Source organism: Streptomyces sp. NPDC057253 (assembly GCF_042669125.1).
GTDB lineage: Bacteria > Actinomycetota > Actinomycetes > Streptomycetales > Streptomycetaceae > Streptomyces.
In genome coordinates this window covers 1-56,454 of record NZ_JBHUXV010000011.1, presented here as the reverse complement: position 1 = coordinate 56,454, position 56,454 = coordinate 1, and the positions used below count along the sequence as shown (strand labels likewise).

Genomic DNA, 56,454 nt, shown 5'->3' with positions numbered 1-56,454 from the left:
GCCGGAGGGCTCGTCGCCGTGCTGGCTGCACACGAGGAGCACCTTGTTGGGGTCGTGGCGGGCGCCGACCTGGACGAGGTGGAGGGGGCGGCCCTGTTCGGTCGTACCGATGCGGGTGAGCACGGCCCGGTCGCTCCGGTCGACCCGGGCGAGGAAGTCCCCCTCCTCGGCCTCGCTCGTCCAGCGGGCGCCCTGCGTGGTCTCGAAGCCGGTGCGGGGCGGGGCCGCCCCGGCCGCGTGGGCCGGGGCGGCGAGCAGGGAGGCGAGCAGGGCCGCCGCGCCCGCGGTGGTGACGGTCCGGATCGCCGTCATCCGCCCTCCGGGACTCGGTGGACGGTGCGCGGAGCCCGGACCCCGTCGAGCGCTCCGGCCTCTTCCGCTACGGCGGTCCCGGCGCCCTTCGTCGCGTGCGCGAAGGCGGCGGCGCCGCCGACCAGCGGGACGCGGGCCGAGGTGCGGGCCAGGTCGATCGTCAGGGTGGGCTTGGTGGACGGCGGGTCGATGAGGTCTTTGTCGGTGCCCGCGACGATCAGGGCGAGCCGGTGGCCCGCGGGGACGACGTGGTCCGTGGCGCCGAGGTCGAGGGTGATGGTGTAGGCCTTGCCCGGGGTGAGCGGAACGCCCTGCTTGTCCGAGGCGTGGTTGCCGAGGTCGGCCCAGCCGCGGCTGACCACCGTGTAGTCGACGGCGGTGGTCCTGGCCTGCGTCTGCTTGAAGCAGGCGCTGTCACCGGTGGTGCTCAGGCCCCAGCAGGTGCGGTCGGTGAGGGTGGTGATGCCTTCCCCGCTCGCCGCGTAGTCGCGGATGGTGTCGGGGCCGAGGTCCACCAGTACGGCGGAGAGGTGAGCCGTCGAGGTCGTCGGGGTCGCGGTGACGGTCACCTTCGAGGCGCCGGACAGGCGGAGGTCCCCGGTGAGGGTGCCGGTGGTGAAGCCCGCCTTGTCGGGGGTCGGGGTGTCGATCCGCGCGGCCCAGTCGGTCTCGCTCAGCGCCGGGTCGTCGGTGAAGGTCTCGGTGCCCTTGGCCCTGGTCAGGCCGAGGCTGCCCACGCCCGGCTGAGTGCCCCGGGCGGGGCGCAGGGTGGCCGTGGACGTGCCGCGCGGGGGCCAGGACGTGGAGGTGACCCACTGGTCGGGGTGGCGCTCGATGTCGGCCATGGGCTCGCGGTCGATGCCGTTGTCGTAGCCGAGGAGTTCGTGGTCGAACCAGCGGTGCAGGGTGTCGACCCACTGCGCGCGGCGGAAGTCGAAGGGGTCGACGTGGCCGGTCTGGGAGAGCCAGATCTTGCGCTCCACGCCGTTCTTCGCGAGGGCGTCCCACCACGGACCGACGTGCTGGAGGCGGACGTTGAGGTCCTGCATGCCGTGCACGAGGAAGACGCTGGCCTTGACCTTCCGCGCGTCCTTCACGTAGTCGCGCTCGGTCCACAGCGGGGTCCAGTCGCCGGTGCGGGGCGCCTGGTCGACGAGCTTCTGCTGCACGGCGGCGCACTTGGCGCGGGCGTCGGGGCTGTCCACGTAGTTCGAGAGCCAGTCGGGGCCGGAGTCGTAGAGCGGGGCGCCTTGGGAGAAGTAGTAGTCGTACCAGGTGGAGATGGCGCTGATCGGGACGATGGTCTTCAGGCCCTCGACCCCAGTGGCGGCAACGCCGTTGGCGATGGTGCCGTCCCAGCTCTTGCCGATCATGCCGGTCCTGCCGTTGGTCCAGCCGGCCTTGGTCTTCTGGGTGCCCGTGCGGCTCGTGTAGGCGGTGGCCCGTCCGTTCAGCCAGTCGACCACCGCCTTCGCGGACTGGATGTCGGAGCGGCCGCCGACGTCCACACAGCCGTCGGAGCGGTTGGTTCCGGCCAGGTCGACACCGACGAAGGCGTAGCCGCGGGGCACGAAGTAGTTGTCGTAGAACAGCGGCATCCGGACGACGTCGCCGTTCGCGTCGTACGTCTTCAGCTGGCTCTCGTTGCCGCGCCCGCAGCAGGAGTAGTACGGGCTGGCGTCCATGATGACCGGGACCTTGCGGCCCTTCTGGGCGGGTTCGCGGGGCCGCACGATGTCGACGGCGACGCGGTCGGACTTCCCGTCCCCGTCGCCGTCGAGCCGGGTGTCCACCCAGACGGCCTCGCGGACCGCGTTCTCATACGAGTAGACGGGTTGGCTCTCGCGGGGCGCCGGCTGTGCCTGGGCGGTCGCGGGAGCGAGGAAGGTCGCCAGCAGGGCGGCGGTGGCCGCGGCGGCGGTCGCGAGCGGTCTCCAGATCGTGAAGCGCGTGCTTATCGACATGCGCGGACGGTACTGCGGTCAACTCCCGTGCAAAAGAGGGCCCCTTGAGACCATGTCGGCCGAATGGCGATCGTGTGACAGGGGTGGTCGTGGACACATCCAGCTCACAGGTGGTGAATAGGCTGCGAACCGACTTGGTCCCCCCACGACTTGGAGTTCTCGTGCACCGCAGACTCATCGCACCGGGCGCCCTCGCGGCGGCCTCCCTGATGCTGGCGATCCCGGCGTCGGCGGCGAGCTCGTCCCCCGGAGCACCGGGCATCGGCGACCCCTACTACCCGGACTACGGCAACGGCGGATACGACGTCTCCCACTACGACCTGCGGCTCAAGTACCAGCCCGCCACGGACGAGTTGGAGGGCACGGCGACCCTCCTCGCGCGCACGACACAGGATCTGTCCCGCTTCGACCTGGACTTCCTGCTCGACGTGAGCGAGGTGCGGGTCAACGGCACCAAGGCGTCCTTCACCACTTCGGGCGAGCACGAACTCGAGATCACGCCGAAGACGCCGCTGGCCAAGGGCACTTCGGTCACGGTCGTGGTGCGGTACAGCGGAGTGCCCTCGTCGAAGCAGGCGTACGGCTTCACCAGCTGGCACCGCACTGCGGACGGCGGGGTCGGGGCGAACGAGCCCGAGGCGGCCTGGTGGTGGTTCCCGAGCAACGACCACCCGCTCGACAAGGCCACCTACGACGTGTCGGTCCTGGTGCCGGACGGCAGCCAGGCCATCTCCAACGGCACCCTCCAGTCGACGAGTTCACGCCTCGGCTGGACCCGCTGGAACTGGCGCTCCGACAAGCCGCAGGCCACGTATCTCGCGACGCTGGCCGTCGGCCGCTTCGACCTCACGACCGGCACGACCGACGGCGGGATCCCGATCGTCAACGCCTACAGCAAGGACCTCGGCGCCAACTCAGGTGCCGCGCGGGCCAGCGTCGAGCGGACCGGGGAGATCGCCGACTGGCTGAGCGGTTACTTCGGGCCGTATCCCTTCGACGCGCTCGGCGGGTACGTCCCGAACACGAACACCGGGTACGCGCTGGAGACCCAGACCCGGCCCTTCTACAGCCCGCGCCAGTTCGCGAACGGCTCCAACACCTCCGTGGTCGTGCACGAGCTGGCCCACCAGTGGTACGGCGACCTGGTGTCGGTGCGCGGCTGGAAGGACATCTGGATCAACGAGGGCTTCGCGCGGTACGCGCAGTGGCTGTGGTCCGAGCACGAGGACGAGGGCACGGCACAGGAACTCGCCGACTACGTCTACGCCTCGCACCCGGCCGACGACGCGTTCTGGACCGTGCGGCCGGGTGACCCCGGGCCGGAGAACCAGTTCGACATCGCGGTCTACGACCGGGGTGCGCTGGCCCTTCAGGCGCTGCGGAACGAGATCGGCGACGAGGCGTTCTTCGCGGTGCTGAAGGGGTGGCCGCAGAGGCACGCGTACGGCAACGCGTCGGTGGACGACTTCCGGGCGTACGCCGAGGAGGTGTCGGGGCAGCCGCTGGCCGCGCTGTTCGACACCTGGCTGTTCCAGCCGTCGAAGCCGGGGGCGCCGGCGGCTCGGGGGGCGTCGATCGCGGGGGCGGCGCAGGCTCCCGTGGCACCGAAGTCGTGGGCGAAGATCGCCGCGACGAACGAGGTGCACAGCGACTGAGCGGGGGTCGTGAGGTCGGGGCGGTCTAGCCTTCGACGCCTGTCGAGGTGTGGGGCGCTCCGACCGGTTTGGACTCCGGTGAGCCGCGCTGGCGGAGGTAGACGGAGAGGATGGCCATCGAGGCCACGGCGAGGAGTTCGGACTGCCAGTTCTGCAGGGTGCGGCTCCAGAAGTCGGCGGAGCCGATGTAGCCGCCCCAGCTGATGGGGGCCTGGAGCTGCCGGAGTTGTTCCTCGTTGTACGCGGCGACCCCGCTGATCGACTGGGCCAGCCAGGACAGGGCGAAGATGGTGCCCATGACCAGGCCGAGGGAGCGGGAGTAGAAGGCCTGCCGGAGTCCGCCCACGCGGGCCCAGCGCGGGGAGTCCGGGTGGGCGTACTGGCCGACCCGCTGATCCCGGTCGGACTCCGGCCCGGCCTTGTGCATCTCCTTCGACTCGGGCGAGCCCCGCTGGAGGAGCCAGACGGTCGCGGTGATGTAGAGGAAGAACTGGAGGTACTCCGACTGCCAGTTCTCCGTCACGTCGACGGCGAAGTCGGAGGACATGAGGTACTCGCCGAATCCGACGTGGGCGAGTCCTTCGGTGGTGAGCTGGTTGTTGAACTCCGCGTAGCCCGCGACGGCCTGGCCGGCGAGGGCCAGCAGGAATCCGATGCCGAAGGCCAGGCCGAGGCCGTTGTCGCGCAGGAAGGCGCGGGTGCGGGGGGTCATCGGTGCATCAGCCCCAGGACGGTGAAGTAGACGAGGCCGCTGAGGACGACGACCAGGCAGAGCGTGAACATGGTCCGCATGTGCCGTCAGCCTCCCTTGATCGTGCACTGGTACGGCCGGCCCTGCTGCGGGGTGCAACCGGCGGCGACGACCTTCCAGCCGCCGGGGAACAGGGAGAGGAAGAGGGTGTCCGTGTCGAGGACGACCCGGGCCTGTCGGCCGTGGACGTCCACCCGGTGGGGGGTTCCGCCGAGGGGGAGGTCCTGGGAGGTGATCGCCTTGGCGCAGCTCTCCTTCTCGGAGGCCTCCAGTTCGCCACGGGTTTCGGGAGCGAGCGCGCCGCAGATCCCTGCCGGGTCGTCGGCGCGCAGGAGCCGTTCGAATCCGGTGGCGGCGCTCTCGGCGTCCGACCGACGCTCGCCGACGCTGCCGCAGCCGGAGAGGACCGGTCCGAGCAGGACCAGGAATACCGGCACGCTGATCCACCGCGTCTTCGTCACCTGGCTCGGGTACCCGATTCCTCCTGATTCAGAGGTGACTCGTGTGGACCTGGGAGCGTGTCCCGGAAGGCGGCGAAGGCGTCACCGGCGCCGTGGGAGTCAGTCCTCCCCGTAGTCGTAGACGGTGACCGCGATGCCTCGCTTCACCAGCCGCTCGATGATCAGGGGCTCGACGCGGGACCATTTGCCTCCGGCCAAGCCGCACCCTGTCCGTGGCACGCCGCTCCGCTGAGTGGGACCGCCTCCGCCGTGGGCCCTCACGTCAGTGGGCGGCCGCGGGCCGGCTGTGGCTGGTCGCGCAGTTCCCCGCGCCCCTTCAGAGCGCGTCCCCCTTGCCGCAGGTCGAGATGTCCTCTCCGGCTCGGGCCACCGGCGTCTCCTCGGGTGTACTCGATCTCCCCCATGACGCCACCGTAGAGGGCGGCACTGACAACGCGCCCGTCAGAGCGCGGGGTCGGTCGGTTCGGGGGCCGGTGGGTTCGTCACCCTGTGGCGTACTCCGAACCAGCCCGCGCTCAGGAGGGCGCCGATCAGGGGGATGAGGAGGAGGGTCCTGCGGCCTACCTCGGGGTCGTTCCACATCATCGCCAGGCAGGCCAGGAGGAAGGTGATCGTGGTGATCTCGGTGACCGGGCTGAAGGGGAGGCGGAAGGTGGGGCGGGTGAGGAGGCCCGCGCGGGCGCGCCGGACGAAGACCAGGTGACAGACCATGATGATCACCCAGGTGCTGATGACGCCGAGGGAGGCGATGTTCAGCACGATCTCGAAGGCCTGGCTCGGCACCAGGTAGTTCAGGCCGACGCCCAGCACGCACACCGCGCAGGTGAGCAGGATGCCGCCGTAGGGCACCTGGCTGCGGTTCATCCTCGCCGTGAACCTCGGTGCCGAGCCCGCCGTCGCCATGGAGCGCAGGATGCGGCCCGTGGAGTAGAGCCCGGAGTTCAGGGACGACATCGCCGCCGTCAGGACGACCAGGTTCATCACGTCGCCCGCCGCCGGGACACCGACCTTGGACAGGACGGTGACGAAGGGGCTCTCGTCGGCCGAGTACAGCGACCCCGGGAGCAGCAGGGCCAGGAGGACGACCGAGCCGACGTAGAACAGGCCCACCCGCCACATGATCGAGTTCACCGCGCGCGGGACGACCTTCTCCGGGTGCGCCGTCTCGCCCGCCGCGACACCGACCAGCTCCAGCGCGGCGTACGCGAAGATCACCCCCTGCATGACGAGGACGACCGGCATCAGGCCGTGCGGCAGGACACCGCCGCTCTCGGTGATCACGCTCGCGCCGGGCGTCCGCCCGCCCACCTCGTGCCGGGTGGCGAGCAGGAAGACGCCGATCAGCATGAAGCCCACGAGCGTGGCCACCTTGATGATCGAGAACCAGAACTCCATCTCGCCGAAGATCCTCACCGAGATCAGGTTCACGGCCAGCACCACCGCGAGGGCGACGAGCGCGAGCGTCCACTGCGGGATGTCGGTGAACAGGCTCCAGTAGTGCGTGTAGAGCGCGATCGCGGTGATGTCGGCGATGCCGGTGGTCGACCAGTTCAGGAAGTACATCCAGCCGGCGATGTAGGCGCCCTTCTCGCCGAGGAACTCACGCGCGTACGACACGAAGGACCCCGAGGAGGGGCGGTACAGGACGAGTTCGCCGAGGGCCCGCACGACGAAGAAGGCGAAGACGCCGCAGACCAGGTAGGCGAGCGCGAGGCCCGGTCCCGCGGTGTGCAGGCGTCCTCCGGCGCCCAGGAAGAGGCCGGTGCCGATCGCGCCGCCGATGGCGATCATGTTGACGTGGCGGGACTTGAGGTCCTTGCTGTACCCGGCGTCCCCCGCGTCCGCGGGCACCCGCGCCTCACGGGTGCGGGAAAGGTCGGCGGTGGCCTGCGCCGATTGCGCGGCGTCCTTGCTCACAGTGGGTCCACTCTCTGGTGCGCCCCGGCGGGTCTCGCTCGGGTCCTGGGACGTGCGTCGGCCCGTGCCTCCTGGTGCAGGCACAGGCCGACGGGTCGCCTGCCCGGGAAACCCCTGCGCAAGCGGTGGCGGATGTCACAGCATTGGTGAGACAGCGATACTGCTGCACATGACGACCGACACCACCCCTGCCGCCGAGGACGACGCCGAGGAGCCGGCCCGCACCGCCGAGGAGCCCGCCCTCACCGTCGACGAGCTCGCCGCACGGGCGGGGGTCACGGTCCGCACGGTCCGCTTCTACGGCACGCGAGGGCTGCTGCCCCCGCCGGTGATCGGTCCGCGCCGGGTCGGTCACTACGGCCGGGAGCACCTCGCCCGCCTGGCGCTGATCGAGGAGCTCCAGCATCAGGGGATGACGCTGGCGGCGATCGAGCGGTACACGCAGCAGTTGCCGGCCGATCTGAGCGCCCACGACCTCGCGATCCACCGGGCCGTGGTCGCCTCCTGGGCCCCCGACCTCGTGGAGCCGGTGACCCGCGAGGAGCTCCAGCGGCGGGCCGGCCGGGCGCTCGATGACGACGACGTGGAACGGCTCGCCGCGATGGGTGTCGTACGGCGGGACGGCGAGACCTGTCTGGTCGATCTGGGCCTGCTCCGGCTGGGCGTCGCGCTGCTGGACGTCCCGCTGTCCCAGGAGGCGATCCTGGCCTCGCGGAAGGTGCTCATCGAGCACTCCCGGGCCGCGGCGCACGAGTTGTCCGAGCTGTTCCGCGGCGAGGTGGCCCGGCGCGACGCACGGGACGTGAAGTCGCTGTCCGCGCACATGGAACCCCTGGTCGTGCAGGCCCTGTTGACGACGTTTCAGCGGTCCCTGAAGGAGGAGCTGCGGGAGTGGACGCCGCCCGAGGCGGATCGCGGTGAGTCCGCCCGGTCCTGAGGGGCACGTCGACGAGCAGCGGGCCCGTGAGGTCGCTCGCGCCGGCCACCAGGTCCCTCAGGTGGTCCGCGCCCTCGTCGCGGAGGATGTCCAGGACGGCGAGGGCGGGACGGTGACCCATGGGCTCCTCATGGAGACGGCTGGGTCGTCAGCGTCGGGGAGGCGGGGTGAGGGGGCAAGGGGAGCGTCCCGGCTCAGCAAAGAGCCAGGTCACCCACCAAGGGGCGCGGGGAACTGCGCGGCCGGCCCCCACGCACCCGCACTCACCCACCCACCTCAGGCGTCCCCGAATCGCTCCCCCTTCTCCGCCTTCTCGACCAGCAGCGCCGGCGGCGTGAAACGGTCCCCGTACCGGTCCGCCAGCTCACGCGCGCGTGCCACGAAGCCCGGCAGCCCGACCCCTCCCCCGGTGCCACCGTCGTAGCCGTTGATGTACTGGAGGACGCCGCCGGTCCAGCCCGGGAAGCCGATGCCGAAGATCGAGCCGATGTTGGCGTCGGCGACCGAGGTCAGGACGCCCTCCTCCAGGAGCCTGACCGTGTCCAGGGCTTCGGAGAAGAGCATGCGTTCCTGCATGTCCCGGAAGGGGATCTCCGCGTCCGGGCGGGTGAAGTGCTCGCGCAGGCCCGGCCAGAGGGCGACGCGCTTGCCGTCGTCGCCGTAGTCGTAGAAGCCGCCGCCCCCGCTGCGACCCGTGCGGCCGAACTCGTCGACCATGCGGTCGATGACCGCCTCCGCGGGGTGGGGCGTCCAGGTGCCGCCCGCCTCCTCCACCGCCTGCCGGGTCTCCTTGCGGATCTTGCGCGGGAGCGTCAGCGTCAGCTCGTCCATCAGGGAGAGGACCTTCGCCGGGTAGCCCGCCTGCGCCGCCGCCTGTTCGACCGACGCGGGCTCGATGCCCTCACCGACCATCGCGACGCCCTCGTTGAGGAAGTGGCCGATCACGCGGGAGGTGAAGAAGCCCCGCGAGTCGTTCACGACGATCGGCGTCTTCTTGATCTGCCGGACCAGGTCGAAGGCGCGGGCCAGCGCCTCCTCCCCCGTGCGCTCGCCCTTGATGATCTCGACCAGCGGCATCTTGTCGACCGGCGAGAAGAAGTGCAGGCCGATGAAGTCGCTCTGGCGCTCCACCCCTTCGGCGAGGGCGGTGATGGGAAGCGTCGAGGTGTTGGAGCACAGCAGCGCGTCCGGCTCGACGATGTGCTGGATCTCCTGGAAGACCTTGTGCTTGAGCGCCGAGTCCTCGAACACCGCCTCGATGACCGCGTCGCAGCCGGCCAGGTCCTGGGGGTCGGCCGTCGGTGTGATGCGGGACAGGAGCGCCTGCGCCTTCTCCTGGGTCGTACGGCCGCGGGAGACCGCCTTCGCGCAGAGCTGCTCCGAGTAGGCCTTGCCCTTGGCCGCCGCCTGCGGTGTCACGTCCTTGAGGACGACCTGCATCCCCGCGCGGGCGCACGAGTAGGCGATGCCCGCCCCCATCATGCCCGCGCCGAGCACGGCCACCTTGCGCACCTGGCGGGGCTCGACGCCCTTGGGGCGGTTCGCGCCGGAGTTCACCGCCTGGAGGTCGAAGAAGAACGCCTGGATCATGTTCTTGGAGGTCTGCCCTGCCGCCAGCTCGACGAAGTAGCGTGCCTCGATGACCTGCGCGGTCTCGAAGTCGACCTGGGCGCCCTCCACGGCGGCCGCGAGGATGTTGCGCGGGGCCGGGTAGGGCGCGCCGTTGGTCTGCTTGCGGAGGTTGGCCGGGAAGGCGGGCAGGTTCGCGGCGAACTTCGGGTTCGCGGGGGTGCCGCCGGGGATGCGGTAGCCCGGCTTGTCCCAGGGCTGCTGGGACTCGGGGTTGGCCTCGATGAACGCGCGGGCCTTGGCGAGGAGTTCGTCCTGGGTGGTGGCCACGTCGTCGACCAGGCCGTTCTGCAGGGCGCGCTGCGGGGCGTACTGGGTGCCCTGGAGAAGGACCTTGAGCAGGGCGTCGGCGATGCCGAGCAGGCGGACCGTGCGGACCACTCCGCCGCCGCCGGGGAGCAGGCCGAGGGTGACCTCGGGGCAGCCGATCTTGGAGCCGGGCGCGTCGAGGGCGATGCGGTGGTGGCAGGCGAGCGCGATCTCGTAACCGCCGCCCAGGGCAGCGCCGTTGATGGCGGCGACGACCGGCTTGCCGAGGGTCTCGATGCGGCGCAGGTTGCGCTTGATCGCGAGGCCGCCGTCGAACAGCTCCTGCGCGGTCTCGGGCGTGACCCGGATCAGGTCGCGCAGGTCGCCGCCCGCGAAGAAGGTCTTCTTGGCGGAGGTGATGATGACACCGCGGATGGTGTCCTTCTCGGCCTCCAGGCGGTCGGTGATCACCGCGAGGGAGTCGCGGAACGCCTGGTTCATGGTGTTGGCGGACTGGTTGGGGTCGTCGATGACGAGGGTGACGACGCCGGTGCGGTCCTGTTCCCAGCGGATGGTCGTGGACTGAGTGCTCATGTGGAAGTGCTCCGTGTGATCCGTCGTATCCGTGGGAGGGGGTCAGATGCGCTCGACGATGGTGGCGATGCCCATGCCGCCGCCGACACAGAGCGTCGCGAGGCCGTATCGCTTGTCCTGGCGCTCCAGTTCGTCGATCAGGCTGCCCAGGATCATGGCACCGGTGGCGCCGAGCGGGTGGCCCAGCGCGATCGCGCCGCCGTTGACGTTGACCTTGTCCAGCGACAGGCCCATGTCCTTGACGAAGCGCAGGACGACCGCCGCGAAGGCCTCGTTGATCTCGACCAGGTCGATGTCGTCGATGGTCAGGCCGGCCTTGGCGAGGGCCTTGCGGGTGGCGGGCGCGGGACCGGTCAGCATGATGGTGGGCTCGGAGCCGGAGACGGCCGCGGAGACGATCCGCGCGCGGGGCCGCAGGCCGTAGCGCTCGCCGACCTCCTGGGAGCCGATCGCGACGAGCGAGGCGCCGTCCACGATGCCGGAGGAGTTGCCCGCGTGGTGGACGTGGTCGATCTTCTCGACCCAGTGGTACTTCTGGAGCGCCACGGCGTCGAAGCCGCCGAGGTCGCCGATGTCCGCGAAGGACGGCTTGAGGCCCGCCAGGGAGTCGGCGGTGGTGCCGGGGCGCAGGTGCTCGTCGTGGTCGAGGACGGTCAGCCCCGCGCGGTCCTTCACCGGGACGACGGAGCGGTCGAAGCGGCCCTCCTTCCAGGCCGTGGCGGCACGCTCCTGGCTCAGGGCGGCGTATTCGTCGACGTCACGCCGCGAGAATCCCTCGATCGTGGCGATGAGGTCGGCGCCGATGCCCTGCGGCACGAAGTTGACGGCCAGGTTGGTCATCGGGTCGTTGAACCAGGCTCCGCCGTCGGAGGCCATCGGTACCCGGGACATCGACTCGACGCCGCCCGCGAGGACCAGGTCCTCCCAGCCCGAACGCACCTTGGCGGCGGCCATGTTGACGGCTTCGAGGCCGGAGGCACAGAAGCGGTTCTCCTGGACGCCCGCGACGGTGTCCGGCAGGCCGGCCGCGATCGCGGCGATCCGGGCGATGTCGGAGCCCTGGTCGCCGACCGGTCCGACGACGCCGAGGACGACGTCGTCGACGGCCGCCGGGTCCAGGCCGGGGAAGCGGGCGCGGATCTCGTGGATGAGTCCGACGACCAGGTCGATGGGCTTGGTGCCGTGCAGGGCGCCGTTCGCCTTGCCGCGGCCGCGCGGGGTGCGGATCGCGTCGTACACGTACGCTTCGGTGCTCACGAGGAAGCCTTTCAAGGGTGAGGGTCAGCCGGGCAGAAGGTCTTCATGCCAGCAGGGAACGGCCGATGATCTCCTTCATGATCTCGGTCGTGCCGCCGTAGATGGTCTGGACACGGCCGTCCGTGAAGGCTTTGGCGACCGGGTACTCGCTCATGTAGCCGTAGCCCCCGTGCAGTTGGAGGCAGCGGTCGGCGACCCGCTTCTGGAGCTCGGTCGCCCACCACTTGGCCATGGAGGCGTGGACGGCGTCCAGTCCCCCGTCCCCTCCGTTTGCGTGGTCCTCGACGCAGCGGTCGACGAACGTCCGGGTGACGGCGCACTCGGTGGCCATCTCGGCTATCTCGAACCGGACGTGCTGCTTGGTGGCGAGCGGCCGGCCGAAGGCCTCGCGCTCCTTGACGTACTCGGTGGTGATCTCCAGGAGGTGCTCGGCGGCGGCGATCGCGGCGACGGCGATGCTCAGGCGCTCCTGGGCGAGATTGGTCATCAGGTGGCCGAAGGCGCCGTGGAGCTCGCCGAGGAGGTTCTCCCTGGGCACGCGGACGTCGTGGAAGAACAGTTCGGCGGTGTCCTGGGCCTTCTGGCCGATCTTGTCGAGGTTGCGGCCGCGCTCGAAGCCCGCCGTGCCGCGCTCGACGACCAGCAGCGAGAGCCCGCGGGCGCCGCCCTCCGGGGTGGTCTTCGCGACGACGATCACCAGGTCGGCCAGGATGCCGTTGGAGATGAACGTCTTGGAGCCGTTGAGCACCCAGTGGTCGCCCCGGTCCTCGGCGTGGGTGCGGATGCCCTGGAGGTCGGAGCCCGCGCCCGGCTCGGTCATGGCGATGGCAGTGATCAGGGACCCGTCGCAGAAGCCGGGCAGCCAGCGGCGCTTCTGCTCGTCGGTGGCGAGGCCGGTGAGGTACGGCCCGATGACGTCGTTGTGCAGCCCGAGAGCGAGTCCGGGTGCGCCCGCGCGGGTGAACTCCTCGGCCAGGACGGTGGCGTAGCGGAAGTCGCGGGTGCCGCCGCCCCCGAACTCCTCGGGCACGGCGAGCCCGAGCAGGCCCTGCTTGCCGGCCGCGCGCCAGGCCTCGCGGGAGACGATGCCGTCCTTCTCCCACTGCGCGTAGTACGGCAGGACCTCCCTGGCCAGGAAGGCGCGCACGGTCTCGCGGAACGCGTCGTGCTCGGGGGCGAAGAGCTGCCGCTTCATGCAGGGCCTTTCATCGGGGGTCTTTCACGAGGTCCGGTACGTCCCAGTCGCGTGCCACCTCCGCGGTGTCGGCGCCGGGCCGGGCGGGTCCGGTGCGTACGGCCGTCGGGGTGACGGAGAAGCGGGGCGCGGGGGCGGGCTGGGTGATGCCGCCGTGGTCGGTGAAGGTGCCGCGGGCGGCGAGGTGGGGGTGGTGCGGGGCCTCGCGCAGGGACAGGACGGGCGCCACGCACGCGTCGGTGCCCTCGAAGACGGCCGCCCACTCGTCTCGCGTACGGCCGCGGAAGCGGGCGGCGACCGCGTCGCGCAGTTCGCCCCAGCGGGTCCAGTCCTTGCGGGCGTCCGCGAAGTCCGCAAGGCCCAGCAGGTCGAGGAAGAGGTCGTAGAACTGCGGCTCCAGGGCGCCCACCGCCATGTATCCGCCGTCGGCGGTCTCGTAGGTGCCGTAGTACGGGCAGCCGCCGTCCAGGAGGTTGGCGCCGCGCCGGTCCTGCCAGCCGCCTGCGGCGGTCATGCCGTGGAGCATCGCGGCGAGGTGGGAGGTGCCGTCGACGATGGCGGCGTCCACGACCTGGCCGGTACCGGTCGCACGCGCGTGGTGGAGGGCGGCGAGGACGCCGACGACGAGGTACAGGGCGCCGCCCGCGTAGTCGCCGAGGAGGTTGGCGGGGACGGCCGGCGGACGGCCCGGTTCGCCGATCATGCCGAGGGTGCCGGTGAGGGCGATGTACGCGATGTCGTGCCCGGCCCGCTGGGCCAGCGGCCCGTCCTGGCCCCAGCCGGTCATCCGGCCGTAGACGAGGGCGGGGTTGCGCGCGTGGCAGTCCTCGGGGCCGACGCCGAGCCGCTCGGCGACTCCGGGGCGGTTGCCCTCGATGAGGACGTCCGCGCGGGCGGCGAGGTCGAGCACGCGCGCGGGGCCGTCGGGCGCCTTGAGGTCGACGACCACCGAGCGCTTGTTGCGGTTGGTGATGTCGTAGGCGGGGTCGATGGACAGGGCGGTGCCGCCGGGGCGGGAGACATGGACGACGTCGGCGCCCAGGTCGGCGAGGAGCATGGCGGCGAAGGGGCCGGGGCCGATACCGGCCAGCTCGATCACGCGCACGCCGGTGAGCGGGCCGTGCCCGGGCGTCGGTGCCGTCGTCATCCAGCCCCCTCGGCGTGACACAACTGATGTAACACCAGTGATGCTATGAACGCGTCCCAGCGGACACAAGACCTGAACGAGCAAGCGCTTAGCCAATTATCGGCCGGTCATCGGCCGCCGAACCCGCACCGTCGCACGTGTCGGCGCGCCGGAGCGGTGGCTCTCCTCGACCCAGCCGCCGAGCAGAACCACCCCTCACGCTAGCCTCGGCCACCGACAACGGCGCGTGCGGCGGGATCAGGAGTGTCATGAGCAGGCTGAAAAGGTCGGACCGTCCCTACGACATCGTGCTCTTCGGGGCGACGAGCTTCGCGGGAGCGCTCACCGCGGAGCACCTCGCCGCGCACGGCCCCGACGACCTGCGCTGGGCGATCGCCGGCCGCAGCGCGGACAAGCTCAGGGCACTGCGCGAACGGCTGCCGCCGGGCACGGACGTCGGGGTGCTCACGGCCGACGTGACGGACCCGGACTCGCTGCGCGCGCTCGCCGGGCACACGCGCGTGCTGGCCACTACGGTCGGCCCCTATCTGACGTACGGCGAGGAACTCGTCGCCGCCTGCGCGGACGCCGGGACGGACTATCTCGACCTGTGCGGCGAGCCGGAGTTCGTGGACCTGATGTACGTCCGGCACGACGCACGCGCGCGGGAGACGGGCGCCCGGCTGGTGCACGCGGCCGGGTTCGACTCGATCCCCTACGACCTGGGGGCGTACTTCACCGTGCGGCAGCTGCCGGAGAACGTGCCGTTGACCGTCGACGGGTTCGTGAGCGTGGACGCCACCTTCTCGGGCGGGACGTTCGCCTCGGCGCTGAACCAGTTCGCGCGCGGCCGGCAGATGATCGCCGCCGCCCGGGACCGCGGACGGCACGAACCGCGCCTGGTGGGCCGGCGGGCCACCGCGCCGACCGGCACCCCGCGGTACGCCCAGGAGGTCGGCGCCTGGGCCCTGCCGCTGCCGACCATCGACGCGCAGATCGTCCGGCGCTCCGCGAAGGCCCTCGCGCGCTACGGGCCCGACTTCCGCTACCGCCAGTACGCGGCCGTACGGCGGCTGCCGGTGGCGGTGGGCGGGGTCGCCGCCGTGGGTGCGCTGTTCGCGGCGGCCCAGGTGCCGCCCGCACGGCGGTGGCTGTCCGGACGGCTCAAGCCGGGTGACGGGCCGAGCGCCGAGAAGCGGGCGAAGAGCTGGTTCTCGGTGCGGTTCGTCGGCGAGGGCGGCGGACGGCGGGTGTTCACCGAGGTCGCGGGCGGCGATCCCGGATACGGCGAGACGGCGAAGATGTTCGCCGAGTCGGCGCTGTCCCTGGCCTTCGACGACCTGCCGGAGACCTCCGGTCAGGTCACGACGGCGGTCGCGATGGGGGACGCGCTGATCGAGCGGCTGCAAGGGGCCGGGATCACCTTCCGGGTGGCGTCGGCCAGGTGAGCGGGCCTCAGAAGGACCAGCCCGCCACCGTGTAGATCATCCCCGCGATCCAGCCGAGCCCGGCGAGCACGCCCAGGACCAGCGCGGCGGTCACGGCGCGTTCCACGGGCCGGTTCGGGTCGGCGAGGGGCTTGGGGGAACGGGTGGTCATGCGGTGCGTCGTCATGCGGGACAGCCTGCCGAGCGCACCGGGGCCCGCACATCCGTACAGATACTCAGACGACGTACTCAGTACGCCCTCAGGCCCCCTGACGCGACGTCGCCTCCCGCAGCGCCCGCCGGCACAGCGCGTCCGCCGCGCGCGTGGTCTCGGGCAGCCGGTAGGCCGGGGTGAGCGCGAGGGTGTGGGCGCAGGCGTTGTCGAGGCTCACGCGGTGGCCGACCGAGACGAAGACCGGTTTCACCGCCTCGCGGGTGCGCAGGGCCCGGCCGACCTCCTCCGCGCCCGCGAGCAGCGGCGTCCAGGCGCCGCGCCGGGCGCCGGGATCGTCGTAGGAGAAGGTGAACGGGTTCTTGGCGACGCCGATCGTCGGCAGGCCGGTGAGGACCCCGAGGTGGCTCGCGAGGCCGAAGCGGCGGGGGTGGGCGCGGCCGTAGCCGTCGCAGACGACGAGGCCGGGCGGGCACGGCAGGGCGTCGAGGGCGGCGAGGACGGTGGGGATCTCGCGGAAGGCGAGCAGGCCGGGGACGTACGGGAAGGAGATCCGGCCCACGGCCGTCGCCTCCGCCACGACCTCCAGGGTCGCCGCGTCCAGCGCCACGGCCGCCGCCGCGACCACGTCCCGCTCGTCGTCGTAGGCCACGTCGACCCCGGTGACCAGCCCGGTGCCGGGCGGCGGGCCGGGCTCGCCGAGGACCGTCCTCGCCCTCAACTCGTCCTGGACCGCGCGGGCCTGCTCCTCGGTCGCGGGCCAGCCCGCGGGGATGTCCACTGTCTCCATGGTGGGGACGAGCGTACGGCGTGGCGGCGCGGGCCCGCGATCATGAGACGGCCGGCCGAACGGTCAGCTCTTGTTGCCGAGGGCGCGCTGGAGCTGGCTCTTGTTCATGTCCGAACGGCCCTTGACGCCCTTGCGCTTGGCCTCCTCGTAGAGCTGGTCGTAGGTCGGGCCCTGGGAGCCCTTGCCGGACCGCTGGCCGCCCCGCTTGCCGGACGACATGTCCTGGGTCGAGGTGCGGCTCGCGGTCCTGGACTCACCGGAGCGGGCGCGTTCCTTGTTGACCGTGCGGGCCGCGATCTCCTTGGCCCGTCCGGTGCTCTCGCCCCGGTCCTCGGCGCTCTTCTTGATGTGCTCGTACTGCCGCTCGCGCTTGGAGTTCGAACCAGCTGGCATGGGGGATCACTCCTTTCGCCGTCGGCGACCGGGTACCCACTTTCCGCCGGTCAGTGCTCCAGCCGGGCCACCCGCCCCTTCTCGCCAGCGGCCCAGCAGCCGCCGTCGACCGTGCAGTCCACGGTGTCGAAGGAGCCGGTGTCCACGGTCCGCCAGGTCCTGCCGCCGTCCGTGGTGAGGTCGGTGCCGGTGGGGCCGACCGCGAGGGCGGCGGTGCGGCTGTGCGGGAGCCAGGCGACTCCGGAGCGGTAGGCGGGCGGCGGGGTGGCCGCGGGCTGCCAGGAGCGGCCGGCGTCACTCGTGCGGGCACCCGCGCGCGGGGACGGCTGGTCCGCGTTGTAGTCGCCGCCGACCGCGAGGCCGTGCGCCCGGTCGCGGAAGGCGAGGGCGAAGACGCCCTTGGCGGAGGCACCTCCCGGGATCGGTGTGTCCGAGGCCGTCCAGGTCAGGCCCCGGTCGCCGGAGTGCAGGACACGCGCGCGTGCGCCGCCTCCGGTGGCCAGCCAGACATCGCGCGGGCCCGAGCTCACCAGGCACTGCCCGCTCGCCGCGAAGCCCGCCTCGCCGTCGAGCGCGGCGGGCATGCCCTTGTTCGGCAGCACCTTCCAGGAGCGGCCGCCGTCGGCGGTCGACAGGATCCGGAACCTGCCGTCCACCGGGTCGCTCATGGCGAGTCCGTGGCGGTGGTCGAAGAAGGTGAGGCAGTCGTAGAAGGCCTTGGCGTCGGTGTTGCGGAAGGACTCGGTCCAGGTCGCTCCGCCGTCCTCGGTCCGGTACACCCGGGACGCCTCGCCCTCGCCGATGGCCAGCACCACGGCCCGGCGCGCGTCGAAGGCCTCGACGTCCCGGAACTGGAGGTCGGCGGCCCCGGCGGGCGAGACGTTTCGCCAGCTGGCCCCGTCGTCGGTGGTGCGCAGCACGGTGCCCTGGGTGCCGGCCACCCAGGCGGTGTCCCGGCTGACGGCCGCGAGGCCCCGGAAGCGCGCCCCGGGGACGCCGCTGTCCTTGAGCTCCCAGTGCGGTGTACGGCCGTCCGGGCCGTGCGCCGCCGCCGGTACGGCGGTCAGCGCGGCCAGCGCCGCCGCACAGGCCGTGCCCGCGGCGACCGTCCGGATCGTGGATCCCGTACGTCTCTTGCCTCGCGTGTTCCCCAAGAGCCTCATGGCGGGCGAAGCTAGTCCACGCTCCGGGCGCCGTCCAGATGCCCTCGGCGGCGCGGGGAGTGGGGCGCGGGGTGTCACAAGTGACTCCGGGGGCACGCGAGAAGGACTGGATCCCACCGGTGTGTGAGGACGGTGACAGAGGTCACTCGATTCTCGTGTACACGGATTGGCCGATTCCGACGTCTCTTCCATTGTCCGTACCCACCCTCCGAGAGCCCGATCAGCCGTCACAAGGGAGCAAGGCGTTGTCCACCGTCATCGAGCAGCCCGTTGAGGCCCGTCTCGTCGCCGCGGCACCGCGGATGCCGAGCATTCCCGCCACACTGCACTACGACCGCTGCGATCCGTTCGCCGTCCGCATGACCTTCCCCGCCCCGGCCACCCTGGAGGGCGTCGAGGTCTGCTGGACCTTCAGCCGCGAACTGCTCACCACCGGTCTGCACGAGCCCGAGGGCCACGGCGACGTCCGGGTGCGGCCCTACGGCTACGACCGCACCGTTCTCGAGTTCCACGCCCCCGAGGGCACCGCCGTCGTGCATGTGCGCACGGGTGAGCTGCGCCGGTTCCTGGAGGCGACCAACGACCTCGTGCCGAGCGGTCTCGAGCACCTCCAGCTCGACCTCGACCACGACCTCGCGGAACTGATGCGCGACGCCTGCTGAGGCCGACCGCGCGGGAGGGTGTCGAGCCCGCCCGCCGACAGGCCCCCAGGGGGTGATCCACCGAAGGACGTCCTGGCCCCGCTCCCGGCCCAGCCGCCCGTCGGCTGTCGTGTGCGCCGTGTACGCCTTGTAGGCCGTTTCCAGGGTCGGGAACAGCTCCCTGTGGTCACACAGCGGCAGCGTCACGCGCGCGTGGCGACCGCCGCCGCCGTCACCGCTCCGCGCACCTCGTGGACGACCTTCCGCAGCACCGGTGCCACCGGACCGCTGCGCTCGATCAGCTCCTCGACGTGAGCGTCGTCGCGGTCCTTGCGGGGACCCAGGGTGTGCAGCTCGGCGGCGGCCGCGAGGGCCCCGAGGGCCGCCTCACCCTCGGAGCATGCATCGGCCGGCCCGCGCAGGATCCGCCGTGCCTCCTCCTGGAGCGCCTCCACCGCGGCCGGTCGCGCCAGTTCGTGGTCCACCGTGGGGAAGAGCCCGAGCGCCCGCTTCTTCCGGGCCCGCAGATATCCCCCCGCGGTCAGCTGCTCCCGTACGGCGTCCAGGGTGACCCGGGCGTGCAGCGTCACCCAGCTGCGCCACCGGTGCGGCCGGGATTCGCGGACCAGTTCGAGGAGCCCGTCCAGGACCGGGTCCCCGGTGGACGCGTCCAGGTCGACCGGGGTCGCGATGTCGTCGTCGTCGAGGAGCAGACCGCGCTGGGCGAGTTCGGTGAGGGCACCGGCCCGGACCAGCTGGGGGACCTGGGCTGCACCGGTGACCTCGGACTTCGAGGTGTCCCAGGCCAGCAGGTAGAGACGGGCCGGCAGGGAGAGCGAGCCGTCGGACACGGGGCCTCCTTCGGTCAGCTGACCGTTAATTCGTTGACAGCCCTCGGGCCGCCTCGTACGTTGTAGAACGCTTCTGTTGCCGTCGATCGGAGAAGGACGTTGCTCGTCTGAGGTCCTGAGACACCGTGTCACACACCTGAGGTGTGTGCGCTGCGTGCGACCTCGGCACACGAGCCGTTCCCGACGAACAGGGCCCCTTCCACGCCCCCGGATCCCTCGTCGCCCGCCGGTCGCAGGTGTCTCGATACGCGATTGCCCCTTCTCGCTTCGAGCAACCGCGGAGACTCACATGTCTGCTTCCATCACCTGCACCTCGCTCGCCTTCGCCTGGCCCGACGGCAGCCCCGTCTTCGAGGGCCTGGACATCGCCTTCGGCCCCGGCCGCACCGGTCTCGTCGGCGTCAACGGATCAGGGAAATCCACCCTGTTGAAGCTGATCGCCGGTGAACTCGCCCCGGCCGACGGCGCCGTACGGGTCGCCGGCGAGGTCGGATACCTCCCGCAGAACGTCACACTGGACACCGCCCTCAAGGTCGACGAGGCGCTCGGCATCGCCGCGCGGCGCGCCGCCCTGCACGCCATCGAGGCCGGTGACGTGGCCGAGGAGCACTTCGAGACGGTCGGCGACGACTGGGACGTCGAGGAGCGCGCCCTGGCCACCCTCGGCGAACTGGGCCTCGGCCACATCACGTTGGACCGCACGATCGGCGAGGTCTCGGGCGGCGAGTCGGTGCTGCTGCGCCTTGCCGCGCTGCTGCTGCGCCGGCCGGACGTCCTGCTCCTCGACGAGCCGACCAACAACCTGGACCTGTACGCCCGCAGGCGGCTGTACTCGGCCGTCGCCTCCTGGCCGGGGGTCATGATCGTGGTCAGCCACGACCGTGAACTCCTCGACCTGGTCGACCAGATCGCCGATCTGCGCGCCGGGGAGGTCACCTGGTACGGCGGGAACTTCTCCGCCTACGAGGAGGCTCTCGCCGTCGAACAGGAGGCGGCGGAACGGATGGTGCGCGTCGCCGAGTCCGACTTCCGCAAGCAGAAGCGCGAACTGGCCGACGCACAGGTCAAGTTGGCCCGCCGCAAGCGGTACGGACAGAAGATGTTCGAGCAGAAGCGCGAGCCGAAGATCGTCATGGGGGCGCGCAAGCGGGCGGCGCAGGAGTCCGCCGGCAAGCACCGCATCATGCACGAGGAGCGGCTCTCGGAGGCGAAGGACCGGCTCGACGAGGCGGTGGAGGCCGTACGGGACGACGACGAGATCCGCGTCGACCTGCCGTACACCGCCGTGCCGCCCGGCCGTACGGTCCTCACCCTCCTGGATCTCGAACTCGCCTACGGCGCACAAGTGAAGGGCGGCTTCGACCTGCGGGGGCCCGAGCGGGTGGCGCTGATCGGGCGCAACGGCGCGGGCAAGACGACGCTGCTGCGCACGATCGCCGGGGAGTTGGAGGCGGTGTCGGGCGAGGCCACGGCCCATGTGCCGCTGCGGTTCCTGCCTCAGCGCCTGGACGTCCTCGACGGCGAGCTGTCGGTCGCCGAGAACGTGGCCCGGTTCGCCCCGGGCGCCACCAACAACCGGGTGCGGGCCCGTCTCGCCCGCTTCCTGTTCCGGGGCGCCCGGGCCGACCAGCGGGCCTCGACGCTGTCCGGCGGCGAACGCTTCCGGGCGGCGCTGGCCGCGCTGATGCTGGCCGAGCCGGCACCCCAGCTGCTCATGCTGGACGAGCCGACGAACAACCTCGACATGGCGAGCGTGCGACAGCTGACCACGGCCCTGGAGTCGTACGAGGGAGCACTGATCGTGGCCAGCCACGACCTGCCGTTCCTGGAGTCACTCGGCATCACACGGTGGCTCCTGCTGGACGGGGAGCTGCGCGAGATCACCCCGGACGAGCTGGAGTCCCCGGAGTAGCGACCGGGAGGGCATGGGGTGGGGCACCTGCGGGGGCCTCGGGTACAGCGGCTGCCGGCGGCTCAGGTGCGGCGCCCACCGGGGCCTCGGGCGCGGCGCACGCGGTCGTATCCGGCGCAGTGTCCACCGGGGCCTCTGGTGTGGCACTCACCGGGGCCTCCGGTGCGGCGCCCGGTGTCGGCGCCGGTGGGGTGTCCGTGGTGGCCTGGACGGTGTCCAGTGCGGTGATCGCTGCCGCCAGGTCCGTGCCCGCTCGGAGCAGGGCCACGCTCCGTGTGGCGATCTGGTCCAGTCGGGTCCGCAGGACGCGTCGGGCGTCCGCCTGGCCGTCGAGGTCGCTCAGCGCGCCCATGACCTCGCGCACGGCCGGGATGCCGTACCCGCCGGCGCGCAGGGCGACGACGACGCGGGCCGCGCCGATCGCCTCGGGGCCGTAGCGGCGCGCCCGCAGGGTGGTCACCCGCTCCGGGCGGATCAGCCCCTCCTCCTCCCAGAACCGCAGCGTCGAGGACCGTACGCCGAGGGCTTCCGCGAGCTGCGTGATCGTCATGTAATCGCCGTCCTGAGCGGCCTGAGCGGCCTGAGCGTCCTGTTCGCCCTGGACGGTCCGCAGGGCCCGCTGTGCGCGCAGCACCTCGTCCCGTTCCCGTGCGAGCCGCGCGTGGACCTCGTTCACCGCCGCAGCCGCCTCCGTGAGCGTCCCCGTCCACAGCTCGGCCAGCAGGCGCCGCGCCTCGACGGGCCCCACGGCACCCGCGAGCCCGCGGTACGCGCGCAGGGCGTGCACATGGGTCGCCGTGCAGGAGCGGTGGCCGCACCTGCTGCACCGAGTACCCGGTCTCCCCGGCGACGTCGACGGTCCGCATCAGCCAACCCCACACCAGCATTGAAGGTCACGCTTGAACCATGCCTATGGAGCAGATCCAGGTGGGGACTCCCCCGAGATCGCGTGGGGCGACGCGTTCATCTACTACGCCCCCGACGGCCGGATGCCCCGGAACACCCAGCCCTACGGGACGATCGTCACCAAGGACCACCCCGGCGACACCGCCTCGGACCTCGACCCGCCGGGCCGCTGGCGGGTCAACGTCCAGGTCGGCCGTAGGGCGATCCCGGATCTCCTCGGACCGGCGCGCGACCTCGCGGCCGCCGACGTGCTGCTGCCGCATCCGGTCTACGGCGACCTCGGCTGGATCTGCGTCGTGAACCCGGGCGAACGGACGACGGGGACGGTCGTACGGCTGCTGCGGGATGCGCATGAGGCGGCACGCGCGCGTGCGGCGCGACGGCGTTCGTGAGCCGTGGCGCGTCTCAGGAGGGCCACAGCCTGACAAGGGGGGTTTTGTCGACACGGATCGGCGCTGCATGATGGCTGACCGGCGCCCGTCACGGGCGCCGCCCCTGCCCCGCCGATACGGAGTTCCCTCGTGCCCAGCAAGAAGGCCCTCGTCCGCCGCCCCGGTCCGCGTCTCGCCGAAGGCCTCGTGACGCACATCGAGCGGGAGAAGGTCGACGCCGACCTCGCGCTCGAACAGTGGGAGGCGTACGTCGAGGCCCTGCGCGCGCACGGCTGGGAGACCGTCGAGGTGGACCCGGAGGAGGACTGCCCGGACTCGGTGTTCGTCGAGGACACCGTGGTGATGTACAAGAACGTCGCCCTGATCGCCCGCTCCGGCGCCGAGTCCCGGCGCGAGGAGACCGTCGGCGTCGAGGAGGCCGTGGCGCGGCTCGGCTGCTCGGTGAACTGGATCTGGGAGCCGGGCACCCTGGACGGCGGTGACGTCCTGAAGGTCGGCGACACGATCTACGTGGGCCGGGGCGGGCGCACCAACGCGGCCGGCGTCCAGCAGCTGCGGGCCGCGTTCGAGCCGCTGGGGGCCGAGGTGGTCGTCGTACCGGTGAGCAAGGTGCTGCATCTGAAGTCGGCGGTCACGGCGCTGCCCGACGGGACCGTCATCGGACACATCCCCAAGGTGGACCGGCCCTCGCTGTTCCCGCGCTTCCTGTCCGTGCCCGAGGAGGCCGGCTCCCATGTCGTGCTGCTCGGCGGCCCCAAGCTGCTCATGGCCGCGAGCGCGCCGAAGACGGCGGAGCTGCTGAGCGATCTCGGCTTCGAGCCCGTGCTGGTCGACATCAGCGAGTTCGAGAAGCTCGAAGGCTGTGTGACATGTCTCTCGGTGCGACTGCGGGACCTCTACGCCTGAACGGGTGAACGCACCACTCCAACAGCCCCGGACCTGCGCTTCCCGGAGCGACGCGTGACGCCTGGGAAACACCGCTGATCAGGGATCTTTACGGCACTCTTAACCTACGGTCTCGTAACCTACGGTTTCGTAGCCTACGATTCCGTAGGTTCCCCGGCACCGCTCGCCGGCTCTCCCCGTACTCGCCGTGTCCCCCTGGAGCACCTGTGACGATCACTTCCCCTCACCTCGGCAGCCCGTCCTCCGCCTGGACCGACGCGCGACTGCTGTACGCGCTGGAGGAAGTGGTCGAGAAGGAACTCAACCGGCATCTGAAGGTCACCAAGGACTGGATGCCGCACGAGTACGTGCCGTGGGGCGACGGCCGCAACTTCCCCGGTTTCTTCGAGGACGGCGAGGCCTGGGACAAGGAGCAGTCCAAGGTCACCGAGATCGGCCGGATCGCCCTGGTGGTGAACCTGCTCACCGAGGACAACCTCCCCAGCTACCACCACGAGATCGCCTCGCTCTTCGGCCGTGACGGCGCCTGGGGCACCTGGGTGCACCGCTGGACCGCCGAGGAGGGCCGGCACGGCATCGTGATGCGTGACTACCTGCTCACCTCGCGCGCGGTGGACCCCGACAAGCTGGAGCAGTTCCGGATGGCCCACATGAGCGAGGGCTTCGAGTCGGACAACCGCCACTCGATGCTGCACTCGGTGGCCTACGTGGCCTTCCAGGAGCTCGCGACCCGGGTCTCGCACCGCAACACCGGCCACCAGTCCGGCGACCCGGTCTGCGACCGCATGCTGGCGCGCATCGCGACCGACGAGAACCTGCACATGGTGTTCTACCGGAACCTGCTGAAGGCGGCCTTCGAGCTGGCGCCCGACCTGACGATGATGGCGGTGCGCGACGTCATCGTGAACTTCCGGATGCCCGGGCACGGCATGCCCGGCTTCGAGCGGGCCGCCGCGCAGATGGCGATCGGCGAGATCTACAACATGCGCATCCACCACGACGACGTGCTCCAGCCCGTGCTGCGCTTCCTGAAGGTCATGGAGATCGACGGCCTCGGCCCCGAGGGGCAGCAGGCGCAGGACGAGCTCGGCCTGTTCATGGGCGGCCTGGACGCGGAGGCCCTGAAGTTCGACGAGAAGCTCGCGGCGCGCAAGGCGCGGATGGCGGCTCGCGCGGGAGCCTGACGCCGACCCGGATGGCCCGGCCGGCCCGCCGAATATGCCGTGCGGGCCGCCCGCCGCCTGCGAGATCATGCGGCCATGCGTGACAGCAGCACGGATCAGCGGGCCGTCGGCTTCCTGCTGGGCCTGATCGACGCCGACTCCGCCCTCCGGATACGGCGGCGGATCGGCGCGCCGGAACCGGGCGGGAACCGACGCCGGGCCGCCCAGGCCGCCCTGAAGCTCACCCCGGTGCCGTCCTCGGTGCTGGTGTGGATCCTGGAGGAGGACGACCCCGAGCTCAACGCGACGGTGTACGGGCACGGTGCGGCCGACCCGACGCTGCGGCGTGCGGTGCTGCGGGGCGTGCCGTTCGGTCCCGGCCGCAAGGGCCCCCTGCCGGTGGACATCGTCCTGCGCAAGAACGCGGTCGAGCCCGAGGTGCCGCAAGCCGTCGTGGCGCGGGGACTCGTCGGCGCGCTGCGGGCGGCCACCGCCATGGGGCCCGCCCGAAGCGCCGCGTCCATGGTGCTGGGACACGGCGACTGGCGGACGGTCGCGGCGGCCGACCGCGAGCGGCCCCTGCCCGGTTACGCCCGCTGGGCCCTGTCCGTACGCCCGGACTGTCCGCCCGCGCTGCGCGCGCAGTTCGGCAGCCACCCCAAGTTCGCCCACCGCGTCCGGCAGGCGGGAGTCCTGGCCGGTCCCGGCGTGTACGCGACCGAGCACGGACCCGCCGCGCCGGTGCTGAAGGTGCTCTCCCTGGGCCCGGCGCTGTTCCCCGCGCGCGTGCGCGACGCCGAGGACGCCCTGCGCCCCCTCGTGCGCGAGCACCTGGGCGACCGCGAGGAGGCCTGGGCGGTGCTCGCCCAGCTCCTCGACACGTTCCACGGCACGGCGCCGGAGCTGATCATGACGGCGGGCGCGATCGCCTGAGCCGGCCCGCGGGGAGTGCGGGACGGAGGCGGGGCGCCGGGGGCGCCGGGTGCCGGGGGCGCCAGGTGCCGGGGGCGCCAGGTGCCGGGGGCGCCAGGTGCCGGGAAGGGGGCGGGGCGCCGGAAAGGGGGGCGGGGCGGCTGGATTCGAACCAGCGTGTTCCAGTTTTGGAGACCGGTGCGCCTGCCTCTGCGCTACGGCCCCGCCCTTGGTCCCCGAGCGTAATGCGCTGGCCGGTTGTCAGTGGGCGCTGCTACCAATGAGTCACGGGGGATTTCGGTACGGGGGGCTCGGCATGGCGTACGGAGAGCGGGGGCGGCGTGTCCCGGTGGTCGACCTGGCCGACCGCCGGGCGCTGGAGCGGTACCGGCCGGCGGACGCGGCGGTGGTCGAGGAGGCACGGCGGCTGAAGGAGGCCGCGCTGCTGGACTTCGGACTGACCGAGTCGGCGGTGGCGTCCTGGCTGTACGCGAAGTGCCGGCACCAGATCCCGACGACCGCGCTCGACACCGCGGCGGTGGTGGCCTCCGGCGACGGCTCCTGCCTGCTGCTCTACAACCCCGACTTCTTCGTCGGTCTCGGCCTGGACGGCGTCAAGTTCGTGCTGTTCCACGAGGCCCGGCACCTCGTGCACCGCCATCTGTTCACCGACCCGGAGCTGCGCGCCGACCCGGTGTTCGAGCTGGCCTGCGAGGTGTCCGTCAACCATGTGGCACTGGTCCGGCTGGGCCGCACGCGGCTGCCCCTGCTGGACGGCCGCCCGACGGGTGTCGACCCGCGGGAGGTCCACGAGGCCTATGCGCGGGACCTGACGGCACACGGTCTGGAGCCGGTGCCGTACGAGACGTTCACCGAGACCGACATGCGGGTGTACGGCGAGCTGAAGCGCATGCACAGCCCGCCCGTCCCCGAGCGGCGGCTCTGCGTCCACCTGCGGGACGGGGGCGTCCCGGCCGACCAGGAGACCGTCGACGTGGTCACCTCCTCGGCGCTGCTCAACTCCTTGCTGGCGGCCCGGCGGGGGCACACCGGCGCGGAGGGCGAGCTGCTCGACCTGATGAACCGCACCGAGGACGGCAACACCCGGGCCGCGCGGATCTGGGGCAGCCTGGGCGCGGGCGCCCTGCGCGGCGAGACCACGCGCACGCGTACGGTCGACTGGTGGCAGCGCTGGCTGGTCGACGTGCTCGGCTCCCGACTGCGCGACGGCGAGCGGCTGGTGTACCCGAAGAAGCGGGGCGCGCTGCTCGCCGCCCTCGGCCAGGACCCGATGCTCTCGCGGCGCGGTCCGGTGCGGGAGAAGGTGCTGGTCGTCGCGTACGACACCTCGGGCTCCATGCCGGACCACGTCGTCGAGTGGCTCACCCGGCTCGTGGGGCGGATCGACGGGGTCGAGGCGCACTGGCTCTCCTTCGACGCCGTGGTGATGCCGTTCAAGCCCGGCGAGCGGGTGTACGGCGGAGGCGGCACCAGCTTCCAGGTGGTCGCCGACTACGTGGAGGGCCGTACGGAGGTCGGCGGGCGGCGCTTCGACGTCACCCCGGACGCCGTGGTGATGCTCACCGACGGATACGCGCCGCCCATCACGCCCGCCGAGCCGGACAAATGGATCTGGCTGATCACCGAGGGCGGCAGCGAGTGGCCCGAGACGCACATCCCGGCGATGGACTGCCATCGCGTCACCACAGGATCGCGGTAAATGACCACAGACACCGAGCAGTTGACGGCCTCGCGCCTGGAGTCCTTCATCGACGCCATGATCAACATGGGGCAGACGGGGCAGATCTTCGGCGAGCACGGCATCGGCAAGACGGCGACGTTCTTCTCGCACATCGGCCGGGCCCACCCGGACGCGACGCTGGTGTACGTCCCCGCGGCGAACCTCACACCGGACGACCTGCTGGTCAACGCACCCGTCCGCGACCCGCACACCGGTGAACTGGTCCTGCGCCAGCTGGTGATGAGCCAGCTCAGGCCGGGGCGGCCGTTCGTGCTGCTCATCGACGACTCCTTGCAGGCGGGCGAGACGATCCAGTCGCAGCTGATGCAGATCGCCTGCAACTGGACGCTCGGGGAGCACGATCTGCGTGCCCTCGGCTGCGTCGGCGTCTTCCTCACGGACAACGAGTCGCTGGCCGAGACCTCGGCCCGGCGCAGCGATCTCGCCCTGCTGGACCGCATGGTGACGCTGCGGATCACCGCCAACGACACCTCGTGGCGGCGGCACCTGGCGGCCAAGTACCGCCCGTGGGACCTGCGTCCGGTGTTCTCGCTGTGGGCGTCCCTCTCCCCCGCCCTGCGCGAGCTGCTCTCCCCGCGCACCCTCGACCACGTCCTGACGAACGCGCGGGAGGGCTTTCCGCTGCGCTGGGGCCTGCCGCTGGTCGACGGGGAGCGGCTGCGGCTGGCGGAGCCAGGCCGGGACGGCAGGCCCGGGCAGAACCGCACCGCGGAGATCCTGGACCGCGTTGCCGCCTCGCTCGGCGTGCCCAACCCGGCCACGATCCCCGACCCGGTCCGGCAGGTCGTGCGGGCCGCCCTGCGGGGCCGCTGGACGGTGCTGCTCCAGGGACCGCCGGGCTGCGGGAAGACGGAGCTGGTGCGGGAGACGGTACGGGCGGGGCTGGGCCGGGAGCCGCTGTACTTCTCGCTGCCGGTGACCAACGTCGAGGACCTGTGCGCGCCGATCCCGTCCGCCGACGGCACCCTCGACAACCTGCTGGCCGCGAAGTTCACCGGGCCCGAGCCCAAGGCGATCGTGTGGGACGAGTACAACCGGCCCAAGGACAAGGCCGCCTTCGCCAAGCTGATGGAGATCACGCAGGAGTGGTCGCTGGCCGGCCGGCGGATCGAGAACCTGCGGGCGCAGATCGCGGTGCAGAATCCGCCGTACCACCTGGGCCGCAAGATGCTGGTGGCGCGCAACAACATCGCGCAGGCGACCCGGTTCACGGCCTCGCTCCAGGTCGAGCCCGAGGACATACCGGCCAACGAGTGGCTGCTGGCCCGGTACGGCTCGGACGCCGAGACGGTCCTGGAGTGGTGGAAGCACGACATCGACGACGAGGGGCGGGCCTGGATCACCAAGCGCACGCTGGAGCGGCTGATCAAGCTGCACCGGCGCGGACTGCCGCTGGAGATGGGCACGGTCTATCTCGGCGACGGCGAGTACGCGCCCGTGCCGCTCACCGCGCTGATCGACCGCTTCCGGGGCCGTCCGGTCACCGGTCTGCGCGAGCTCGCACGTGACGTGGCCGCCTGGGAGAGCCGTCTGCGTCGCGCCCGCGCCCACTCCTCGGAGGGCGGCGACGACAGCGACGTCGTCCACCAGATCCTCGCCAACGCGGAGTTGTCCCAGCTCCGCAAGCACCGGGAGGCCGTGACCCGGCTCGTCGCCCTGCTGCCGGCGAAGCTGAGGGCGACCTATCTGGTGGGCGCGTCGGAGCGGCAACAGCGCTTCTGGACGGAGGTGTTCATGGCGATGGCCCGCTGACCGGGAGGTGCGAGCGGTCGTGGTGGGGGCCGTCGCCGGCTACCGGTCGTCAGTCGGTGGGGTGCGGTGCACGCTGCGTACGGCCGCCACGTCCGCCGGCACCGACGGGGGCGGGAGGTGGGCGCTGTGGGCCGCGAGGCGGCGTTTGACGGTGGCGGCGATGCCCTGGCCCAGGACGAAGCGGGTGGCCGTGGTGGCGCGGGGGGCCGTGTCCAGGAGGCGGTGGGCCTCGCGGCTGCGCATGCCGGTGTGGGTGAGGACGAGGTGGGTGAGCCGGTGTCCGGCGGTGCTCGCGAGGACGTCCGCGATCGCCGCGGCCGCCGACAGGTCCACCCGGTTGTCCTGAGCGCCGAGCACGGCCGCCGCCCGCACCCGGCCGAGGTCCAGCAGGTGCACCCCGGCCGCGGTCGCCGCCGCGACCAGCCCGGCCGCGGCCGCCGGGCCGATGCCGTTGCTCGCGACCGCCAGACGGGCGAGCCGTCCATGCGGCGCCCGCTCCAGCGCCGCCGCGAGGCTGAGCGCTCCGCCATCGCCCAACCCGGCGGCGGACACGTACAGTTCGTCGACCGCACCCGCCGCGATCACCTCGGCGAGCGCCCGCGCCCCGGCCTCTCCCAGCGGGTTGCCGCCGACGAACAGCCGCTCGATCCGCCGGCCGTTGCCCGCCGCGGCCGACAGCGCGTCGGCGAGGACGGCGGCACCGGCCGCGTCGAGCCCGGTCTGGACGAGATCCAGGGTCCGCAACGTCCGTGCCGCGTCGATGAGTTCGGCCGCCGCCCGGCCACCCCCGCCGCCGAGCGGATTGCGCTTGAGCCACACCCCCGTGACCACCTGCGGCGAGGCTCGCAGCTGGTCGGCGATCCGGCAGGCGCCGCCCTCGGTGACGCCGTTGCAGCCGAGGTAGAGGGTCTCGACTCCGGTGCCCGCACCGGCCACCGCGGCGGCCCCGTCGTCGCCCAGCGCGTCGGTCCCCAGCAGCAGGTGCCGTACCGGCGAAGGCCCCTGGGACAGCGCGTCGGCGACCAGCGCGGCGCCCTCGGCGCCCAGGGCCTGCTTGCACAGATCGAGCCGCCCGTCGGGCAGCGCCGTACCCGCCGCGAAGTCGAGCCGCTCCCCCGTCGGGCGCCCTGACCGCAACCAGTCCAGCAGTGGGGCGAGTTCGGCGACCGGCCGCGGCACGACGTACGGCACCCCCGCGAACCGGTCCCGCGCTTCCGCGCCGTCCGCGCTCACCACTCCGCCTCCCGGTAGTCCTTCAGGAACACCCCGGACACGGGGTCGCCCGCCTCGCCGCGCACGATCGGGTCGTACACCCGGGCCGCCCCGTCCACGACGTCCAGCGGCGTCCGGAACCCGGCGCGGGCCATCCGCTCCTTCTTCGGCGCCGGGTTCTCGTCGGTGATCCAGCCGGTGTCGACGGCGCACATGTGCACGCCCTGCCCGGCGAGTTCGGCGGCGCTCGTGCGGGTGAGCATGTTGAGGGCGGCCTTGGCCATGTTGGTGTGCGGGTGTCCCGCCATCTTGTTGCGGACGGCGAAACGGCCCTCGACCGCCGTCACGTTGACGACGTACCGGCGCGGGTGCGGGGAGGCCAGCAGCAGGGGCAGCAGCCGGTCGCACAGGAGCGCCGGGGCGAGCGCGTTCACCAGCTGGGTCTCCAGGACCTCGGCCGGGTCGAGCGCGCCGAGCCGGGCCGACCAGGAGTTCTCGGGGGACGGGTCGGGCAGCAGTCCGGCCTCGTCGGCCTCGCGCAGCGCGAGGGGCAGGGACGCGGCGCCGCCCTCCAGCATCCGCGTCGAGGCGAAGCCCGGCGCCCGCCGTGCCCCCGCGGGCAGCGCGTCCCGCTCTCCGGCGGCGAGGAGGGCGTACGACTCGGGCGGCCGGCGTACGGTCTGCGCGGCGTTGTTGACGAGGATGTCCAGGGGGCGGCCCTCCCGGCACAGTTCCTCGCACAGGCCCAGCACCTGGCGCGGGTCGCGCAGGTCCACGGCGATCACGGTCAGCCGGCTCAGCCACCGGTCGCTGCCCGGCTCGGCCCGGAAGCGGCGCACGGTGTCGTGCGGGAAGCGGCTGGTCACGAGGAGTTCCGCGCCGTCGCGGAGCATCATCAGGGCCAGCTGGAAGCCGATCTTCACGCGACCGCCGGTGAGCAGCGCGCGGCGCCCCGCGAGATCGGTGGACAGCGCGCGACGGGCCGTGTTGTCGGCGGCACAGCGCGGGCAGAGGCGGTGGTAGAAGGAATCGACCTGTCGATAGGACGACTTGCAGACATAGCAACTGCGCGGCTTGCGGAAGACCCCCGCCTCGCCCGCGTCGCCGGACACGGCCAGCGGCGCGTCCTCGCGCCGGTCGTGGGCGCCGGTCGCGGTGGCCGCCATCGTGCCCGCGTCGGCGGCGGCCGTCTCGGCGCCCCGTGCCTTGCGGCGCCGCAGCCGTCCGTCGCGGGCGAAGGACGCGGCGACCTGCTCGGCGCGCAGCCGCACGGGGTCGTCGACGGGCAGCTCGCGCAGCCTGCCGACCGTCCGGTGGAAGGCCGCCAGCTCCTCGTCGTCGATCACGTCACCCATGCGTCCCCGCCCCCGTTCATGCCGTGCCGCGGGCCGGGTCGGATTCGAACCGACGTTCCCTTCATGCGATGAAGGTGCGCCTGCCGCTGCGCTACCGACCCCTGTGCCATGGGCCCCGGCCGGATTCGAACCGGCGTATCCGCCTTGACAGGGCGGCGAGTCTGCCTCTGCTCTACAGGGCCCCGCACGCAGCCCGGGGATCGGATTCGAACCGATGTGTTCCGCCTGGGCAAGGCGGTGCGCCTGCCGCTGCGCTACGCCCGGGTGCGCTCCGGGATCCTAGCCGCACTCCCGGCCGGTCGGCTCATCGGATTTCCAGCCGCCTGATCGCCAGCCGCTCCTTCTCGGAGAGGCCGCCCCAGACGCCGAAGCGTTCGTCGTTGGCCAGGGCGTACTCGAGGCAGGCCGAGCGCATCTCGCACATGCCGCAGATGCGCTTGGCCTCCCGTACCGAGCTGCCCGGCTCGGGAAAGAAGAAGTCCGCCCCGGTCTGTGCGCACAGCGCCTGCGCCTGCCAGGCGGGGTCGGCCGGGATGATGGTGTCGGTGTGCATGGCCGAGAGCGTGCCGGGCGGCGAAAAACGTTCGATCAACGCGGGATCAACGGCGCCGTTCACGGCCCCCGGCCGCCTCGATGGTCCTCCTCCGGGCAGCCGGGCGCACGGCGGCGCGCGGGTGCCGCCGGCGGCGGGGTCGGCGACGTGTCCCGGCGTCCCGGCGGCGATTGTCAGTGGGCGGTGCCAGACTCGGCAGTGCAGGCAACGGGACCCCTCAGAGGAGGGCAATGATGCTCACGACCCGTTATGTCACCGGCGCTCCGAACTGGATCGACCTCGGCACCCCGGACATCGACGGCGCCACCACCTTCTACGGCGGCTTGTTCGGCTGGGAGTTCCGGCCGGGCCCGCCCGAGGCCGGAGGGTACGGCTTCTTCCAGCTCGCCGGGCGGACCGCCGCCGCGGGTATGCAGACCGACGCGGACCAGGGCCCGCCCTCCTGGACCGTGTACTTCCAGACCCCGGACGCGGACGCCACCGCGAAGGCGGCCGAGCAGGCGCACGGCTCGGTGCTGATGCAGCCCATGGACGTGATGGACCAGGGCCGCATGGCGATCCTCGCCGACAAGGCCGGCGTGCCCTTCGGCATCTGGCAGCCCGGCCGGAACAAGGGCCTGGACGTCACCCAGGAACCGGGCTCGCTGTGCTGGGTGGAGCTGTACACCGCCGACCTGCCGATGGCCGCCTACTTCTACCGCGCGGCGCTCGGCCTGGAGACCTACGCGGTCGAGTTCCCCGGCGGCACGTACACCACGGTGCTGCCGGACGGCCAGGGCGAGGACAGCATGTTCGGCGGTATCGTCCCGCTCGCCGACGACCCGCTGGAGGCGCAGGCGGGGGCGTACTGGATGCCGTACTTCGAGGTCCCGGACACCGACGAGGCGGTCGCGACGGCTGAGCGGCTGGGCGGCGTCGTCCGGCTGCCCGCCACGGACGTGCCGGGGGTCGGCCGGGTGGCCAAGCTGGCCGATCCCTACGGCGCCCGCTTCGCGGTGATCAAGAGCGAGCCGCAGACGTCGTAGGGGGGCGGGGCGACTCGGGGGTGCGGGGGGTCTCCGGGCGCAGGGCGTCTCCGGGCACGAAAGACGTCCTGGGGCGAGAGGCGCTCCCGAGGCGAGGGGCGTTCCCAGGCGACGGGTCCTACGTCGAGGCGAGGGGCGTTTCCGGGCGACGGGTCTTACGCCGAGGCGAGGGGCGTTTCCGGGCGACGGGTCTTACGCCGAGGCGCGCCGCACCAGCGTGGTGGGGAGTACCACACCGGCCGGTGCGGCGCCCTCGTGCGCGGGGTCGAGGCCTCGCAGCAGCAGGCGGGCCATCAACCGCCCCATCTCCTCGATGTCCTGACGGACCGTCGTCAGGGGCGGGTCGGTCTGCTCGGCGACCGGCAGCATGTCGTCGAAGCCGATCACGGCGACGTCCTCGGGCACCCGGCGCCCCCGTTCGCGCAGCACGCGCAGGGCGCCGGAGGCGGTGAGGTCGTTGGCCGCGAACACCGCGTCCAGGTCGGGGCACCGGTCGAGGAGCTCGCGCATCGCCCGCTCCCCGCCGGCCGGAGTGAAGTCGCCTGACACGACCAGATCCGGGCCGCCGTCCCCCACGACCTCCCGGTAGCCGTCGAGCCGGTCCACCGCGGAGGTCTGGTCGAGGGCGCCGGTGATGTGCGCGACGCGGGTGCGGCCGAGGCCGAGGAGATGCCGTACGGCGTCGCGGGCACCGCCGCGGTTGTCGCTGTCGACGTACACGACGTCCGCCGTGCCGTCGCTCCAGCCGGGACGCCCGCCGAACACCGTGGGGACACCGGCCCGTTGGATCAGTCCGGGCAGCGGGTCGTCGAGGTGCAGGGAGAAGACGAGCGCCCCGTCGACGTGCCCTCCGGCCAGGTAGCGCGCCACGCGTGTGTGGTCGTCGCGACCCTCCGTGAGCAGCAGGACGAGTTGGTTGTCGTGGGCCGTGAGTTCCTTGCTGATCCCCCTGAGTTGCAGGGCGAAGAAGGGGTCGGCGAAGACCCGGCTCTCCGGCTCGGCGACGACCACGGCGACGGCGTGGTGGCGCCGGGTGACGAGACTGCGGGCGGCCTGGTTGGGCACGTAACCGAGCTCCTCGACGGCCCTGCGCACCCGCTCGACCAGCGGCTCCCTGACCCCGTCGCCCCCGTTCACCACCCGGGACACAGTGGCCCGGGAGACTCCGGCCCGGGCGGCCACGGCCTCCAGAGTGGGACGTGGCGCGGCGTCGTTCACTTCGGGCTCCTCGTCGGCGGGGTGCGGATCAGGATAGCCCTGCGGGAGGCTGAGCTGAGAGCGCTCTCGTGGCGGGCGAGGCGGAGGTGAGGAGCACGGACGCCTTTTTCCGCGCCCGGCGAGGCAGAGGCGAGGAGCTCGGGGCGAGGAGCGCGGGGCGCGGGGCGAGGAGCGCTGGGCGCCGGTCCGCGCACCCGGGCCGCTTCGAGCGGCGGTGCCCGCGCAACCCGGCTTCCCTCCGGGTGACCGACCGGATCCCGTCGTACCGCTGCTCGGCGGGGGTGAAGCTGCCGGAGCTCGGGGCGCCGGGCACTCACTGGCGGGCACCGGCGGCCTCCGTCCTCACCGAGGCCGCTGGGGACGGGCTCTTGCTCGACCTGCCGTCCTTCCCATACGCGGCCGCGTACCCCGCGTCCAGCCCCGCACCAAGACACACGCCCAGGCACACGCCCAAGCACGCTTCCTTCCCCGCACCCCGCACCCCGCACCCCGCACCCCGCACCCCGCACCCAAGACGCTCCGGCTCAGCCCAGGCTCCCCCTCAACCCAGCAGATCCACCCGCCGCCCGATCCCCTCCCCCTCAGCCCGCTCGTACGCCGCCCAAGCCAGCGCGAGGTCCTGCCAGGGCATGCCGACGGGGGCGTAGACCGTGCGGTCCGTGTCGGCCGTCCGGCCGGGGTGCTCGGCGCGCAGCACCTCGCCCAAGGTCGCGTCGGCCGGCCGCAACACCCCCACCCCGGCGGCGAGTTCGCGGTCGTCGACGACCAGGAGGGCCGTGTCCAGCAGATCGCGCCCCAGTTCCGCCTTGCCCGGCTCGTCCACGCCCAGGCTCGTGAAGTGCTGGCCCGGCCTGGTGTCCGCGAGGTGCAGCAGCGGCTCGCGGGACCAGGTCGCCGTCAGCACGATGTCGGCCACCGAGGCGACCTCCGCGGCGGTGGCCGACGCCTGCCCGCCGTGCCGCGCGGCGAACCCCGCGGCACGGTCGGCGGACGTGTCGTGGACGAAGAGGTCACCGCGGGGCCGTAGCGCCGCAAGCCCCCGCACCATCAACTCGGCCTGCGCGCCCGCCCCGACGACCCCCACCACAGTGCCGGCACCGGCGAGCAGATGCGTGCCCAGAGCCGCCGCGAGCCCGGTCCGCCAGGCCGTGACCGTCGCCGAGTCCAGCAGCGCGAGCAGTTCGCCGTCGGTACCGCTGTGCAGGCAGATCACCCCGCGCAGGGCGGGCCGGGCGTCGGGGAACTTGGCGTTGACCTTCACCGTGTAGGCCGGGACGCCGGGAAGCAGGCCCGGGATCAGCGCGGTGGCCGTACCGGGGAAGGGGAGGTCCGAACGCACCCGCCGGCCCGCGATCGCCACGCCGTCCGCGTCTCGGAAGCCGTCCCGCAGGACGTCGAGGCAGGCCGCCGGCTCCAGCACCGCCTCCAGATCACTCCGGGTGAGAAGAAGAGTCACCCGACCATGATCCGTCAATGGTGGTGCTCGGCCCCACCCTCGGCGTTCTGCCCCTCGGCCCGCTGCCCGGCATGCTCGTGCGGTTCATAGCCCGGAATCGTGCCGTCCGTCCTCTTCACCAGGAACAGACCGACCATCCCCATGTCGGAGTGGCTCTGGACGTGGCAGTGGTACATCCACGCACCCGGCCCCACCCCCTCCCCCGCGATCACCTGGAAGCCGAAGGAGTCCGCCGGGCCCACGATCTTGTTGTCGATGACCTGGCTCGGGTCCTCGGGGCCGGTGAGCATCCCCGTGCGGTTGTCCGCCCAGCGATGACCGTGCATGTGGAACGTGTGGTAGTACTCGCCGTGCGTGATCATCACGAACTCGACCCGATCGCCCACCGTGGCCTCGAAGTTGGGCCCCGAGTGCGCCGGCTTGTTGTTGATGAGCATGTCGTTGAAGACGATGGTGTGGGTGGCGTCCGGGAGGACATCGCCCTTGCGGCGGACGATCACCGCCCCGTACAGACCCTTGCGGATGCCCCCGGTGCCGTGTTCCGTGCCGACCACGTGGTCGTGGTAGTGCCAGTAGCCCGCGCTGCCGGCCCGCCAGGTGCCGTCGCCGCGGCGTCCGGGCAGATGGGTGCGCCAGGTGTAGGTGCGGCTCCCGCCCGGTTCGACGTCGCTCTTGTTCAGGGCCGTTCCGTCGCTGGAGATCTCGTAGTCCAGGCCGTGGACGTGCAGGCTCGCCCTGACATCCAGGGTGTTCTCGAAGTCGATGTGCAGGGTGTCGCCCTCGTTGAGCTCGATGAGCGGGCCGGGGACCGTCGCCTTGCCCTTCTCGAAGCCGTAGCCCAGCTGCCCGTCGGGGAGTTTCTCGGCGTAGAGCTTGATCCGCTTGACCTCGCCGCCCGGGGCGGCCTGCGCCGGACCCGCGTCACTGCGGGCCTCCGGCGCGAGCGACAACGATGTCGCGACCGCCGCGCCACCGAGCAGCACCCGCCGGTTGAACCGGCGTCTGTTCAGCGCGTCCATGCAGAACTCCCCACCCTGATACGGAATTTGCGGAGGTGTGCCTGTGATGAACCTGTGAAACGGTACCGGCCCCCGAGTCGTTTATCCACACTCAGGACAAAGTTCGTGCGATCCCGGTCATAGGTATTGGCGTGTGACGCAAAGCGGTCTAGCTTCCATGGCGCTGTTGCCGTGACCGAGGAGGTGCCCATGCACTTACGAGGGTTGAGCGCGAGAAGCGGAGGAACGACGAGAAGACGGGTGTGGCCGGCGACCGTGACCGCGGGGGTGCTCGCCGCCGGGCTGATGTCCGGCCCGGCCGCGGGGGCCGCGCCACCGCCCGAACCGACCGCGACAACGATGTCCGTCAAGTCGCCTCCGGGCGGCGGAGATGTGCGGGTGCTGGTCTTCTACGGATCCGCGGCGGCCGGTGAGGAGTCGCCGGTCGTCAACGCGGGGATCGCGGCGATCGAGAGCATCGGGCTCTCGGGCCCGGCGAACCAGCGCTTCGAGACCGAGGCCACGGACGACGCCAGGGTCTTCACCGACGGGGCGGCGCTGAGCGGTTACAACGCGATCGTCTTCCTGACCGGCGGCGGCGATGTCCTCGACCCCGAGCAGGAGGCCGGTCTCGAGGCCTACATGGAGGCGGGCGGCGGCTTCGTCGGCATCCATGACGCGGCCCGCGCGGAGCCGTACTCCGACTGGTTCACCGGCCTCGTCGGCGCCCGACCGGCAGGCTCAAGCCCAACAGCCGTGCAGCGGGCCACCGTCGAGGTCGGCGACCGGCAGCACCCGGCGACCAAGGACCTGCCGGTGCAGTGGAAACGCCCCGACCGCTGGTTCAACTGGGCGAAGAACCCGTCCGGCGAGGTGCACACCGTCGCCCGGGTGCGCGAGTCCACCTACCAGCCCGGCGCGGGCGCCAACGGCTGGGATCATCCGGTGAGTTGGTGCCGCGACTACGACGGCGGCCGGTCCTTCTACACCGGCATGGGCGGCACGGCGTCCTCGTACGACGAGAGCGACTTCCGCACCCATCTGCGCGGCGCGCTGCTGTGGACCTCCCGGCTCGTGCAGGCGGACTGCAAGGCGACCATCAACGGCAACTACAAGGCGGAGCGCCTCACCCAGCCCAACCAGCCGGGCCAGAACGACCAGATCGGTGAGCCGCACGGCCTGGTGACCGCACCCGACGGACGGGTGCTCTACATCGGCCGGGGCGGCGCGGACTCCTCCCAGCCCGTGATCACCGACTGGAACAACCCCGACATCGGCAAGGGCAAGGGCGAGATCCACGTCTACGACCCCAAGACCAGGAAGGTCACCCTCGCGGGCGCGCTGACCGTCTTCGGCAACAAGGGCGGCGGCGACGAACTGGTCAAGGTCGAGGAGGGGTTGCTCGGGATCGAGCTCGACCCGCGGTTCGAGGAGAACGGCTGGGTGTATCTGCACTACACCCCGCACTCCCGGCTCAACCGCGACACCCGCATGGCCGAGCGGCGGGTCTCCCGCTTCACCCTCGACCTCGCGACGAACAGACTGGACCTGAACAGCGAGAAGGTCCTGCTCAAGTGGCCGGTCCAGGTGCACAGTTGCTGTCACTCGGGTGGCGGGATGTCCTGGGACTCCAGGGGCAACCTGTACATCGCGACCGGTGACAACAACTCCAGCGGCTTCAGCGGTGGTTACTCCGGCAACAACCCGCAGCCCAACTACAAGGGCGTCTCCTTCGCGGACGCGCGCCGCACCGCAGGCAACACCAACAACCTCAACGGCAAGATCCTGCGCATCCACCCGGAGGCCGACGGGACGTACACCCTGCCCCCGGGGAATCTCTTCACCGGCCAGGAGACCGACGAGGGCGGCGGCAAGACGCGCGGCGAGATCTATGTGATGGGTGTCAGGAACCCGGCCCGGATCTTCGTCGACAAGAAGACCGACATCCTCTACGCGGGGTGGGTCGGTCCGGACGCGAGCGCGCCCTCGACGACCTGGGGTCCTGCCAAGTACGACACGTTCGCCGTCATCACCAAGGCGAGCAACCGGGGCTGGCCGTACTGCATGGGCAACAAACAGCCCTACCGGGACCGGAATCTGCCCGATCCGAACCAGCCGCTGGGCTGGTACGACTGCGACCATCCGAAGAACGAGTCGCCCAACAACGACGGCCTGGTCAACCTCCCGCCCGTCACCGGCAACAACATCTGGTACTCGCCCCAGGGCGGCGCCCCGGACTACCCGCGGGACGCGAACGGCATTCCGTCCTACAAGCAGGAGGAGGCCAAGTACCTGCTGCCGTGGCTCAAGGGCGGCGGTCAGGCCGCGATGAACGGGCCGGTCTACCGCTACGACACCGCCGCGGCGACCAGCACCGTCAAGTGGCCCTCGTACTGGGACGGCAAGTGGTTCGTCGGCGACTTCTACGACGCCGACCAGCCGCGCAACGCGGTCATCACCGATCCGAAGAACCACGGCGAGGGCGGACTGCCGGTGCACTCGGAGTCGCTGAAGAAGATCGTGCCGATCGGCAACGACGGCATCAAGAACCTCATGGACTGGAAGTTCGGCCCGGACGGCGCGTTGTACGTCCTCGACTACGGACGCGGGTTCTTCACCTCGGACGCCAAGTCGGCGCTGTGGAGGGTCACTTACCAGGGCGGCGGCCCCACTCCGGCTGCCGGCCAACTGGCGCGGGGAGGACAGTGATGCGCCGACAACGACCTCTGACCGTGCTGCTGGCGGCCCTGCTGATGATACTGGGCCTGAACTCGACGTCGACGGCACAGCCCCAGAAGGCGCGGGCGGTCGCCGCCCAGACCCTCACCTGGACCGCCGGCGACGACATCACCAAGTACACCTCCGCGCCGACGACAGCCGTCGCCGGCACGGCCACGATCGTCTTCGAGAACAGCACGGCCACCGGCAACACCACCGGCATGCCGCACACGTTGACCTTCGTGACCAGCGACCCCGAGTTCAACGACGACGTCCAGCTCAACATCCTCGCGAACCCGAACGACGACATGGGCGGCCGTCACACCGCCGAGGTCACCCTCACCCCGGGCCGTTACTTCTACCACTGCACGATCCCGGGCCACGGCCAGATGCAGGGCATCCTGGTGGTGACCGAGGGCACCGGCGAGGACACCACCGCACCGACGGCCCGCGCCCAGGTCTCCGGCACGCAGAACGCGCAGGGCCAGTACGTCGGTTCGGCGAGCGTGGCCCTCACGGCGACCGACGAGAGCGGCGGCTCCGGCGTGGACCGCATCGAGTACGCGATCGGGGACACGGGTGCCTGGCAGCCGTACACCGCCCCGGTCGTCGTCGACCAGGTCGGCGAGCACAAGGTGCGCTACCGGGCCGTCGACAAGGCGGGCAATGTCTCCGCCGAGCAGAGCGCCGCCTTCACGGTGGTGCCGCCGCCCTCCGACGACACGGTCCCGCCGGACACCTCGGCGACGGTGAGCGGGCAGCAGAATCCCGACGGCACGTACATCGACATGGCCACGGTGACCGTGTCGGCCTCCGACACCGGATCCGGGGTCAACACCATCGAGTACGCGGTGAACGACGGGAGTTGGCAGCCGTACACCATGCCCGTGATGGTGCATCAGGTCGGCTCCCACACCGTGCGGTTCCGGGCGACCGACAAGGCGGGCAATGCGGCCGCCGAGAAGAGCGTCCGGTTCACGGTGGTCGCGGCCGCCCCGCAGGACACCGTTCCGCCGGTGACCGGCGTGACCGTGGACGGCACACGCAACTCCGACGGCGCCTATGTGGGCAACGCCAGGGTGACCGTGAGCGCCACGGACGAGGGCGGTTCGGGTGTGGCCGGCATCGAGTACTCGATCGACGCCGGGCCCTACCTGGCGTACACCGCCGCCGTGGTCGTCGACCGGGCGGGGACGCACACGCTCGCGTACCGCGCGACGGACAGGGCGGGCAACACCTCCGCCGCGCGCACGGTGACCTTCACGGTGGTCTCCAGTCAGGTCCCGGCGCCCAACTGCCCTGAGCTGGACGAGCGGTTGACGGTGATCGTCGGCACGGTCGACTCGGGCGTGCCGAACCGGATCACCAACAGCCGGTGCCGGATCAACGAGTTGATCGAGGACGAGAAGGAGTGGACGTCCCACGCGCTGTTCCTCAAGCACGTGAAGACCGTCCTGGACAAGCTCTTCCGGGAGGGGGTGCTCGACGAGCGGGAGTACGACGCGATCGACGCGGCGGCCCGTGCGTCCGGGATCGGCAGGCCGGGCCAGACCGAGGGGTACCGCACGATCCTCGACGGCAGCGCGGCCTCCTTCGCCAAGTGGCAGCAGGTGGGCGGCGGTTCGTTCGCGCCGAACGGCGACGGGTCGATCACGAGCGGCACCACGAGGTCGGGGCTCGGCATGCTCTGGTTCCCCGAGCGCAAGTACGGCGACTTCTCGCTCAAGCTCCAGTGGCGCGACGACGCCCCGGGCACCGGGAACGCCAACTCCGGTGTGTTCGTGCGGTTCCCGTGGGTCCACGACCATCCGGAGGAGCCCCGGCCGGAGTGGGCGGCCATCAAGTTCGGGCACGAGATCCAGGTGTTCGACCGTCCGGACGGCGACCTGTACAAGACCGGTTCGGTCTACGGCTTCGACCGGGTGGGGCTCGCCGGTGCCGGCGTCACCCAGAAGGGCACGTGGAACGACTACGAGATCCGGGTGGTCGACCAGCACTACTCGGTCTTCCGCAACGGCGTGCTGATCAACGAGTTCGACAATTTCGGCGGTCAGGACTTCTACCCGGCGCGCTCGGACGACCCGGGCACGGACGGGCGGCGGTTCGCCTCCGGCTACGTCGGACTCCAGGTGCACGGCACGACGGACGTGGTCTCGTACCGGGACGTCAGGATCAAGGAGCTGTAGGACCGGGCTTCCTGGCACGACTCGGCTGTACCCGCTTGGGCTCCCCCGGCATCTTCGGATACTCGGGCGGGTACGGCAGATCGCCGAGTCCGTGGTCGTGCTCGTCCTTGCGGGCCAGCTCCAGCAGGGGCTCCAGGGAGAACGCGTGATCGTCCATGTCCGCGTGCACGTCGCCGAGTTCGGCGAAGCGCGCGGGCATGGTCGCGAGGTCGAAGTCCTGGGGGTGCGCCTCGCCGACCTCCTCCCAGCGCAGGGGCGCGGAGACCGGGGCGTGCGGTCGGGGCCGTACGGAGTAGGCGGAGGCGATCGTGCGGTCGCGGGCCGTCTGGTTGTAGTCGAGGAAGATGCGCTCGCCGCGCTCCTCCTTCCACCACTTGATGGTCACGTGGTCCGGCATCCGGCGCTCCATCTCCCGGCCGACGGCGATCGCCGCCCGGCGCACCTGGGTGAAGGTCCAGCGCGGCTCGATGGGCACGAAGACATGCAGGCCGCGTCCGCCGGAGGTCTTGGGCCAGCCGCGCAGACCGCCGAACTCCGCCAGCACCGCCCGCAGTTCGTGAGCTGCGCGCACGGCGTCGTCGTAGTCCGTGCCGGGCTGCGGGTCCAGGTCGATGCGCAGTTCGTCGGGGCTGTCGACGTCGTCGCGGCGGACCGGCCAGGGGTGGAAGGTGAGCGTGCCGAACTGGGCGGCCCACAGCACGGCGGCCTCCTCGGTGGGGCACATCTCGTCGGCGCTGCGGCCGCTGGGGAAGGTGATGTGGGCGGTCGGGATCCAGTCGGGCATGTTCTTCGGCGCCCGCTTCTGGAAGAAGTTCTCGCCGGTCACCCCGTCCGGGTAGCGCTCCAGGGTGGTGGGGCGGTTGCGCAGGGCGCGCAGGATGCCGGGGGCGACGGCCTGGTAGTAGCGGGCGAGGTCCAGCTTGGTGAAGCCGCGCTCCGGGAAGAAGATCTTGTCCGGGCTGGAGAGCCGTACCGTCCGGCCGCCCGCCTGAAGTTCCACCGCGTCACCCATGCGGCCACGGTAGGCCCGTGGAGCGAAGCTCGCATATCAGGCGAAACGCACCACCGCCCAGCAGAATCAGGACCATGGATCTGCCGGTGATGCCCCCTGTGAAGCCCATGCTCGCCAAGTCGGTGGCGAAGATCCCGCCGGACATGCACTACGAGGCCAAGTGGGACGGGTTCCGGGCGATCGTGTTCCGGGACGGGGCCGAGGTCGAGCTGGGCAGCCGTACCGGAAAGCCGCTGACCAGGTACTTCCCCGAGCTGGTAGAGGCCCTGCGGGAGAGGCTGCCCGAGCGCTGCGTGATGGACGGGGAGATCGTGATCGCGCGGGAGGGGCACCTCGACTTCGACGCGCTGACCGAGCGGATCCACCCGGCGGACTCCCGGGTGCGGACGCTGGCCGAGCGGACACCGGCCTCCTTCGTCGCCTTCGACCTGCTGGCCCTCCAGGACGAGTCCCTGCTGGACGTGCCGCTGGCCGAGCGCCGGAAGCTGCTCACCACGGTGCTGTCCGGGGTCACGGCCCCGGTGCACCTCGCGCCCGCCACGACCGACATCGGTGTGGCGCAGCAGTGGTTCGAGAGGTACGAGGGCGCGGGCCTGGACGGGGTCATCGCCAAGCCGCTCACCGGGCGCTACCTCCAGGACCAGCGCGCCATGTTCAAGGTCAAGCACGAGCGCACCGCGGACGTGGTGGTGGCGGGCTACCGGCTCCACAAGAGCGGCCCGATCGTCGGCTCCCTGCTGCTCGGCCTCCACGACGACCAGGGCACCCTCCAGCACGTCGGCGTGTCGGCGGCCTTCCCGATGAAGCGGCGGGCCGAGCTGATCGACGAGCTGGAGCCGCTGCGGATGGCGGACGCGAGCGGGCATCCGTGGGCGGCCTGGGCCGAGGAGGCCGCCCACGAGAGCGCCCGGCTGCCCGGGGCGCCGAGCCGCTGGTCGGGCAAGAAGGACCTGTCCTGGGTACCGCTCAGGCCCGAGCGGGTGGCCGAGGTGGCGTACGACCACATGGAGAACGGCGTGCGGTTCCGCCACACCGCCCGCTTCCGCCGCTGGCGGCCCGACCGGACCCCCGAGAGCTGCACCTACGCGCAGCTGGAGGAGCCGGTGCGCTACGACCTCGACGAGATCCTGGGCTGAGCGCGCGGGTCAGGGCGTCATCAGCACCTTGACCGTGCCGTCCTGCTTCTTCTGGAACATCTCGTACGCGCGCGGGGCGTCGGACAGCGGCACGCGATGGGTCGCGAAGTCGTCGACGCCGAGCGGGTCCTCGTCGGTCAGGTACGGGATGATCTCGTCGCTCCAGCGCCGGACGTTGGCCTGGCCCATGCGGATCTGGATCTGCTTGTCGAACATCGTGAGCATGGGCAGCGGGTCGGCCATGCCGCCGTAGACACCGGTCAGGGAGAGGGTGCCGCCGCGGCGCACCAGTTCGATCGCGGTGTGCAGGGCGGCCAGCCGGTCGACGCTGAAGCGCTCGGCGAAGGGCCCGCTGATCCTCCTCGGCAGCAGGGCCGAGGCGTTCTGGGCCAGTCGGGCGGCCGCGCTGCCGTGGGCCTCGGTGCCGACCGCGTCGATCACGGCGTCGGGGCCGCGTCCGTCGGTCTCGTCGCGGATCGCCTGGACCAGCTCCTTCTCGCTGTCGAAGCTCCTGAGGTCGTACGTCTCCACGCCCCGCGCGCGTGCCCTGCGCAGCCGCTCGGTCACCAGGTCCACACCGAAGACGCGCCCGGCGCCGCGCACCTGGGCGACCCGGCAGGCCATGTCGCCGATGGGCCCGAGTCCGAGCACCGCCACGCTGCCGCCCTCGGGGACGTCCGCGTAGGCGACGGCCTGCCAGGCGGTCGGCAGCACGTCGGAGAGGTAGACGAAGCGGTCGTCGGGCGGGCCCTCGGGGACCTTGATGGGTCCGTACTGCGCCTGCGGGACGCGCAGGTACTCGGCCTGGGCGCCCGGTACCGCGCCGTACAGGCGGGTGTAGCCGAACAGGGCGGCCCCCATGCCCTCGCTGGTGACCTGGGTGGTCTCGCACTGGGTCGGCAGCCCGGTCATGCACATCCAGCAGTTGCCGCAGGCGATCTGGAAGGGCACGACGACGCGGTCACCCGCCGCGAGGTCGGGCACCCCGGCGCCGACCTCCTCGACGATGCCCATGGGTTCGTGGCCGAGGATGTCGCCCGGTGTCATGAACGGGGTGAGCACCTCGTAGAGGTGCAGGTCGGAGCCGCACAGCCCGGTGGAGGTGAGGCGGATGACGGCGTCCGTCGGTTCCTTGATCTTCGGGTCGGGCACCTCTTCCACCCGTACGTCCCGCTTGCCCTGCCAGGTCACAGCCTTCATCGCCCGGCACTCCCTCCGTCACATCGCGTGTCGGTCCTGGGGTCGGCGCCCGGGTACCCGGGGCGCCCGCCGCCGAACCGCGATCCAGGGCTGATCGGCCTACCGGACGCGACCTATCAGAATCGGACTTGTATGGCCACCAAAGAACTTATAAGCGCACAATCAATGACAGGAGACGGGCGCGGACGGCGGGCGTGGTGCAGATGGCGGTCACGGTGGACAGGGCGGGCACGGTGGACATGGCGGGCAAGAGACGCGGGGCGCGTGCGAGACGCGCCCGAACGGCAGCGGTACTCCTCCTGGCCGCGACGGGCCTGTTCGTCGCGGGCTGCACGGACCAGGGCAAGCCCCGCGTCCCGGCCGACGACGGACGGGGGCAGCTGGACACCGCGGCACCGAGCACCTCGGCACCGACCTCGTCGGAACCCGCCCAGGAGCCCGACCACCCCTCCCCGCTCGCCGTGAAGATCGACAACGTCCGGGCGGCCCGTCCCCAGACCGGCCTCGACTCCGCGGACATCGTCTACGCCGAGCAGGTCGAGGGCGGGCTCAGCCGACTCATGGCGGTGTACGCGACCAAGCTGCCGAAGGCCGTCGGCCCGGTGCGCAGCGCCCGCGAGTCGGACCTGGAGCTGCTGCGCCAGTTCCATCGGCCGACGCTCGCCTTCTCCGGCGCGCAGGGCAAGCTGATGCCCCTGATCAACCGGGCGCCGCTGGACGCCCGCACCCCCGAGAAGGCGTCCGACGCCTACTTCCGCGGCACCGACAGGGCCATCCCCCACAACCTCTACCTGCGCCCCAAGCGCCTGATGCCGACCACACCGGGCGCGGACGCGCTGACCACCGGCTTCCGCTACGGCCCCGCGCCCGCCGGCGGCAGGAAGGACACCTCGGAGACGGTCCGCTTCCCGGCCGCCCGCTTCGGCTTCACCTGGTCCGCGAGCCGGGAGCGCTGGCTGGTCTCGCTGGACGGCGCACCGGACGTGATGGCCGACGGGAAGCGGCTGGCCCCGGCGACGGTCGTGGTCCAGTACGTGAAGGTGCGCAAGTCCCGCTTCCACGACTTCCTCGGCAACAACACGCCGTACACGGTGACGGTCGGCTCGGGGAAGGCGAAGGTGCTGCGCGACGGCCGCGCCTACGACGTGAACTGGCAGCGGGCGAAGGCGACGGAGGGCACGCGGTTCACCACGAAGGACGGGACGCCGATGAACTTCGCGCCGGGACAGGTGTGGGTGGTGTTCGCGAAGGCGCCCTGAACAGGTCGGATCAAGGGGCGGGGCCGGCTCGCCTCCCGGTCAGAGTTGGATCAGCGCTGGTCGACCAGCGGTTCCGCCGGGTTGCGCAGTCCCTCGGCCGCGTCCGAGACCCGGCGGATCAGCTCGAAGAACACGTTCTGCTCGTCGGCGGAGAGCGGGGCCAGGAAGACCTGGTTCATCCGGGCCGTGCGCACGGTCAGCTTGCGGTGGGTGCGCACGCCGTCCTCGGTCAGGCGCAGCAGGAAGCGGCGGCCGTCCTGCGGGTCGCGGACCTTGTCGAGCAGTCCGCGCCGGCCGAGCCGGCTGACGACCTCGGCGATCGTGGACCGGTCGAGCCCCACCCGCTCCCCCACCGTGCGCTGGTCGAGGCCCGGCTCGGCGACGAGCGCGTTCAGGACCGCGAACTGGGGCGAGGTGATCTCCTCGGAGACCATCGTGTTCCACAGCAGGTAGTGCGCCTGCTGGAGCCGCCGGGCGAGGTGCCCGGGGTGGGTGGTGAGGTCCACCGCGGCCATGTGCGCTCCCGAGTCGAATTGGTTGGTGCACTGAAGAGTAGTGGAGCCTTGACGACAGGCTGCCACAGTGGCAGCTTAAGAGAAACCTCGCGGAAATACTCAGTGCACTGAGCATGTGAAGAGATGGGGCTGCACGGATGGACAAGGTGGTCGCCACGAACCTCGACGAAACGCAGGAAGCCGCATGACTCTCACCCAGCACGACATCGACCAGGAAATCGCCGCCGAGCACGCCGCCTACGAGAAGCGGGTCGCCGACGGCGCCCCCGTCGAGCACCATCCGCGGCGCGACTACACGCCGTACCGCTCCTCGGTGCTGCGGCACCCCAAGCAGCCGCCCGTCACCATCGACGTGGCCAAGGACCCGGAGCTGGTGGAGCTGCACTCCCCCGCCTTCGGGGAGCGGGACATCACCGAGATCGACAACGACCTGACCCGGCACCACCGCGGGGAGCCCCTCGGCGAGCGGATCACCGTGTCCGGGCGGCTGCTCGACCGGGACGGCCGCCCCGTCCGCGGGCAGCTGATCGAGATCTGGCAGGCGAACTCCGCCGGGCGGTACGCCCACCAGCGCGAGCAGCACGACGCCCCGCTGGACCCGAACTTCACCGGCGTCGGCCGCACCCTCACCGACGACAGCGGCTTCTACCGCTTCACCACCATCCAGCCCGGCCCCTATCCGTGGCGCAACCACGTCAACGCCTGGCGCCCGGCCCACATCCACTTCTCCATGTTCGGCACGGCGTTCACCCAGCGCCTGGTGACCCAGATGTACTTCCCGAGCGACCCGCTCTTCCCGTACGACCCGATCATCCAGTCGGTGACGGACGACGCGGCGCGGCAGCGGCTGGTGGCGACCTACGACCACAGCCTGTCCGTCCCGGAGTTCTCGATGGGCTACCACTGGGACATCGTGCTGGACGGGCCGCACGCCACCTGGGTCGAGGAAGGACGCTGACCTGCCATGACGAAGATCGACACCAGCTCGCCGGAGAGCGTGCTGCCCACCCCCTCGCACACCGTCGGCCCCTTCTACGGCTACGCGCTGCCCTTCCCGGGCGGCGGTGACATCGCGCCCGTCGGCCACCCGGAGACCATCACCGTGCAGGGCTACATCACCGACGGCGAGGGCGACCCGCTGCCGGACGCCTTCGTGGAGCTGTGGGGACCGGACCCGGACGGCAACGTGCCGACGACCGACGGTTCGATCCGGCGCGACCCGGCGACCGGCGGCTATCTCGGGCGCAACGGCGTGGAGTTCACCGGCTGGGGCCGGATCCAGACCGACGCCAACGGTCACTGGTACGCGCGCACCCTGCGGCCCGGCGCCCGCGGGCGCAGCGCCCCCTACCTGAGCGTCTGCGTCTTCGCGCGCGGTCTGCTGGTGCACCTGTTCACCCGGATCTACCTGCCGGGCGACGCGGCGGCCCTCGCCGCCGACCCGCTGCTCGCCGGCCTGGACGCGGACCGCCGCGACACGCTGATCGCCACCGACACGGGCCACGGGACGTACCGTTTCGACATCCGCCTTCAGGGCGAAGGCGAGACGGTCTTCCTGGAGTTCCAGTGACTTCTCCCGATCCGGACACCGGCCTGCTCGCCCCCGGGTGGACAGGCTCCCCCGCCGCCTCCGCGACCTCCGACCGCGCCTTCCTCCAGGCGCTGCTGGACGCGGAGGCCGCGCTGACCCGGGTACAGGCCCGGCTGGGTCTCGCCCCGGCCGGGGCCGCCGAAGCGGTGACCGAGGCGGCCCACGCGGACCGCTTCGACGTACGGTCCCTCGCCGACCGTGCGCGCGCCGGCGGCAACCCCGTCATCCCCCTGGTCGCCGACCTGACGAAGGAGACCGGCGAGGAGTACGGCCCGTATGTGCACCGGGGCGCGACCAGCCAGGACATCCTGGACACGGCGATGATGCTGATGGCCGCCCGCACGCTCGGCCTGGTGGTGGCGGACCTGGACCGTGTGCAGCGGGCCCTCGCCGGGCTCGCCGCCGAGCACCGGGACACCGCGATGCCGGGACGGACCCTGACCCAGCACGCGGTGCCGACGACGTTCGGGCTGAAGGCGGCCGGGTGGCGTTCACTGGTCCTGGACGCACGGGACCGGGTCGTCGAGGTACGGGACGGTCTTCCCGCCCAACTCGGCGGTGCCGCGGGGACCTTGGCCGCCTTCACGGTGTACGGCGCCCAGGACGCGCTCGCCCTCTCGGCGGCCTTCGCCCGCGAGCTGGGCCTGGACGCACCCCTCCTGCCCTGGCACACCCTGCGCACCCCGATCGCCGATCTCGCCGGATGTCTGGCGTTCACGGCCGGAGCGCTCGGGAAGATCGCCGCGGACGTGCTGGTCCTGGGCCGTACCGAGATCGCCGAGCTCTCCGAGGGCAGCAGCGGCGGCTCCTCCGCCATGCCGCACAAGGCGAACCCGGTGCGGTCCACGCTGGTCGCGGCCGCCGCCCGGCGCGCTCCCCAGCTCGCGGCCACGCTGTACGGCTCGATGGCCGCCGAGGACGAGCGGCCGGCCGGGGCCTGGCACGCCGAGTGGGAGCCTCTCAGGGATCTGCTGCGTCTGGTCGGCGGCGCCGCCCGGGACACCGCCGAACTCACCGAGGGGCTGCGGGTGAACGCGGACGCCATGCACGAACACCTCGACCTCACCCACGGGTTGATCGTCTCCGAGCGGCTCTCCGCCGAGCTGGCGGCCGTGCTGGGCCGGGCCCGCGCCAAGGAACTGCTCACGGAGCTCGCCCGGCGGACGTACACCGAAGGCCGGTCACTGGGCGAACTCCTCGCCCAGGAGCCCGAGCTGAAGGCCGTCGACCTCGGCGTGCTCACCGACCCCGCCCGCTACACCGGCTCCGCCGGAGCCGTCACCGACCGTGCGCTGGAGCGACGTTGACCGAGAAACTCCTCAACCACCGTGCCGAAGGCCCCGCTTCCGCTCCCCCGCTGCTGCTCGGGCCCTCGCTCGGGACGTCGTACGCCCTGTGGGACAAGGTGGCGCCCGAGCTGTCCATCACCCACCGGGTGATCCGCTGGGACCTGCCCGGGCACGGCGGTTCGGCGGCCGACCTGATCGGTCCCGGCGCCACGGTGGGTGACCTCGCCGACCTGGTCCTCGAGCTCGCCGACGCGCTCGGCGTCGAGCGGTTCGCGTACGCCGGGGTGTCGCTGGGCGGTGCCGTCGGTCTGCATCTGGCGGTGCACCACCCGGAGCGGGTCGAGTCGCTGGCGGTCATCTGTTCCTCCGCGCACTTCAACGGCGCCAAGCCCTGGCAGGAGCGGGCCGAGCGGGTCCGCCGGGAAGGGCTCGAGTGGCTGCTGGCGAGCGCCGACTCCCGCTGGTTCGCCGGTGACTTCACCGATCCGGTGCTCGTACGCGACCACGCCGAGGCCGACCCGGGGGCGTACGCCGCCTGCTGTGACGCCCTGGCCGCCTTCGACCTGCGCGACCGGCTGGCCGGGATCTCCGCTCCCACCCTCCTGATCGCGGGCCGCCAGGACCCGGCGACCCCGCCGCCCCACCTGCGCGAGATCGCCGACGCGGTGCCGCGCGCCACCCTCGTCGAGCTCCCGGGGGCCTCGCACCTGGCACCGGCGCAGTGCCCCGAGGCCGTCCTCACCACGCTGCGCGCCCACCTCGACGGCGGCGCCCGGCGCGGCATGGAGGTGCGGCGCGAGGTGCTCGGGGACGCCCACGTGGACCGGGCGCAGTCCCGCCAGACCCCCTTCACCGCCCGCTTCCAGGACTTCATCTCGCGCTACGCGTGGGGCGAGATCTGGACCGACACGACCCTCAGCCGCCGCGAGCGCAGCATGATCACGCTGACCGCGCTGGTGGCCCACGGCCACTACGAGGAGCTGGCCATGCATGTGCGCGCGGCCCGCCGCAACGGCCTCACGCCGGACGAGATCGGGGCCGTACTGCTCCAGACGGCGGTGTACTGCGGGGTCCCGGCGGCCAACTCGGCGTTCGCGACGGCCCAGCGGGTGCTCGCGGAGGAAGCGGAAACGGACGCGGAAACGGACCCGGAGACGGAAGGGTGACACCGGCAGGGGCAGGCACGGGGTGCCGTGATCTGCCTACGGTGGAGGCATGTCGACCATCCTGATCACCGGCGCCACCTCGGGTCTCGGCCGCTATGTCGCCTTCGAGCTGGTCCGCTCCGGCCATGTCGTCCTCGCCCACGGCCGCGACCGGGGTCGTACCGAGAGTCTCGTCGCGGAGCTGCGGCTGGAGGGCGAGGCCGAGGGGTTCGTGGCCGACCTGGCCTCCCTGGCCGAGGTCCGCGACCTGGGCACGCGGGTCGCGGAGGCCCACCCCGAACTCGACGTCCTCATCAACAACGCGGGAGTGGGCGCCGGTTCACCGGGCTCGGGCCGCGAGCTGAGCACCGACGGCCACGAACTCCGCCTGGCGGTCAACTACTTGGCACCGGTGGCCCTGACGCGAACCCTGCTCCCGACCCTGCGGGCGAACACGCCGGCCCGGATCGTCAACGTGGGGTCGGTGGGTCAGGAACCGGTCGACTTCGACGACCCGCAGTTCACGAGGGGTTACACAGGCTTCGCCGCGTACTGCCGGGCCAAGTTCGCCCTGGCGGCCCACACCTTCGCCCTGGCCGAGGAGTTGACGGACACGGGGGTCGCGGTGAACGTCCTCCACCCGGCCACCTTCATGGACACGGCGATGGTCAGGGAGGGCGGGGTGGCACCTTGGTCGACGGTGGCGGACGGGGCACCGGGGGTACTGGCGCTGGCCACGAAGGACTTGGGTACGGGGCACTACTTAGACGGCACGCGAACGGCGAGGGCCCACGAGGCGACATACGACAGGGACGTGCAGAAGCGTCTGGCAACCAGCACAGATCAACTCCTGGCACTGTAACTCCCTTAGGGGCGCGGGGAACTGCGCGACCAGCCCCAACGGACCCGCACCCTGCACATCACCGCAGCCCCCTACCCGTCTCCAGCACCTCCCTGGCCTGCGCAACCAACCCGTCCGCCCCACACGACCGGGCCAACGCCACCCCACGGTTCAGCTCGGCCACGGACCGCGCGAGGATCCCGTACTCCACCCGCGCCGCCGCATGCTCGTACTGACACGGCGACGCCTCCAGATACGCCACAGCCTGCGCAGCAAGCCGCACAGCCCGCTGCCCCGTCTCCAGCGAAGCCGCACACCGCAGCGCCTCACCGATCGCGGTGTCCGTACCGAGCCGCTCGGCATTCCGGCGGACCTCGGTGGCCAGCTGGGCCGCCCGCACCGGATCCTCCACGGCGAGAGCGCGCGCGAGGTCGAAGGCCCAGGGCACCAGCACCGGATTGCGGTGCCCCCGCACCTCCGCCGCCTTCTCCGCGGCGTCCAGTTCGTTGACCGCCTCCTTGGTCCGGCCGACCGCCAGCAGCAGCCGTCCGCGCACGGAGCGCGGGTCGGGCAGCACGATCGTGGAGGGGTACGGCGGCGCGAACCCGTACTGCTCGGCGATCGCCCAGGCCTCCTCGACATGCCCGCGGGCGAGCAGCGTGTCGACGAGGTTGCAGGTCGCCGACCAGTACAGCGGCAGTCCGCGCCCGACCCGCTCGGCGAGCCGCAGCGACTCGCGCAGGGAGGTCTCCGCCTCCCGCAGCCGCCCGCGCCGACGGTGACCGAGGCCGACGTAGGCATGGGCGAGGGCGAGGTGGCCGCCGCTCCAGCCGGCCGACTCGTAGGTGCGCAGAGCGTCGCTGTAGAGGGCCTCGGCCCGGTCCAGCCGGTCGGTGAAGGCGTACGCGCTGGCCAGCATCAGCGGGAGTTCCAGACCCCACTCGGTGTCGGTCCAGCCGAGTCCGGGGGCGAGGCGGCCGTTGACGAGAGCGCGGTCGCAGACTTCGGCTATCTCCTCGGCGCTCTCGCCGTGGGCCATCGCGTCGAAGCCGCGCAGGATGAGCAGGGCGCGCTCGGCGTTGTCCCGGCCGGTGCAGGTGGCGGCGAGGGCGGCGAGGCGCTCGGAGCGGCCCGGGAAGGTGGTCTCGCCCGGGTAGAGGCTCTCCCAGGTGTACTGGACGGCCTGGAGGCGGAGCCGGGCCTGGCCCTCCTCGTGCCGGGCGGCCTCCGCCTCGACGGTGCGGACGGCCTCCTCCAGCTGGTTGTTGTGCATGAGCGCCTGGGAGAGGCGGACGACGGCGTCGACCCGGGCGGAACCCTCCAGGCCGGGCATGGCGAGCGCGGTCTGGAGGTGGCCGATGGTCTTGGCCGGGGCGGTCAGAAGGGTGGCGCAGCCGAGTTCGAAGAGCACCTGCGCGTGGACCTCGGGCGGCGGGGGTTCCAGCAGGGCGCGCTCCAGGCAGCGGCGGGCCGCGTCGGGGGCGCCGACGGCGAGGTGTTCGCGGGCGGCCTCGCGCAGCTGCTCGACGAGTTCCTCGTCGTCGTCCGGGTGGACCTGGAGGAGATGCCGGGAGGCGGCCGCGGCGCCGTGCCCGGAATCGGTGACGAGTTGTGCGGCGATGCCGTGCATGGCGGTGCGCAGGGCGTCGGGGATGGAGTCGTAGACGGCGGTGGCGATGAGCGGGTGGACGAACTCCAGCTCGTCCTTCTCGCCCTGGACGTCGGTCAGAATGCGGGCGTTGCGCAGCAGTTCGGCGCAGAGGGCCGCCTTCTCGGGCCTCAGGGTGGCGAGCCGGGCGGCCAGGCCGACGGAGATGTCGGTGCCGAGGATGGCGGCGGCCCAGGCGAACCGGGTGGCGTCGATGCCCAGTTCCTCCAGGCGGGCGACGAGTCCGCCGCCGCGGGCCGAGCGGTTCAGCTCGCGCAGTTCGGTCGCCGACTCCTCGCTCGGCTCCATCCCGGCGTCCTGGACCTTGGCGAGGAGTTCGACGGTCTCGTAGGGGTTGCCGCCGGTGACGGCCCACACCTCGCGGCAGAACGGGGCGTCGGCGTGCTCGCCCAGGGTGGCGCGAGTGAGGCCCTCGGTGGCCGCCGGGGTGAGGGCGCTCAGGTTGGTGGTGGGACGGCCCGCGGTGGCGGCCACCGCGTCCAGGAGGCGGGCCCGGTCGCCGGTGGCGTCGCCGGGGCGGCGGGCCACCACGACCAGTACGGACAGGTCGTCGAGGCGCTCGGCGAAGGCGGCGAGCCAGCGCAGGGTCTCCTGGTCGGCCCAGTGGGCGTCGTCGACCGTCAGCACCAGCGGCCAGTCCCGGCGGGCCAGCCGGCGCACCGCGGCGACCAGTCCGTCGCACACGCCCTGCGGGTCGGCCTGGCGCTCCCCCGGATCCGCGATGCCGAGGGCGGGGCCCGCGATGTCGTACCAGTCGCCGAGGTACTCGCGGGCCTCCTCGGGCATCAGCGACAGGAGGGCGGGCTGGAGGAGTTGTCGTACGACGTTGAAGGGGACGGACCTGAGGGTCTCGCCGCCGCGGGCCGACCAGACGGTGCAGCCGCGGGCCTCGGCGATCCGGCGGGTCTCGGCCAGCAGGGCGGTCTTGCCGAAGCCCGCCTCGCCGCGGATCACCAGCACGCTGCCGGCGGACGAGCGGTCCTCGCACAGGGAGTCGACCGCGCGTTCGACGGCGGTGAGTTCCTCGTCGCGCTCCCACAGCGAGGCCGGGGCGGCCGCCATGGGCCGTACCTCCGTCATCCCGCTACCTCCCCAAGTCGCCCGAACGACCTACCGATCTCGAGCGTAGCCGTCCCGGTGCGGAAGCGGAGGCCGCTCGGGGCACCTGTTGCCGTGACGGGTGACGCGGGGTACGCGCAGACGACGCACGTTGCCCGCGACCAGCCCTCGACAAACCTGACCATCAGTCAGTTATTGCCCCCACAAAGGCCGTCGGAGGCCTTCGGAGGCCCGTGAGAGGCCTGCGAGAGGCCTTCCGGACGGTGCGCGCGGGCCGGGACCACGGAGGTGCTCACTTCGAGCGGCGGCCGGCGCCGACGCCAGGAGCGCCGGCGCCCGGCACGCGCGTGTGCGGGGTTTCTCGCCCCCGGTCGGGGCGGGCGTGGCTGCCGGTGTCCGCGTGCGCGTGGGGGCGGCCGGGGCGGCTCGTGCCGGGGTGGTCGTGCGGTGCGGGGTGGGATCGGGCGGTGACCCTCTCATCCCTCTTTCACCGAGTGCTCATACGGTGGGGGCATGACGCAGGAGACTCCCCCCGGGTGGTACCCCGACCCCGGGCAGACAAGTGACGGTCCCGCCACCCAGCGCTGGTGGGACGGCAAGGCGTGGACGGAGCAGACCCGTCCCACCGGATCGGCCGCCGCATGGGGTCCCCCGGAACAGGTCGCGAGCCCCGGGGAGTACGCGGCCTACCCGGCGTACCCGGGCTACCCGGCGTATCCCGCGCAGCCCCCGGCCACATCCCGGCGCGGCCGCGTGGGCATAGCCGTGGCGGTGGCCGTCGTGGTCCTGGCCAGCATAGGCGTGGGCGTGTGGGCGCTCGCCGACAGCGGCAACAAAAGCGACGACACCGCCACCTCGCAGGGGCCGGGGGGCCAGGGCGGCCCCGGCGGCCAGAACGGTCAGGGCGGGCCCTTCGGCGGCAACGGCGGCGGTGGGGGCGACGGTGGTTCCGGCGGCGCGTCGCCCTCCCCGCAGGGTTCCGAGGCGCCGCGGATCGAGAGCGGTTCGGTGACCGACTCGATCGACGGGATCAGCCTGCCCATCCCGGACGGCTGGTACGGCCAGGAGATCCAGGTCGGCGCGTCCGTCACCTCGAACGACTCCTACGCCTGCCCCGGCGACACCTCCGCGAAGTGCACGAAGGGCGGTGCCTACTCGGCGCCCGCCCTGGCGCTCGGCACCAAGGGCAGCACGGCCGAGCAGGTCGCCAAGGCCGACATCGAGGCGAACGCCGAGCAGTCCTACGGCGGCAAGACCTACGGCTCGATCACCTCGCACGACGTGCTCGCCTCCAAGGCGGTGACGGTGGCCGGGCAGAAGGGCTATCTGGTCCGCTGGAAGGCGGTCACCAGCAAGGGCTCCGACGGCTACGTCCAGTCGCTGGCCTTCCCCGCCCCGGCGAACCCGCAGCAGATCGTGGTGGTGCGCTTCGGCGTGGACGTCGCCGAGGGCCAGACCGTGATCGACGACATCACCAAGGGCATCAAGGTGTCGACGGGCGGGGGCAGCGGCAGCAACGTCTGACGCCGCGCCCGCCGCGGGACACCGGGCAGGGCGCAGCGGGTAGCGGGTAGCGGGGAGTAGGCAGCGGCTGAAGGCTCGGGCCCGGGCGGCGACCGGCCGGACCCGTCTCCGGCTGGCCCGCCGCCGGCTCACGCTCCGCCGAGCGTGAGTTCCCGCAGAGCCCTCGCCCTGACCGTCGGGCGACGCCCGTCACGCAGCGGCCGCACGGCGAAGTTCGTCGGTCCGGGGATCCCCCGGGCACTCCCACCCGCTCAGGCACGCGACGGCCGGGTGGGGCGCCCCCCCGCTCAGGAGGGGCCCCACC

General features: G+C 72.0%; 47 protein-coding genes, 4 tRNA genes and 1 pseudogene (1 of these 52 only partly in view). 22 read left to right on the top strand and 30 right to left on the bottom strand.

The window, feature by feature from the left end:
• Window positions 1-312, bottom strand: the 5' end (the start) of a protein-coding gene (locus ACFULQ_RS08675) for a M14 family metallocarboxypeptidase (protein WP_383540043.1). 936 nt of this gene lie to the left of the window's left edge; the window shows 312 of its 1,248 coding nt (coding positions 1-312); it begins with the start codon at window positions 310-312; its stop codon lies off the left edge, out of view.
• The gene (locus ACFULQ_RS08670; protein ID WP_383540042.1) at window positions 309-2,276 is read right to left on the bottom strand and encodes a Xaa-Pro dipeptidyl-peptidase; all 1,968 of its coding nucleotides are present in this window, start codon (window positions 2,274-2,276) and stop codon (window positions 309-311) included. Before ACFULQ_RS08670 ends, ACFULQ_RS08675 begins: the two co-directional genes overlap by 4 nt.
• A gap of 161 nt (window positions 2,277-2,437) precedes the next feature.
• On the opposite strand from ACFULQ_RS08670, the gene ACFULQ_RS08665 reads away from it, so the two are divergent.
• Window positions 2,438-3,931 (top strand): M1 family metallopeptidase, encoded by a 1,494-nt coding sequence (locus tag ACFULQ_RS08665; protein ID WP_383540039.1) that lies wholly within the window; start codon window positions 2,438-2,440, stop codon window positions 3,929-3,931.
• Window positions 3,932-3,956: 25 nt separating this feature from the next.
• Here ACFULQ_RS08665 and ACFULQ_RS08660 read toward each other — a convergent pair whose 3' ends face one another.
• The 4 genes and pseudogenes from ACFULQ_RS08660 to ACFULQ_RS08645 form a co-directional block, all read right to left on the bottom strand.
• Window positions 3,957-4,643, bottom strand: coding sequence for a DUF6766 family protein (locus ACFULQ_RS08660; protein WP_383540036.1), 687 nt, complete (start codon window positions 4,641-4,643; stop codon window positions 3,957-3,959).
• An 86-nt stretch (window positions 4,644-4,729) separates the two neighbouring features.
• Window positions 4,730-5,143 (bottom strand): hypothetical protein, encoded by a 414-nt coding sequence (locus ACFULQ_RS08655; protein ID WP_383540034.1) that lies wholly within the window; start codon window positions 5,141-5,143, stop codon window positions 4,730-4,732.
• Window positions 5,144-5,242: 99 nt separating this feature from the next.
• Window positions 5,243-5,359: pseudogene (locus ACFULQ_RS08650) on the bottom strand (Appr-1-p processing protein); the annotation flags it as partial.
• Between the two features lie 225 nt (window positions 5,360-5,584).
• Window positions 5,585-7,060: an amino acid permease gene (locus ACFULQ_RS08645; protein ID WP_383540031.1), complete on the bottom strand. Its 1,476-nt coding sequence runs from the start codon at window positions 7,058-7,060 to the stop codon at window positions 5,585-5,587.
• Between the two features lie 169 nt (window positions 7,061-7,229).
• Between ACFULQ_RS08645 and ACFULQ_RS08640 the strand changes: the two genes are divergently transcribed.
• The gene (locus tag ACFULQ_RS08640; RefSeq protein ID WP_383540029.1) at window positions 7,230-7,997 is read left to right on the top strand and encodes a MerR family transcriptional regulator; all 768 of its coding nucleotides are present in this window, start codon (window positions 7,230-7,232) and stop codon (window positions 7,995-7,997) included.
• Between the two features lie 276 nt (window positions 7,998-8,273).
• On the opposite strand, the gene ACFULQ_RS08635 is transcribed toward ACFULQ_RS08640, so the two are convergent.
• From ACFULQ_RS08635 to ACFULQ_RS08620, 4 genes are read right to left on the bottom strand one after another with little or no spacing between them, the layout of a single operon-like run.
• Window positions 8,274-10,469 carry a 3-hydroxyacyl-CoA dehydrogenase NAD-binding domain-containing protein gene (locus tag ACFULQ_RS08635; RefSeq protein ID WP_383540026.1) on the bottom strand — a complete coding sequence of 732 codons (2,196 nt, stop codon included), beginning with the start codon at window positions 10,467-10,469 and terminating at the stop codon, window positions 8,274-8,276.
• 42 nt (window positions 10,470-10,511) lie between these two features.
• The gene (locus tag ACFULQ_RS08630; protein ID WP_383540023.1) at window positions 10,512-11,726 is read right to left on the bottom strand and encodes an acetyl-CoA C-acetyltransferase; all 1,215 of its coding nucleotides are present in this window, start codon (window positions 11,724-11,726) and stop codon (window positions 10,512-10,514) included.
• 43 nt (window positions 11,727-11,769) lie between these two features.
• Entirely contained in the window at window positions 11,770-12,921 is a 1,152-nt protein-coding gene (locus tag ACFULQ_RS08625; protein ID WP_383540020.1) for an acyl-CoA dehydrogenase family protein, read from the bottom strand.
• 10 nt (window positions 12,922-12,931) lie between these two features.
• Complete coding sequence (locus ACFULQ_RS08620) at window positions 12,932-14,068, bottom strand: CaiB/BaiF CoA transferase family protein (protein WP_383540018.1); 1,137 nt, start codon at window positions 14,066-14,068, stop codon at window positions 12,932-12,934.
• 248 nt (window positions 14,069-14,316) lie between these two features.
• Here ACFULQ_RS08620 and ACFULQ_RS08615 point away from each other — a divergent pair, with 248 nt between their 5' ends.
• The gene (locus ACFULQ_RS08615; protein ID WP_383540015.1) at window positions 14,317-15,495 is read left to right on the top strand and encodes a saccharopine dehydrogenase family protein; all 1,179 of its coding nucleotides are present in this window, start codon (window positions 14,317-14,319) and stop codon (window positions 15,493-15,495) included.
• 7 nt (window positions 15,496-15,502) lie between these two features.
• On the opposite strand, the gene mmpA is transcribed toward ACFULQ_RS08615, so the two are convergent.
• From mmpA to ACFULQ_RS08595, 4 genes are all read right to left on the bottom strand, one after another.
• On the bottom strand, window positions 15,503-15,661 hold the full coding sequence (mmpA, locus tag ACFULQ_RS08610; RefSeq protein WP_383540012.1) for a morphogenic membrane protein MmpA: 159 nt from the start codon (window positions 15,659-15,661) through the stop codon (window positions 15,503-15,505).
• A 73-nt stretch (window positions 15,662-15,734) separates the two neighbouring features.
• The gene (locus tag ACFULQ_RS08605; RefSeq protein WP_383540009.1) at window positions 15,735-16,436 is read right to left on the bottom strand and encodes an endonuclease V; all 702 of its coding nucleotides are present in this window, start codon (window positions 16,434-16,436) and stop codon (window positions 15,735-15,737) included.
• Between the two features lie 63 nt (window positions 16,437-16,499).
• Window positions 16,500-16,829, bottom strand: a complete 330-nt coding sequence (locus ACFULQ_RS08600) for a plasmid stabilization protein (RefSeq protein WP_383540007.1) — start codon at window positions 16,827-16,829, stop codon at window positions 16,500-16,502.
• Window positions 16,830-16,879: 50 nt separating this feature from the next.
• Window positions 16,880-17,992, bottom strand: a complete 1,113-nt coding sequence (locus tag ACFULQ_RS08595) for a WD40/YVTN/BNR-like repeat-containing protein (RefSeq protein ID WP_383540005.1) — start codon at window positions 17,990-17,992, stop codon at window positions 16,880-16,882.
• A 245-nt stretch (window positions 17,993-18,237) separates the two neighbouring features.
• Here ACFULQ_RS08595 and ACFULQ_RS08590 point away from each other — a divergent pair, with 245 nt between their 5' ends.
• Window positions 18,238-18,654 (top strand): SsgA family sporulation/cell division regulator, encoded by a 417-nt coding sequence (locus ACFULQ_RS08590; RefSeq protein WP_383540002.1) that lies wholly within the window; start codon window positions 18,238-18,240, stop codon window positions 18,652-18,654.
• A 182-nt stretch (window positions 18,655-18,836) separates the two neighbouring features.
• Here ACFULQ_RS08590 and ACFULQ_RS08585 read toward each other — a convergent pair whose 3' ends face one another.
• Entirely contained in the window at window positions 18,837-19,484 is a 648-nt protein-coding gene (locus ACFULQ_RS08585) for a GPP34 family phosphoprotein (protein WP_383540000.1), read from the bottom strand.
• Window positions 19,485-19,773: 289 nt separating this feature from the next.
• Between ACFULQ_RS08585 and ACFULQ_RS08580 the strand changes: the two genes are divergently transcribed.
• Complete coding sequence (locus ACFULQ_RS08580; protein WP_383539998.1) at window positions 19,774-21,396, top strand: ABC-F family ATP-binding cassette domain-containing protein; 1,623 nt, start codon at window positions 19,774-19,776, stop codon at window positions 21,394-21,396.
• Here ACFULQ_RS08580 and ACFULQ_RS08575 read toward each other — a convergent pair.
• Window positions 21,365-22,183 (bottom strand): MerR family transcriptional regulator, encoded by an 819-nt coding sequence (locus ACFULQ_RS08575; RefSeq protein ID WP_383539995.1) that lies wholly within the window; start codon window positions 22,181-22,183, stop codon window positions 21,365-21,367. The two genes, ACFULQ_RS08580 and ACFULQ_RS08575, sit on opposite strands and share 32 nt — an antisense overlap.
• Before the next feature lie 112 nt (window positions 22,184-22,295).
• Here ACFULQ_RS08575 and ACFULQ_RS08570 point away from each other — a divergent pair, with 112 nt between their 5' ends.
• The 4 genes from ACFULQ_RS08570 to ACFULQ_RS08555 all read left to right on the top strand — a co-directional run bounded on the left by ACFULQ_RS08570 (window position 22,296) and on the right by ACFULQ_RS08555 (window position 25,696).
• Window positions 22,296-22,694, top strand: coding sequence for a DUF6194 family protein (locus ACFULQ_RS08570; RefSeq protein WP_383539992.1), 399 nt, complete (start codon window positions 22,296-22,298; stop codon window positions 22,692-22,694).
• Window positions 22,695-22,823: 129 nt separating this feature from the next.
• Window positions 22,824-23,600 carry a dimethylargininase gene (ddaH, locus tag ACFULQ_RS08565; RefSeq protein ID WP_383539990.1) on the top strand — a complete coding sequence of 259 codons (777 nt, stop codon included), beginning with the start codon at window positions 22,824-22,826 and terminating at the stop codon, window positions 23,598-23,600.
• Window positions 23,601-23,806: 206 nt separating this feature from the next.
• Window positions 23,807-24,784, top strand: a complete 978-nt coding sequence (locus tag ACFULQ_RS08560) for an acyl-ACP desaturase (RefSeq protein WP_350756566.1) — start codon at window positions 23,807-23,809, stop codon at window positions 24,782-24,784.
• Between the two features lie 75 nt (window positions 24,785-24,859).
• Window positions 24,860-25,696: a hypothetical protein gene (locus tag ACFULQ_RS08555; protein WP_383539988.1), complete on the top strand. Its 837-nt coding sequence runs from the start codon at window positions 24,860-24,862 to the stop codon at window positions 25,694-25,696.
• A gap of 130 nt (window positions 25,697-25,826) precedes the next feature.
• Here the strand turns inward: ACFULQ_RS08555 and ACFULQ_RS08550 are convergent.
• Window positions 25,827-25,902 (bottom strand) — tRNA-Trp (locus tag ACFULQ_RS08550).
• An 89-nt stretch (window positions 25,903-25,991) separates the two neighbouring features.
• Between ACFULQ_RS08550 and ACFULQ_RS08545 the strand changes: the two genes are divergently transcribed.
• Both ACFULQ_RS08545 and ACFULQ_RS08540 read left to right on the top strand, forming a co-directional pair.
• Window positions 25,992-27,395 carry a hypothetical protein gene (locus ACFULQ_RS08545; protein ID WP_383539985.1) on the top strand — a complete coding sequence of 468 codons (1,404 nt, stop codon included), beginning with the start codon at window positions 25,992-25,994 and terminating at the stop codon, window positions 27,393-27,395.
• A complete protein-coding gene (locus ACFULQ_RS08540) occupies window positions 27,396-29,189 on the top strand; it encodes an AAA family ATPase (protein ID WP_383539982.1) in 1,794 nt (597 codons plus the stop codon).
• Between the two features lie 39 nt (window positions 29,190-29,228).
• Here ACFULQ_RS08540 and ACFULQ_RS08535 read toward each other — a convergent pair whose 3' ends face one another.
• The 6 genes from ACFULQ_RS08535 to ACFULQ_RS08510 all read right to left on the bottom strand — a co-directional run bounded on the left by ACFULQ_RS08535 (window position 29,229) and on the right by ACFULQ_RS08510 (window position 32,348).
• Window positions 29,229-30,422, bottom strand: a complete 1,194-nt coding sequence (locus ACFULQ_RS08535; RefSeq protein WP_383539979.1) for a ribonuclease inhibitor — start codon at window positions 30,420-30,422, stop codon at window positions 29,229-29,231.
• Window positions 30,419-31,756 carry an SDR family oxidoreductase gene (locus tag ACFULQ_RS08530; RefSeq protein WP_383539976.1) on the bottom strand — a complete coding sequence of 446 codons (1,338 nt, stop codon included), beginning with the start codon at window positions 31,754-31,756 and terminating at the stop codon, window positions 30,419-30,421. The genes ACFULQ_RS08535 and ACFULQ_RS08530 overlap by 4 nt, the downstream gene beginning before the upstream one ends.
• Before the next feature lie 29 nt (window positions 31,757-31,785).
• Window positions 31,786-31,857 (bottom strand) — tRNA-Ala (locus ACFULQ_RS08525).
• A gap of 9 nt (window positions 31,858-31,866) precedes the next feature.
• A tRNA-Asp gene (locus ACFULQ_RS08520) sits at window positions 31,867-31,938 on the bottom strand.
• Window positions 31,939-31,947: 9 nt separating this feature from the next.
• Window positions 31,948-32,021 (bottom strand) — tRNA-Gly (locus tag ACFULQ_RS08515).
• Between the two features lie 39 nt (window positions 32,022-32,060).
• Window positions 32,061-32,348, bottom strand: a complete 288-nt coding sequence (locus ACFULQ_RS08510; protein WP_383540237.1) for a WhiB family transcriptional regulator — start codon at window positions 32,346-32,348, stop codon at window positions 32,061-32,063.
• 194 nt (window positions 32,349-32,542) lie between these two features.
• Between ACFULQ_RS08510 and ACFULQ_RS08505 the strand changes: the two genes are divergently transcribed.
• Window positions 32,543-33,334 (top strand): VOC family protein, encoded by a 792-nt coding sequence (locus ACFULQ_RS08505; protein WP_383540235.1) that lies wholly within the window; start codon window positions 32,543-32,545, stop codon window positions 33,332-33,334.
• 192 nt (window positions 33,335-33,526) lie between these two features.
• Here the strand turns inward: ACFULQ_RS08505 and ACFULQ_RS08500 are convergent, their stop codons facing one another.
• From ACFULQ_RS08500 to ACFULQ_RS08490, 3 genes are all read right to left on the bottom strand, one after another.
• The gene (locus tag ACFULQ_RS08500; protein WP_383539973.1) at window positions 33,527-34,552 is read right to left on the bottom strand and encodes a LacI family DNA-binding transcriptional regulator; all 1,026 of its coding nucleotides are present in this window, start codon (window positions 34,550-34,552) and stop codon (window positions 33,527-33,529) included.
• Between the two features lie 541 nt (window positions 34,553-35,093).
• Entirely contained in the window at window positions 35,094-36,008 is a 915-nt protein-coding gene (locus ACFULQ_RS08495; protein WP_383539971.1) for an ornithine cyclodeaminase family protein, read from the bottom strand.
• A 14-nt stretch (window positions 36,009-36,022) separates the two neighbouring features.
• A complete protein-coding gene (locus ACFULQ_RS08490) occupies window positions 36,023-37,027 on the bottom strand; it encodes a multicopper oxidase domain-containing protein (RefSeq protein WP_383539968.1) in 1,005 nt (334 codons plus the stop codon).
• A gap of 189 nt (window positions 37,028-37,216) precedes the next feature.
• Between ACFULQ_RS08490 and ACFULQ_RS08485 the strand changes: the two genes are divergently transcribed.
• Window positions 37,217-39,715, top strand: coding sequence for a ThuA domain-containing protein (locus ACFULQ_RS08485; protein WP_383539965.1), 2,499 nt, complete (start codon window positions 37,217-37,219; stop codon window positions 39,713-39,715).
• Complete coding sequence (locus tag ACFULQ_RS08480; RefSeq protein ID WP_383539962.1) at window positions 39,715-41,910, top strand: OmpL47-type beta-barrel domain-containing protein; 2,196 nt, start codon at window positions 39,715-39,717, stop codon at window positions 41,908-41,910. The genes ACFULQ_RS08485 and ACFULQ_RS08480 overlap by 1 nt, the downstream gene beginning before the upstream one ends.
• Here the strand turns inward: ACFULQ_RS08480 and ligD are convergent.
• Entirely contained in the window at window positions 41,897-42,922 is a 1,026-nt protein-coding gene (gene ligD, locus ACFULQ_RS08475; protein ID WP_383539959.1) for a non-homologous end-joining DNA ligase, read from the bottom strand. The genes ACFULQ_RS08480 and ligD overlap by 14 nt on opposite strands.
• 74 nt (window positions 42,923-42,996) lie before the next feature.
• Between ligD and ACFULQ_RS08470 the strand changes: the two genes are divergently transcribed.
• Window positions 42,997-44,058, top strand: a complete 1,062-nt coding sequence (locus tag ACFULQ_RS08470; RefSeq protein ID WP_383539957.1) for an ATP-dependent DNA ligase — start codon at window positions 42,997-42,999, stop codon at window positions 44,056-44,058.
• 9 nt (window positions 44,059-44,067) lie between these two features.
• On the opposite strand, the gene ACFULQ_RS08465 is transcribed toward ACFULQ_RS08470, so the two are convergent.
• A complete protein-coding gene (locus ACFULQ_RS08465; protein WP_383539954.1) occupies window positions 44,068-45,258 on the bottom strand; it encodes a zinc-dependent alcohol dehydrogenase in 1,191 nt (396 codons plus the stop codon).
• A gap of 203 nt (window positions 45,259-45,461) precedes the next feature.
• On the opposite strand from ACFULQ_RS08465, the gene ACFULQ_RS08460 reads away from it, so the two are divergent.
• Window positions 45,462-46,517, top strand: a complete 1,056-nt coding sequence (locus ACFULQ_RS08460) for a DUF3048 domain-containing protein (protein ID WP_383540232.1) — start codon at window positions 45,462-45,464, stop codon at window positions 46,515-46,517.
• Between the two features lie 50 nt (window positions 46,518-46,567).
• On the opposite strand, the gene ACFULQ_RS08455 is transcribed toward ACFULQ_RS08460, so the two are convergent.
• Window positions 46,568-47,032 carry a MarR family winged helix-turn-helix transcriptional regulator gene (locus ACFULQ_RS08455; protein ID WP_383539950.1) on the bottom strand — a complete coding sequence of 155 codons (465 nt, stop codon included), beginning with the start codon at window positions 47,030-47,032 and terminating at the stop codon, window positions 46,568-46,570.
• 184 nt (window positions 47,033-47,216) lie between these two features.
• Between ACFULQ_RS08455 and pcaH the strand changes: the two genes are divergently transcribed.
• The 5 genes from pcaH to ACFULQ_RS08430 are packed head-to-tail and all read left to right on the top strand — an operon-like array spanning window position 47,217 to window position 51,919.
• A complete protein-coding gene (pcaH, locus tag ACFULQ_RS08450) occupies window positions 47,217-47,990 on the top strand; it encodes a protocatechuate 3,4-dioxygenase subunit beta (RefSeq protein ID WP_383539946.1) in 774 nt (257 codons plus the stop codon).
• Between the two features lie 6 nt (window positions 47,991-47,996).
• Entirely contained in the window at window positions 47,997-48,602 is a 606-nt protein-coding gene (gene pcaG / locus ACFULQ_RS08445; RefSeq protein WP_383539943.1) for a protocatechuate 3,4-dioxygenase subunit alpha, read from the top strand.
• Window positions 48,599-49,930 carry a 3-carboxy-cis,cis-muconate cycloisomerase gene (gene pcaB, locus ACFULQ_RS08440; protein WP_383539941.1) on the top strand — a complete coding sequence of 444 codons (1,332 nt, stop codon included), beginning with the start codon at window positions 48,599-48,601 and terminating at the stop codon, window positions 49,928-49,930. The genes pcaG and pcaB overlap by 4 nt, the downstream gene beginning before the upstream one ends.
• Window positions 49,927-51,078 carry a 3-oxoadipate enol-lactonase gene (pcaD, locus tag ACFULQ_RS08435; RefSeq protein WP_383539938.1) on the top strand — a complete coding sequence of 384 codons (1,152 nt, stop codon included), beginning with the start codon at window positions 49,927-49,929 and terminating at the stop codon, window positions 51,076-51,078. The genes pcaB and pcaD overlap by 4 nt, the downstream gene beginning before the upstream one ends.
• 49 nt (window positions 51,079-51,127) lie before the next feature.
• Window positions 51,128-51,919 carry an SDR family NAD(P)-dependent oxidoreductase gene (locus tag ACFULQ_RS08430; protein ID WP_383539935.1) on the top strand — a complete coding sequence of 264 codons (792 nt, stop codon included), beginning with the start codon at window positions 51,128-51,130 and terminating at the stop codon, window positions 51,917-51,919.
• Between the two features lie 58 nt (window positions 51,920-51,977).
• Here ACFULQ_RS08430 and ACFULQ_RS08425 read toward each other — a convergent pair whose 3' ends face one another.
• Entirely contained in the window at window positions 51,978-54,647 is a 2,670-nt protein-coding gene (locus tag ACFULQ_RS08425) for an ATP-binding protein (protein WP_383539932.1), read from the bottom strand.
• Between the two features lie 492 nt (window positions 54,648-55,139).
• Here ACFULQ_RS08425 and ACFULQ_RS08420 point away from each other — a divergent pair, with 492 nt between their 5' ends.
• Window positions 55,140-56,150: a DUF2510 domain-containing protein gene (locus tag ACFULQ_RS08420; protein WP_383539929.1), complete on the top strand. Its 1,011-nt coding sequence runs from the start codon at window positions 55,140-55,142 to the stop codon at window positions 56,148-56,150.
• The last annotated feature ends 304 nt before the right edge of the window (window positions 56,151-56,454 follow it).

What these genes read in the sequence shown, in the direction of transcription:
- ACFULQ_RS08670 (WP_383540042.1), bottom strand. Translation starts at nt 2,276, where the DNA reads ATGTCGATAAGCACGCGCTTCACGATCTGGAGACCGCTCGCGACCGCC.
- ACFULQ_RS08660 (WP_383540036.1), bottom strand. Translation starts at nt 4,643, where the DNA reads ATGACCCCCCGCACCCGCGCCTTCCTGCGCGACAACGGCCTCGGCCTG.
- ACFULQ_RS08640 (WP_383540029.1), top strand. Translation starts at nt 7,230, where the DNA reads ATGACGACCGACACCACCCCTGCCGCCGAGGACGACGCCGAGGAGCCG.
- ACFULQ_RS08635 (WP_383540026.1), bottom strand. Translation starts at nt 10,469, where the DNA reads ATGAGCACTCAGTCCACGACCATCCGCTGGGAACAGGACCGCACCGGC.
- ACFULQ_RS08625 (WP_383540020.1), bottom strand. Translation starts at nt 12,921, where the DNA reads ATGAAGCGGCAGCTCTTCGCCCCCGAGCACGACGCGTTCCGCGAGACC.
- ACFULQ_RS08620 (WP_383540018.1), bottom strand. Translation starts at nt 14,068, where the DNA reads ATGACGACGGCACCGACGCCCGGGCACGGCCCGCTCACCGGCGTGCGC.
- ACFULQ_RS08615 (WP_383540015.1), top strand. Translation starts at nt 14,317, where the DNA reads ATGAGCAGGCTGAAAAGGTCGGACCGTCCCTACGACATCGTGCTCTTC.
- mmpA (WP_383540012.1), bottom strand. Translation starts at nt 15,661, where the DNA reads ATGACGACGCACCGCATGACCACCCGTTCCCCCAAGCCCCTCGCCGAC.
- ACFULQ_RS08605 (WP_383540009.1), bottom strand. Translation starts at nt 16,436, where the DNA reads ATGGAGACAGTGGACATCCCCGCGGGCTGGCCCGCGACCGAGGAGCAG.
- ACFULQ_RS08600 (WP_383540007.1), bottom strand. Translation starts at nt 16,829, where the DNA reads ATGCCAGCTGGTTCGAACTCCAAGCGCGAGCGGCAGTACGAGCACATC.
- ACFULQ_RS08595 (WP_383540005.1), bottom strand. Translation starts at nt 17,992, where the DNA reads ATGAGGCTCTTGGGGAACACGCGAGGCAAGAGACGTACGGGATCCACG.
- ACFULQ_RS08580 (WP_383539998.1), top strand. Translation starts at nt 19,774, where the DNA reads ATGTCTGCTTCCATCACCTGCACCTCGCTCGCCTTCGCCTGGCCCGAC.
- ACFULQ_RS08555 (WP_383539988.1), top strand. Translation starts at nt 24,860, where the DNA reads ATGCGTGACAGCAGCACGGATCAGCGGGCCGTCGGCTTCCTGCTGGGC.
- ACFULQ_RS08545 (WP_383539985.1), top strand. Translation starts at nt 25,992, where the DNA reads ATGGCGTACGGAGAGCGGGGGCGGCGTGTCCCGGTGGTCGACCTGGCC.
- ACFULQ_RS08540 (WP_383539982.1), top strand. Translation starts at nt 27,396, where the DNA reads ATGACCACAGACACCGAGCAGTTGACGGCCTCGCGCCTGGAGTCCTTC.
- ACFULQ_RS08530 (WP_383539976.1), bottom strand. Translation starts at nt 31,756, where the DNA reads ATGGGTGACGTGATCGACGACGAGGAGCTGGCGGCCTTCCACCGGACG.
- ACFULQ_RS08505 (WP_383540235.1), top strand. Translation starts at nt 32,543, where the DNA reads ATGCTCACGACCCGTTATGTCACCGGCGCTCCGAACTGGATCGACCTC.
- ACFULQ_RS08490 (WP_383539968.1), bottom strand. Translation starts at nt 37,027, where the DNA reads ATGGACGCGCTGAACAGACGCCGGTTCAACCGGCGGGTGCTGCTCGGT.
- ACFULQ_RS08485 (WP_383539965.1), top strand. Translation starts at nt 37,217, where the DNA reads ATGCACTTACGAGGGTTGAGCGCGAGAAGCGGAGGAACGACGAGAAGA.
- ACFULQ_RS08480 (WP_383539962.1), top strand. Translation starts at nt 39,715, where the DNA reads ATGCGCCGACAACGACCTCTGACCGTGCTGCTGGCGGCCCTGCTGATG.
- ligD (WP_383539959.1), bottom strand. Translation starts at nt 42,922, where the DNA reads ATGGGTGACGCGGTGGAACTTCAGGCGGGCGGCCGGACGGTACGGCTC.
- ACFULQ_RS08470 (WP_383539957.1), top strand. Translation starts at nt 42,997, where the DNA reads ATGGATCTGCCGGTGATGCCCCCTGTGAAGCCCATGCTCGCCAAGTCG.
- ACFULQ_RS08465 (WP_383539954.1), bottom strand. Translation starts at nt 45,258, where the DNA reads ATGAAGGCTGTGACCTGGCAGGGCAAGCGGGACGTACGGGTGGAAGAG.
- ACFULQ_RS08460 (WP_383540232.1), top strand. Translation starts at nt 45,462, where the DNA reads ATGGCGGTCACGGTGGACAGGGCGGGCACGGTGGACATGGCGGGCAAG.
- ACFULQ_RS08455 (WP_383539950.1), bottom strand. Translation starts at nt 47,032, where the DNA reads ATGGCCGCGGTGGACCTCACCACCCACCCCGGGCACCTCGCCCGGCGG.
- pcaH (WP_383539946.1), top strand. Translation starts at nt 47,217, where the DNA reads ATGACTCTCACCCAGCACGACATCGACCAGGAAATCGCCGCCGAGCAC.
- pcaG (WP_383539943.1), top strand. Translation starts at nt 47,997, where the DNA reads ATGACGAAGATCGACACCAGCTCGCCGGAGAGCGTGCTGCCCACCCCC.
- ACFULQ_RS08430 (WP_383539935.1), top strand. Translation starts at nt 51,128, where the DNA reads ATGTCGACCATCCTGATCACCGGCGCCACCTCGGGTCTCGGCCGCTAT.
- ACFULQ_RS08425 (WP_383539932.1), bottom strand. Translation starts at nt 54,647, where the DNA reads ATGACGGAGGTACGGCCCATGGCGGCCGCCCCGGCCTCGCTGTGGGAG.
- ACFULQ_RS08420 (WP_383539929.1), top strand. Translation starts at nt 55,140, where the DNA reads ATGACGCAGGAGACTCCCCCCGGGTGGTACCCCGACCCCGGGCAGACA.